Source organism: Tateyamaria sp. 7Alg 36 (assembly GCF_059882455.1).
This window is the reverse complement of the sequence record NZ_CM187613.1, coordinates 2,366,303-2,422,557: the sequence shown is the minus strand read 5'-3', so window position 1 is coordinate 2,422,557 and position 56,255 is coordinate 2,366,303. Positions and strand designations below refer to the sequence as shown.

At 60.4% G+C, this 56,255-nt stretch carries 55 protein-coding genes and 1 pseudogene (1 of these 56 cut by a window edge); 37 read left to right on the top strand and 19 right to left on the bottom strand.

The genetic code is table 11. From position 1 onward, the window contains the following. Together dxs and AC6GQJ_RS11855 are read left to right on the top strand one after the other, a co-directional pair. On the top strand, nt 1-1,093 hold the 3' portion of the coding sequence (gene dxs / locus AC6GQJ_RS11860) for a 1-deoxy-D-xylulose-5-phosphate synthase (RefSeq protein WP_500768464.1). It extends 836 nt beyond the left edge of the window; the window shows 1,093 of its 1,929 coding nt (coding positions 837-1,929); its start codon lies off the left edge, out of view; the stop codon is at nt 1,091-1,093. A gap of 39 nt (nt 1,094-1,132) precedes the next feature. Continuing rightward, nucleotides 1,133-1,792: an androgen-induced gene 1 family protein gene (locus tag AC6GQJ_RS11855; protein ID WP_500768462.1), complete on the top strand. Its 660-nt coding sequence runs from the start codon at nt 1,133-1,135 to the stop codon at nt 1,790-1,792. On the opposite strand, the gene AC6GQJ_RS11850 is transcribed toward AC6GQJ_RS11855, so the two are convergent. Together AC6GQJ_RS11850 and AC6GQJ_RS11845 are read right to left on the bottom strand one after the other, a co-directional pair. Further along, nucleotides 1,777-2,364, bottom strand: a complete 588-nt coding sequence (locus tag AC6GQJ_RS11850) for an exopolysaccharide biosynthesis protein (protein WP_500768460.1) — start codon at nt 2,362-2,364, stop codon at nt 1,777-1,779. The genes AC6GQJ_RS11855 and AC6GQJ_RS11850 overlap by 16 nt on opposite strands. Beyond that, nucleotides 2,357-3,214: an SDR family oxidoreductase gene (locus tag AC6GQJ_RS11845; RefSeq protein ID WP_500768458.1), complete on the bottom strand. Its 858-nt coding sequence runs from the start codon at nt 3,212-3,214 to the stop codon at nt 2,357-2,359. Before AC6GQJ_RS11845 ends, AC6GQJ_RS11850 begins: the two co-directional genes overlap by 8 nt. Before the next feature lie 89 nt (nt 3,215-3,303). On the opposite strand from AC6GQJ_RS11845, the gene AC6GQJ_RS11840 reads away from it, so the two are divergent. After that, nucleotides 3,304-3,930: a class I SAM-dependent DNA methyltransferase gene (locus AC6GQJ_RS11840; protein ID WP_500768456.1), complete on the top strand. Its 627-nt coding sequence runs from the start codon at nt 3,304-3,306 to the stop codon at nt 3,928-3,930. Nucleotides 3,931-3,951: 21 nt separating this feature from the next. Here AC6GQJ_RS11840 and AC6GQJ_RS11835 read toward each other — a convergent pair whose 3' ends face one another. From AC6GQJ_RS11835 to AC6GQJ_RS11825, 3 genes are all read right to left on the bottom strand, one after another. Next, a complete protein-coding gene (locus AC6GQJ_RS11835; protein WP_500768454.1) occupies nt 3,952-4,707 on the bottom strand; it encodes a class II aldolase and adducin N-terminal domain-containing protein in 756 nt (251 codons plus the stop codon). Between the two features lie 114 nt (nt 4,708-4,821). Then, nucleotides 4,822-5,247, bottom strand: coding sequence for a VOC family protein (locus AC6GQJ_RS11830; RefSeq protein WP_500768452.1), 426 nt, complete (start codon nt 5,245-5,247; stop codon nt 4,822-4,824). 30 nt (nt 5,248-5,277) lie between these two features. After that, the gene (locus tag AC6GQJ_RS11825; protein ID WP_500768450.1) at nt 5,278-6,261 is read right to left on the bottom strand and encodes a DNA topoisomerase IB; all 984 of its coding nucleotides are present in this window, start codon (nt 6,259-6,261) and stop codon (nt 5,278-5,280) included. A 93-nt stretch (nt 6,262-6,354) separates the two neighbouring features. On the opposite strand from AC6GQJ_RS11825, the gene ade reads away from it, so the two are divergent. From ade to AC6GQJ_RS11785, 8 genes are all read left to right on the top strand, one after another. Then, the gene (gene ade / locus AC6GQJ_RS11820; protein ID WP_500768448.1) at nt 6,355-8,157 is read left to right on the top strand and encodes an adenine deaminase; all 1,803 of its coding nucleotides are present in this window, start codon (nt 6,355-6,357) and stop codon (nt 8,155-8,157) included. Next, entirely contained in the window at nt 8,154-9,614 is a 1,461-nt protein-coding gene (locus tag AC6GQJ_RS11815) for an AMP nucleosidase (RefSeq protein ID WP_500768446.1), read from the top strand. Before ade ends, AC6GQJ_RS11815 begins: the two co-directional genes overlap by 4 nt. A 131-nt stretch (nt 9,615-9,745) precedes the next feature. Further along, nucleotides 9,746-10,033, top strand: a complete 288-nt coding sequence (locus tag AC6GQJ_RS11810) for an HU family DNA-binding protein (protein ID WP_500768444.1) — start codon at nt 9,746-9,748, stop codon at nt 10,031-10,033. 144 nt (nt 10,034-10,177) lie between these two features. Beyond that, nucleotides 10,178-11,047 carry a DMT family transporter gene (locus AC6GQJ_RS11805; RefSeq protein WP_500768442.1) on the top strand — a complete coding sequence of 290 codons (870 nt, stop codon included), beginning with the start codon at nt 10,178-10,180 and terminating at the stop codon, nt 11,045-11,047. 64 nt (nt 11,048-11,111) lie between these two features. Continuing rightward, a complete protein-coding gene (locus AC6GQJ_RS11800) occupies nt 11,112-11,516 on the top strand; it encodes a thioredoxin family protein (RefSeq protein ID WP_500768440.1) in 405 nt (134 codons plus the stop codon). Nucleotides 11,517-11,563: 47 nt separating this feature from the next. Then, entirely contained in the window at nt 11,564-12,829 is a 1,266-nt protein-coding gene (locus tag AC6GQJ_RS11795; protein ID WP_500773903.1) for a glycosyltransferase family 4 protein, read from the top strand. Between the two features lie 95 nt (nt 12,830-12,924). After that, nucleotides 12,925-13,803 (top strand): phosphoserine phosphatase SerB, encoded by an 879-nt coding sequence (gene serB / locus AC6GQJ_RS11790; RefSeq protein ID WP_500768438.1) that lies wholly within the window; start codon nt 12,925-12,927, stop codon nt 13,801-13,803. Nucleotides 13,804-13,902: 99 nt separating this feature from the next. Then, the gene (locus AC6GQJ_RS11785; RefSeq protein ID WP_500768436.1) at nt 13,903-14,217 is read left to right on the top strand and encodes a YciI family protein; all 315 of its coding nucleotides are present in this window, start codon (nt 13,903-13,905) and stop codon (nt 14,215-14,217) included. 10 nt (nt 14,218-14,227) lie between these two features. On the opposite strand, the gene AC6GQJ_RS11780 is transcribed toward AC6GQJ_RS11785, so the two are convergent. Further along, nucleotides 14,228-15,220 carry an asparaginase gene (locus AC6GQJ_RS11780; RefSeq protein WP_500768434.1) on the bottom strand — a complete coding sequence of 331 codons (993 nt, stop codon included), beginning with the start codon at nt 15,218-15,220 and terminating at the stop codon, nt 14,228-14,230. A gap of 176 nt (nt 15,221-15,396) precedes the next feature. Between AC6GQJ_RS11780 and AC6GQJ_RS11775 the strand changes: the two genes are divergently transcribed. The 3 genes from AC6GQJ_RS11775 to AC6GQJ_RS11765 all read left to right on the top strand — a co-directional run bounded on the left by AC6GQJ_RS11775 (nt 15,397) and on the right by AC6GQJ_RS11765 (nt 17,658). Continuing rightward, nucleotides 15,397-15,927 (top strand): invasion associated locus B family protein, encoded by a 531-nt coding sequence (locus tag AC6GQJ_RS11775; RefSeq protein ID WP_500768432.1) that lies wholly within the window; start codon nt 15,397-15,399, stop codon nt 15,925-15,927. 181 nt (nt 15,928-16,108) lie between these two features. Beyond that, complete coding sequence (gene rlmN, locus AC6GQJ_RS11770) at nt 16,109-17,281, top strand: dual-specificity RNA methyltransferase RlmN (RefSeq protein ID WP_500768430.1); 1,173 nt, start codon at nt 16,109-16,111, stop codon at nt 17,279-17,281. A gap of 164 nt (nt 17,282-17,445) precedes the next feature. Next, entirely contained in the window at nt 17,446-17,658 is a 213-nt protein-coding gene (locus tag AC6GQJ_RS11765) for a hypothetical protein (RefSeq protein ID WP_500768428.1), read from the top strand. A gap of 31 nt (nt 17,659-17,689) precedes the next feature. On the opposite strand, the gene AC6GQJ_RS11760 is transcribed toward AC6GQJ_RS11765, so the two are convergent. Next, the gene (locus AC6GQJ_RS11760; RefSeq protein WP_500768426.1) at nt 17,690-18,532 is read right to left on the bottom strand and encodes an LOG family protein; all 843 of its coding nucleotides are present in this window, start codon (nt 18,530-18,532) and stop codon (nt 17,690-17,692) included. Between the two features lie 122 nt (nt 18,533-18,654). Here AC6GQJ_RS11760 and dapD point away from each other — a divergent pair, with 122 nt between their 5' ends. After that, nucleotides 18,655-19,482, top strand: coding sequence for a 2,3,4,5-tetrahydropyridine-2,6-dicarboxylate N-succinyltransferase (gene dapD / locus AC6GQJ_RS11755; RefSeq protein ID WP_500768424.1), 828 nt, complete (start codon nt 18,655-18,657; stop codon nt 19,480-19,482). Continuing rightward, nucleotides 19,475-19,855: a DUF8846 family protein gene (locus AC6GQJ_RS11750; RefSeq protein WP_500768422.1), complete on the top strand. Its 381-nt coding sequence runs from the start codon at nt 19,475-19,477 to the stop codon at nt 19,853-19,855. Before dapD ends, AC6GQJ_RS11750 begins: the two co-directional genes overlap by 8 nt. Here AC6GQJ_RS11750 and AC6GQJ_RS11745 read toward each other — a convergent pair. After that, nucleotides 19,840-20,919 (bottom strand): Hint domain-containing protein, encoded by a 1,080-nt coding sequence (locus tag AC6GQJ_RS11745; protein WP_500768420.1) that lies wholly within the window; start codon nt 20,917-20,919, stop codon nt 19,840-19,842. The two genes, AC6GQJ_RS11750 and AC6GQJ_RS11745, sit on opposite strands and share 16 nt — an antisense overlap. Beyond that, nucleotides 20,916-22,499, bottom strand: coding sequence for a Hint domain-containing protein (locus AC6GQJ_RS11740; protein ID WP_500768418.1), 1,584 nt, complete (start codon nt 22,497-22,499; stop codon nt 20,916-20,918). Before AC6GQJ_RS11740 ends, AC6GQJ_RS11745 begins: the two co-directional genes overlap by 4 nt. Before the next feature lie 248 nt (nt 22,500-22,747). On the opposite strand from AC6GQJ_RS11740, the gene dapE reads away from it, so the two are divergent. From dapE to AC6GQJ_RS11710, 6 genes are all read left to right on the top strand, one after another. After that, on the top strand, nt 22,748-23,893 hold the full coding sequence (dapE, locus tag AC6GQJ_RS11735; protein WP_500768416.1) for a succinyl-diaminopimelate desuccinylase: 1,146 nt from the start codon (nt 22,748-22,750) through the stop codon (nt 23,891-23,893). Beyond that, nucleotides 23,890-24,312, top strand: coding sequence for a GNAT family N-acetyltransferase (locus AC6GQJ_RS11730; RefSeq protein WP_500768414.1), 423 nt, complete (start codon nt 23,890-23,892; stop codon nt 24,310-24,312). Before dapE ends, AC6GQJ_RS11730 begins: the two co-directional genes overlap by 4 nt. Then, nucleotides 24,309-24,878, top strand: coding sequence for a TIGR04282 family arsenosugar biosynthesis glycosyltransferase (locus AC6GQJ_RS11725; protein WP_500768412.1), 570 nt, complete (start codon nt 24,309-24,311; stop codon nt 24,876-24,878). Before AC6GQJ_RS11730 ends, AC6GQJ_RS11725 begins: the two co-directional genes overlap by 4 nt. 31 nt (nt 24,879-24,909) lie before the next feature. Further along, the gene (rnr, locus tag AC6GQJ_RS11720) at nt 24,910-27,162 is read left to right on the top strand and encodes a ribonuclease R (RefSeq protein ID WP_500768410.1); all 2,253 of its coding nucleotides are present in this window, start codon (nt 24,910-24,912) and stop codon (nt 27,160-27,162) included. 62 nt (nt 27,163-27,224) lie between these two features. After that, nucleotides 27,225-27,956: a helix-turn-helix transcriptional regulator gene (locus tag AC6GQJ_RS11715; RefSeq protein ID WP_500768408.1), complete on the top strand. Its 732-nt coding sequence runs from the start codon at nt 27,225-27,227 to the stop codon at nt 27,954-27,956. A 62-nt stretch (nt 27,957-28,018) separates the two neighbouring features. Next, on the top strand, nt 28,019-29,374 hold the full coding sequence (locus AC6GQJ_RS11710) for a lytic murein transglycosylase (protein WP_500768406.1): 1,356 nt from the start codon (nt 28,019-28,021) through the stop codon (nt 29,372-29,374). Nucleotides 29,375-29,463: 89 nt separating this feature from the next. Here the strand turns inward: AC6GQJ_RS11710 and AC6GQJ_RS11705 are convergent. From AC6GQJ_RS11705 to AC6GQJ_RS11680, 6 genes and pseudogenes are all read right to left on the bottom strand, one after another. Then, nucleotides 29,464-30,342 (bottom strand): annotated as a pseudogene (locus AC6GQJ_RS11705) (ABC transporter permease); the annotation flags it as partial. Between the two features lie 11 nt (nt 30,343-30,353). Further along, nucleotides 30,354-31,991, bottom strand: a complete 1,638-nt coding sequence (locus AC6GQJ_RS11700) for an ABC transporter permease (RefSeq protein ID WP_500768404.1) — start codon at nt 31,989-31,991, stop codon at nt 30,354-30,356. A gap of 3 nt (nt 31,992-31,994) precedes the next feature. Then, nucleotides 31,995-32,282, bottom strand: a complete 288-nt coding sequence (locus AC6GQJ_RS11695) for a DUF1330 domain-containing protein (RefSeq protein ID WP_500768402.1) — start codon at nt 32,280-32,282, stop codon at nt 31,995-31,997. A gap of 97 nt (nt 32,283-32,379) precedes the next feature. Continuing rightward, nucleotides 32,380-33,489 (bottom strand): extracellular solute-binding protein, encoded by a 1,110-nt coding sequence (locus AC6GQJ_RS11690; RefSeq protein WP_500768400.1) that lies wholly within the window; start codon nt 33,487-33,489, stop codon nt 32,380-32,382. 84 nt (nt 33,490-33,573) lie between these two features. Then, nucleotides 33,574-34,674 (bottom strand): ABC transporter ATP-binding protein, encoded by a 1,101-nt coding sequence (locus AC6GQJ_RS11685; protein WP_500768398.1) that lies wholly within the window; start codon nt 34,672-34,674, stop codon nt 33,574-33,576. 246 nt (nt 34,675-34,920) lie between these two features. After that, nucleotides 34,921-36,318, bottom strand: coding sequence for an aspartate aminotransferase family protein (locus AC6GQJ_RS11680; protein ID WP_500768396.1), 1,398 nt, complete (start codon nt 36,316-36,318; stop codon nt 34,921-34,923). A 144-nt stretch (nt 36,319-36,462) separates the two neighbouring features. On the opposite strand from AC6GQJ_RS11680, the gene AC6GQJ_RS11675 reads away from it, so the two are divergent. From AC6GQJ_RS11675 to AC6GQJ_RS11655, 5 genes are all read left to right on the top strand, one after another. Then, the gene (locus AC6GQJ_RS11675; RefSeq protein WP_500768394.1) at nt 36,463-37,545 is read left to right on the top strand and encodes a polyamine ABC transporter substrate-binding protein; all 1,083 of its coding nucleotides are present in this window, start codon (nt 36,463-36,465) and stop codon (nt 37,543-37,545) included. 61 nt (nt 37,546-37,606) lie between these two features. Next, nucleotides 37,607-38,974, top strand: a complete 1,368-nt coding sequence (locus tag AC6GQJ_RS11670; RefSeq protein WP_500768392.1) for an ABC transporter ATP-binding protein — start codon at nt 37,607-37,609, stop codon at nt 38,972-38,974. Next, nucleotides 38,971-39,846, top strand: coding sequence for an ABC transporter permease subunit (locus AC6GQJ_RS11665; protein ID WP_500768390.1), 876 nt, complete (start codon nt 38,971-38,973; stop codon nt 39,844-39,846). The genes AC6GQJ_RS11670 and AC6GQJ_RS11665 overlap by 4 nt, the downstream gene beginning before the upstream one ends. After that, the gene (locus AC6GQJ_RS11660) at nt 39,843-40,661 is read left to right on the top strand and encodes an ABC transporter permease subunit (protein WP_500768388.1); all 819 of its coding nucleotides are present in this window, start codon (nt 39,843-39,845) and stop codon (nt 40,659-40,661) included. The genes AC6GQJ_RS11665 and AC6GQJ_RS11660 overlap by 4 nt, the downstream gene beginning before the upstream one ends. Beyond that, the gene (locus AC6GQJ_RS11655) at nt 40,658-41,977 is read left to right on the top strand and encodes an NAD(P)/FAD-dependent oxidoreductase (protein ID WP_500768386.1); all 1,320 of its coding nucleotides are present in this window, start codon (nt 40,658-40,660) and stop codon (nt 41,975-41,977) included. The genes AC6GQJ_RS11660 and AC6GQJ_RS11655 overlap by 4 nt, the downstream gene beginning before the upstream one ends. Here the strand turns inward: AC6GQJ_RS11655 and AC6GQJ_RS11650 are convergent. Beyond that, a complete protein-coding gene (locus AC6GQJ_RS11650) occupies nt 41,974-42,633 on the bottom strand; it encodes a flagellar hook capping FlgD N-terminal domain-containing protein (protein ID WP_500768384.1) in 660 nt (219 codons plus the stop codon). The genes AC6GQJ_RS11655 and AC6GQJ_RS11650 overlap by 4 nt on opposite strands. A 5-nt stretch (nt 42,634-42,638) precedes the next feature. Continuing rightward, complete coding sequence (locus AC6GQJ_RS11645; RefSeq protein WP_500768382.1) at nt 42,639-44,387, bottom strand: flagellar hook-length control protein FliK; 1,749 nt, start codon at nt 44,385-44,387, stop codon at nt 42,639-42,641. 16 nt (nt 44,388-44,403) lie between these two features. On the opposite strand from AC6GQJ_RS11645, the gene AC6GQJ_RS11640 reads away from it, so the two are divergent. The 10 genes from AC6GQJ_RS11640 (at nt 44,404) to AC6GQJ_RS11595 (ending at nt 53,906) form a co-directional block, all read left to right on the top strand. Next, the gene (locus AC6GQJ_RS11640; protein ID WP_500768380.1) at nt 44,404-44,682 is read left to right on the top strand and encodes a rod-binding protein; all 279 of its coding nucleotides are present in this window, start codon (nt 44,404-44,406) and stop codon (nt 44,680-44,682) included. Further along, the gene (locus tag AC6GQJ_RS11635; RefSeq protein WP_500768378.1) at nt 44,675-45,034 is read left to right on the top strand and encodes a flagellar biosynthesis protein FlgN; all 360 of its coding nucleotides are present in this window, start codon (nt 44,675-44,677) and stop codon (nt 45,032-45,034) included. The genes AC6GQJ_RS11640 and AC6GQJ_RS11635 overlap by 8 nt, the downstream gene beginning before the upstream one ends. Before the next feature lie 204 nt (nt 45,035-45,238). Next, nucleotides 45,239-46,627 carry a flagellin N-terminal helical domain-containing protein gene (locus AC6GQJ_RS11630; protein WP_500768376.1) on the top strand — a complete coding sequence of 463 codons (1,389 nt, stop codon included), beginning with the start codon at nt 45,239-45,241 and terminating at the stop codon, nt 46,625-46,627. Between the two features lie 72 nt (nt 46,628-46,699). Beyond that, complete coding sequence (gene flaF, locus AC6GQJ_RS11625) at nt 46,700-47,077, top strand: flagellar biosynthesis regulator FlaF (RefSeq protein WP_500768374.1); 378 nt, start codon at nt 46,700-46,702, stop codon at nt 47,075-47,077. Then, nucleotides 47,074-47,475 (top strand): flagellar biosynthesis repressor FlbT, encoded by a 402-nt coding sequence (flbT, locus tag AC6GQJ_RS11620; RefSeq protein WP_500768372.1) that lies wholly within the window; start codon nt 47,074-47,076, stop codon nt 47,473-47,475. The genes flaF and flbT overlap by 4 nt, the downstream gene beginning before the upstream one ends. A gap of 5 nt (nt 47,476-47,480) precedes the next feature. After that, nucleotides 47,481-48,269 (top strand): DUF1217 domain-containing protein, encoded by a 789-nt coding sequence (locus tag AC6GQJ_RS11615; protein WP_500768370.1) that lies wholly within the window; start codon nt 47,481-47,483, stop codon nt 48,267-48,269. A gap of 672 nt (nt 48,270-48,941) precedes the next feature. Next, entirely contained in the window at nt 48,942-50,081 is a 1,140-nt protein-coding gene (locus tag AC6GQJ_RS11610) for a phosphoserine transaminase (protein ID WP_500768368.1), read from the top strand. Nucleotides 50,082-50,173: 92 nt separating this feature from the next. Next, nucleotides 50,174-51,769 (top strand): phosphoglycerate dehydrogenase, encoded by a 1,596-nt coding sequence (serA, locus tag AC6GQJ_RS11605; RefSeq protein WP_500768366.1) that lies wholly within the window; start codon nt 50,174-50,176, stop codon nt 51,767-51,769. A 137-nt stretch (nt 51,770-51,906) separates the two neighbouring features. After that, nucleotides 51,907-52,635, top strand: coding sequence for a metallophosphoesterase family protein (locus tag AC6GQJ_RS11600; RefSeq protein ID WP_500768364.1), 729 nt, complete (start codon nt 51,907-51,909; stop codon nt 52,633-52,635). A gap of 89 nt (nt 52,636-52,724) precedes the next feature. Continuing rightward, nucleotides 52,725-53,906 carry an acetyl-CoA C-acyltransferase family protein gene (locus AC6GQJ_RS11595; protein ID WP_500768362.1) on the top strand — a complete coding sequence of 394 codons (1,182 nt, stop codon included), beginning with the start codon at nt 52,725-52,727 and terminating at the stop codon, nt 53,904-53,906. A gap of 41 nt (nt 53,907-53,947) precedes the next feature. On the opposite strand, the gene ubiB is transcribed toward AC6GQJ_RS11595, so the two are convergent. After that, on the bottom strand, nt 53,948-55,480 hold the full coding sequence (ubiB, locus tag AC6GQJ_RS11590; RefSeq protein ID WP_500768360.1) for a 2-polyprenylphenol 6-hydroxylase: 1,533 nt from the start codon (nt 55,478-55,480) through the stop codon (nt 53,948-53,950). Between the two features lies 1 nt (nt 55,481). Beyond that, on the bottom strand, nt 55,482-56,234 hold the full coding sequence (gene ubiE, locus AC6GQJ_RS11585; protein ID WP_500768358.1) for a bifunctional demethylmenaquinone methyltransferase/2-methoxy-6-polyprenyl-1,4-benzoquinol methylase UbiE: 753 nt from the start codon (nt 56,232-56,234) through the stop codon (nt 55,482-55,484). Between the last annotated feature and the right edge of the window lie 21 nt (nt 56,235-56,255).

The window sequence follows — 56,255 nt, the reverse complement described above, 5'->3', positions numbered from 1 at the left end:
GCCGATCCTGATCCATGTGCTGACCAAGAAGGGCAAAGGATATGCCCCCGCCGAAGCAGCCCGCGACAAGGGCCACGCCACGGCGAAATTCGATGTGCTGACCGGCGCGCAGAAAAAGGCGCCCAGCAATGCGCCAAGCTATACCAGCGTGTTTGCCGATCACCTGTTGAAGGCCGCGCAGGACGACGACAAAATTTGTGCCGTGACCGCGGCAATGCCGGACGGGACGGGATTGAACCTGTTTGCCGAACGCTATCCCAGCCGCTGTTTTGACGTAGGCATTGCCGAACAGCACGGCGTCACATTCTCGGCCGCGCTGGCCGCTGGCGGGATGAAGCCGTTTTGCGCGATGTATTCCACCTTTTTGCAGCGCGGATACGATCAGGTCGTGCATGACGTGGCCATCCAGCGCCTGCCTGTCCGCTTTGCTGTGGATCGCGCCGGTTTGGTGGGCGCGGACGGGGCGACCCATGCGGGGGCATTCGACATTGCCTACCTTAGCAACCTGCCCGGTTTCGTGGTGATGGCCGCCGCGGACGAGGCTGAACTGGCGCATATGGTCGCCACCGCGGCCGCCCATGATGACGGGCCGATCGCCTTCCGCTTCCCGCGTGGCGAAGGCACGGGCGTCGAGATGCCGGAACGCGGCACGCCGCTGGAAATCGGCAAAGGCCGGATGATCCGGCAGGGCAAGGGCGTTGCGCTGCTCAGCTTTGGCACCCGCCTGTCCGAGGTGGAAAAAGCAGCCGAAAACCTGAACGCCAAGGGGATCACCCCGACCATTGCGGATGCGCGCTTTGCCAAGCCGCTGGACCGCGATCTGATCATTGATCTGGCACAAACCCATGAAGCGTTGATTACGATTGAGGAAGGGGCCATTGGCGGCTTTGGCAGCCATGTCGCTCAATTGCTGGCCGAGGAAGGCGTGTTCGACGAGGGCCTCAAATTCCGCTCCATGGTCCTGCCCGATACGTTCATTGATCAGGCAAGTCCCGCTGATATGTACGCAGTTGCAGGCATGAACGCCGAACAGATCGAAGCCAAGGTTCTGGACGTCCTCGGCGTCGCCTCACTGGGTGAGGCGCGTGCGTAATACTTGCCTGAACGCGCGCGATAGGCCACGCTGCGCGGCATGGACATTCATCGCCGCGACGTATTGATCTACCGATGGGCCGTTTTTCTTCTGGCCGCAGGGTTCTGTATTTACCAGATGCTGTTCGGTCTTTGGACCGGACCGGGCGGACCGTTCCGGTACCTCACGATCTGGGCGCTATTCCTGTCCTTCTATTCCGCCAGCCGCATGCTGGCGCGATCAGAACATCGCATCACGCGCAGTCACGAGGTGACGGCCATGTGCGCCGCCGTTCTGAACGTGATGGTTGTGTTCCTTTACTGGCGGCTGTTCTTCACCAATCCCGCACTGGTGCAGCATAGCGGACCGGTGGCGTGGTGGCTGGAATTCTATCTGCACGGGCTTGGCCCCGCGCTTCAAATCATTGATGCGCTGCTGATCGGGGCGGTCTTCCGGCGCGTCTGGCGTGCGGCAGTGCCGCTGGCGCTGCTGATCGGGGCCTATGTCCTGTGGGCCGAGTTGTTCGTGCAACGGTTCAACACGCAGCCCGCCGGTACGGTGACAAGCGGCCTGCCCTACCCGTTCCTGAACAATATGGAGATGGCGGACCGCATGGTCTTCTATGCGGTCAACGCGGGCACGGCACTGGCGCTACTGATGGTGTTCGGCCTGATCGGGGCCATCATCCTGCGCCTGCAACGCGGTCAGGTCGCGACCTGAACCAGCGTATAGACCGTGCCGCCCAAGCATCCGATCATCACATAGCCGCACAGCACATAGACCCCGTCCCGTGTCAGCAGGCCAAAGGTCATCAGCGCCAGCGCACAGGCACCGATGGACGTGACAAAGGGCAGGAATTCCAGAAATGGCCAAACCATCGGCAGCACCAAGCACAGTCCCAGCGTCAGCCAGCGCAGCGGGCCCGAGGTCAGAATGCGCAGGCGCGGGTGGGAATGCTTGTCGACCCACGCGGACGGTTTGCGCAGCCAGTTCACCGCCGTCTCCAGTCGCTCGGCCTTGATCTCGCGCTTGGACAGGGTCTGCGGCAACCACAGGTGATCGCGCCGCATCAGCGCCTGCCCCATAACCAGCACAATGATGATCGCCGCCACCGTCGACAACCCCGGAATACCGGACAGGGGCGACACAAGGATCAACGAGATCGCCAGCACAATCGGCATGATCGACCGGTCGCCAATATGGTCCAATACATCCTGTACAGAGACTGTTTCGTCCTGCGCAGCCTCCTCCACCGTGTCCAGCAAATGGGTCAGCGTCGCATCGTCAGACATCGTTATGCTCCTTCAGGGCGGCCAGTCCCTGACGATAGCTCGGGTAGCGCAGTCTGACACCTAATTCGTCCTTGATCCGGTCATTTTTCACCCGCTTGCTTTCGGCATAAAAGCTGCGCGCCATCGGGGTCATATCGGCGGTTTCGAAATCGACCGCGGGCGGCTGGGGCACGCCCAGCAGATCTGCGGCATGGCCGATCACGTCCTGCGGCGGTGCCGGATCGTCGTCGCAGAGGTTATACACTGCGCCCGGATTGGGCTGCGCAATCGAAGCGGCAAGCACCTGCGCGATATCCTCGACATGGATGCGGGAAAACACCTGCCCCCTCTTGATGATCCGCCGCGCGGTGCCAGCCCGCACCTTGGCAAACGGCCCGCGTTCGGGACCATAAATGCCCGCCAGACGAAAGATGTGCAGCGGCAGATCGGGGATGGCGGACCAAGCGGCCTCGGCCTCAACCCGCCACTGGCCACGCCGCGTCGACGGGGTCAGCGGCGCGTCCTCATCAACCCAACCGCCCTGATGGTCGCCATACACGCCCGTGGTGGACAGATAGCCAACCCAGTTCAGCGAATTGGCACGGGCAGCAATCGCGTCGCCCACTTCACGGAGGGTCGGATCGCCGTCTTTATCCGGCCCTGCCGAGATCAGGATATGGCTCGCCTCTGCAATCGCATCCGTAATGTCGCCATCGGGAAACAGGCGCGGCTCCACCCCCGTTTGCGCGATCTGCGCGGCCTTTTCGGCACTGCGCGTGGTGCCGATGATCCGCCAGCCCCGCGCCAGAAGGATCGGGGTTAGCGCGCGCGCGGAATAGCCGTGGCCGATGGAAAGCAGTGTATGTGTCATAGGCCATAAGTGGCCCTTGTGCGGCGGCGCGGCAAGTCCCTTGCGATTGCGCCCTTGCCATTGCCGCGCCAGACTTGCCTAATCGCGTTATGTCCGATGACCCCGACCTAGACCGCGCCTATGCGCTGCAAACGCCCGACGATTCCCGCCGCCTTTATGCGGAATGGGCCGACAGCTATGACACAGGTTTTGCGCGCGAAAATCGCTATGTCCTGCACGAGGAAGTGGCGCGCCACTACGCGCTGATCGGCGGGTTTGGCCCTGTTCTGGACGTGGGCGCAGGGACCGGCCTGTGCGGAGTCGCGTTGCACGGGCGGGGGATACGGCCCGTTGACGGCACCGACATTTCGCCGGAAATGCTGGCGCAGGCACAAGCCAAGGGTGTCTATCGGGAATTGTTCGAGGGCAATCTGTTGGACGGCCTGCCGCCCCCGCCACGACCCTATCAAGGGGCAGTCAGTTCCGGCACCTTCACCAGCGGCCATGTCGGCCCCGAGGGCATAGACCCCATATTAGAGACTGTATGTGCGCGCGGATGGATCGTGATTTCCGTGAACGCACAGCACTATGTGTCGGCAGGCTTCGCCGCCAAGATTGACGCCCTCGCCCCGCAGATCACCGACTATGCCCAGCTTGAGGTGAACATATATGCCGCAGACGCAACTGGCCCCCATGCAAGCGATACGGCGTTGCTGCTGAGCTTTCGCAAAGCGTAAGACAGGGGGCCAAATGTGGCTCTAACTCGCGTAGTTTGAGCCTTCTTCGTCCAGAATGGCCTTCAGTTCTGCGAGATGGCGTTCGTCCTGTTCCGGATATTCTTCGATCTCGCGTGCGGTCTTTTCGGCCACATCGTGAGGGATCAGGCGCAACGGTTTACCCGTTTGCAAAGCCAGCAGATAGGTCTGGCAAGCGCGCTCGAAATAGAACAGGCGGTTGAATGTGTTGGCCACCGTATCGCCCAGCACCATGATGCCGTGGTTGCCCATCACCATCACCTTTTGCTTGGGATCGGTGAACATCTTGGCACACCGCTCGCCCTCTTCCTCGAACGCCAGACCGCCATAGCTGTCGTCAACAATCACGCGGTCATAGAACATGCAGCCGTTCTGATCGACGGGCGGCAGGGTGCTGTCGGAGAGCGCGGCCAGCGCCGTGGCATAGGGCGAATGCACATGCATCGCACAGCGCGCATGGGCGCAGTATTTGTGCATCCCGCCATGCAATCCCCACGCCGTCGGGTCAGGCGCATCGGGGCCTTCCATGCTGGCGGGGTCATTCACATCAACCACGATCAGGTCCGACGCCTTGATGCGGGAAAAGTGCATCTGGTTCGGGTTCATCAGGAACTTCGTCCCTTCGTCATTGATGGCGAGCGAGAAGTGGTTGGCGACCGCCTCGTGCATGTTCAGACGTACGGTCCAGCGGAAGGCGGCGGCAAGGTCCACGCGCTCCTGCCAGTGATCCATATTCGGGCGAATGTCGGTAAGGGTCATGGGAACGCTCCTGTAGGTTGTCGGCAGCGTGCAGCCTGCCCTGCGCAGGTTCAAGGGGGATTTGTGGATATTGGTCTATCGGGATCGGGCGGGCGATGGTTGAACCGCAATCCCTCAGACGTCTTTGGGCCGCGACGGAACCCAAGCATATCCGCTTTCGCAGAGAATATATGCCTCGCGCAGGCCGTGGGGTTTGTCGGTTGGCCCTTGCAGAATGGTACCGCCCGCCGCCTTTACCCGCGCACAGGCAATGTCGGGATCAGTATCATAGAGCCGGATTTCCATCCCCCCGCCCCGTGGCGGGTTTTCCGGCAACAGCCCAAGCAGCGGGTTGGCATGATAAGTCCCATCGCTGTGCAGTTGGAACACTTGGTCTCCGTAGGTCATGATGGCAAAATCGGCAGAGGCCTGATGCGCGTGCATGCTAAAAACAGTCTCTAAAAAAGCGACTTGAGCCAAAACGTCCCACACCAGCAGGTTCAAACCAATACCGCGCAGCCCGCGCCCGAAGCTTTCTGCATCTATGCTGTCGTAATCCATGCCCCAGAGTTTCCTGCAGGGCGGGCGTGGTCAAGACAGAAGGTCAAGAAGCGCACGTTCGCTTTGCCGCAATCCCGTGGGCGCGCTTGGCGTATCGGGCAATTTGCCCCCATCGGCCAACGCAATGACATCGGGATGGATATAGCTGTTACGCGCAATGGTCGGGGTGTTGTGCAGGGCCTCACTCGCCGCTTCGGCCATTACCTTGATCGTGATGTGGTCGGGCGTGCGCAGGGCCGCATCCAGTGCCGCAACCGACCCGTTCCACGTGCGGAAGGTCTTGGCGGTCAGCCCCTCCTGCCCCGTCACCTCGCGCAGCCATTGGTTGATCTGCTCGGGGCCAAGCTGGCACAGGTCACCATCACCATCGGCATATTGCATCAGCGCACCGCCAGGCAGGTCGTCCATCTTTTCCAAGGCGCGCATCAAGGTCTTGTCATTGATCCGTTTTCGCACGCGCTGCCCGCCCTTGGCGCGGAAATCCAAGCGCACTGTGGCGTCGTCCAGCCGCATGTGACGGCTGCGCAGGGTCGTCGCGCCATAGGTCTTGTTTTCGACCGCGTAATCGGGCGTGCCGACACGCAGCGATGCGCGATCCATCAGGCGCAGCGCGGCGGCGATCGCGAATTCCTTGTCGCCTTGCGCCTCCGTCAGGGCCGTATGCACCCGCCGCCTGATGCGCGGCAGCATGGTGCCAAAAGTCGCCAGATCGTCGAACTTGTTGCGCGCACGAAAGGCGGCGAGATCGGGGTGATAGCGGTATTGCTTGCGCGCCCGCGTGTCATATCCAGTGGCCAGAAGATGCCCGTTATGCTGTGGACTGATCCAGACATCCTCGTATGCGGGCGGCACGGCCAGCGCCTCGATCCGGTCGCGTTCGGCCTGCTGGTCGATGCGCGTACCATCGGGCGCGAGATAGCTGAACCCCCGCCCCGCACGGCGACGCGTGATCCCGGGTTGGTTATCGGGATACCAGACCAGATCGGCCGGAAGGGGTATGTCGGGTGTCGCCATCCAATTAGAACGCGGATAAGCGCCAAACGGTTCCCGCGCCCGTGTCACAGGATTATCACTTGCGGCGCTGTGGCGGGGGTGAAATATTGGGTCATGCAATACGACCTTTTCCCGTCATGGCCCGATGTCGCCCCCGATCTTGTCAACGTCGCCGCTGGCCGCGTCCCTGCGGACACGGTTATCCGCAACGGCAAGTGGGTCAATGTCCACACCCGCGAAGTTCTTGACGGCCACGACATCGCGATCAGCCGCGGTCGCATCGCCTGCGTTGTGCCAGACGCTTCTTACTGCACAGGCCCCGAGACCGAGATTATCGAGGCCAATGGCCGCTATATGATCCCTGGTTTGTGCGACGGGCATATGCACATCGAATCTGGCATGCTGACCCCCGCCGAATTTGCCGCTGCGGTCACGCCCCACGGCACGACCACCATGTTCACCGACCCCCACGAGATCGCCAATGTGCTTGGGCTGGAAGGCGTGCGCCTGATGCATGACGAGGCGCTGATGCAGCCCGTCAATATCTGGACCCAGATGCCATCCTGCGCGCCCTCGGCCCCGGGGATGGAAACCACGGGCTACGAGATCAGCGCCGAGGATGTCGCAGAGGCCATGGAGTGGCCCGGGATCATCGGTCTGGGCGAGATGATGAACTTTCCGGGCATGTCAGCGGCAGACCCGCAAATGCTGGCCGAGGTCGCCGCGACCCAACGTGCGGGCAAAACGGTGGGCGGGCACTATGCCTCGCCCGATCTGGGGCCCGCCTTTGCCGCCTATGTCGCGGGCGGCCCCGCCGATGATCACGAGGGCACGGTCGAGGCCGACGCCATTGCACGGATGCGTCAGGGCATGCGGTCGATGATCCGGCTGGGCAGCGCGTGGTATGACGTGGAAACACAGATCACCGCGATCACCGAAAAGGGGCTGGATCCGCGCAACATGATCCTGTGCACCGACGACTGCCATTCAGGCACGTTGGTGAACGAAGGGCATATGAACCGCGTGGTGCGCCATGCGATTGAATGCGGCTGTGACCCACTGGTGGCGCTGCAAATGGCGACAATCAACACCGCGACCCACTTCGGGCTCGAACGCGAGATCGGCTCCATCACGCCGGGGCGGCGTGCGGATGTGATCCTGACATCTGACCTGACCACGTTGCCCATCGAACAAGTGATCGCGCGCGGCAAGACCGTGGCGATGGACGGCAAGCTGGTGGTCGAATGCCCGCATCTGGACTGGCCTGAAAAAGCGCGCCAGACGGTGCATCTGGGCAAGACCCTGAACGCCGCCGATTTCGAGATTGCCGCCCCAGAAGGGTGCAATTCGGTCACGGCGAACGTAATCGGCGTGGTCGAAAATCAGGCCCCGACGAAGGCGCTGAAGCGCGACATGCCGGTGAACGACGGCAAGGTCGAAACCCATGGCGATACCTGCCAGATCGCACTGGTGGAACGCCATCAGGCGACGGGCGGCGTGGTCAACGCGCTGGTTGCGGGCTTCGGCTATTCCGGCAAGATGGCCATGGCCTCGACCGTGGCGCATGACAGCCACCACATGATCGTCGTCGGCACCGACCGGGATCAGATGGCACTGGCCGCAAACCGTCTGGCCGAGGTGGGCGGCGGCATCACGATCTGGCGCGACGGTGTCGAACTGGCGCTGGTCAAACTGCCCATTGCCGGCCTGATGTCGGACAGCCCCGCCCGCGAGGTCGCGGCGAATGCCGACAAGCTGGTGCAGGCGATGGTCGATTGCGGCTGTACCCTCAACAACGCCTATATGCAGCATTCCCTGCTGGCGTTGGTTGTCATCCCCGAGCTGCGCATTTCCGATCTGGGACTGGTCGACGTGCGCACATTTGAATTCATTCCAGTACTTGAGCCAACAACATGAAAACACTGAATCAGAGCCACAATGCGCATGTCGAATTCCGCGACGCAGAGGCGGCGGTGGCACACCTCAAGGCGCTATATGACGACGCGGTGACGTTCCTGTGCGAACAGTTCATGGATGCAATGCGCGATGGCCCGCCCGAAGGACGCGTGCGTGCGTTCTATCCCGAAATCCGGTTCACCACGACATCCTACTCCCGTGTCGACACGCGGCTCAGCTTTGGGCATGTGGCCAATCCGGGCACCTATGCAACAACTGTGACGCGGCCCGACCTGTTCAAGAACTATCTTGTGCAGCAGATCGGCCTGTTGATCACCAACCATGACCGCCCCGTCGAAATCGGCTATTCCTCGACCCCGATGCCGGTGCACTTTGCGGTGGCAAATGACCCCACCATTACCGTGCCACAGCAAGGGGCGGCGTCATTTTCGATGCGGGACGTGTTCGATGTGCCGGACCTGAGCAATACCAACGACGATATCGTAAACGGCACCTACAAGCCGCTGGACGGAATCGCCCCGCTGGCGCCCTTTACCGCGCAACGGGTCGACTATTCGCTGGCCCGCCTGACGCATTATACCGCGACCGATGCACACCATTTCCAGAACCACGTGCTGTTCACCAACTACCAGTTCTACGTGTCCGAGTTTGAGGCCTATGCCCGCGCGCAACTGAACGACCCCGACAGCGGCTACACCTCCTTCGTGTCCACCGGAAATGCCGAGATTACCAACGGCGATGAACCGCTGCCCGAAAGCCCGAAGATGCCGCAAATGCCAACCTACCACCTGAAGCGGGCGGACGGATCGGGCATCACCCTCGTCAATATCGGCGTCGGGCCGTCCAATGCGAAAACGGCAACCGATCACATCGCGGTGCTGCGCCCGCATGCATGGCTGATGGTCGGCCACTGCGCCGGTTTGCGCAACTCGCAAGCCTTGGGTGATTTCGTACTCGCCCACGGCTATCTGCGCGAGGATCACGTGCTGGACAATGACCTGCCGCCATGGGTGCCGATCCCCGCGCTGGCCGAGATCCAGATCGCACTGGAAGAGGCTGTGGCCCATGTCACCAAACTGGAAGGCTATGAGCTGAAGCGCATCATGCGGACTGGCACCGTGGCAACGCATGATGACCGCAACTGGGAACTGCGCGACCAGCAAGGACCGGTGCAGCGCCTGTCGCAATCCCGCGCCATCGCACTGGACATGGAAAGCGCGACAATCGCTGCCAACGGCTATCGCTTCAGGGTGCCCTATGGCACGTTGCTGTGCGTGTCCGACAAACCGCTGCATGGCGAATTGAAGCTGCCAGGCATGGCGTCCGACTTCTATAAGGATCAGGTCGCCCGGCATCTGATGATCGGAATTTGCGCCATGGAACAGTTGCGCGATATGCCGCTAGAGCGTATCCACAGCCGGAAATTGCGTGCGTTTGACGAGACGGCCTTCCTTTAAAGGCTCAAAACCGCCGAAAACCCCTGTTTTTCCCTTGCAAACGACCACTATTCGTTGTGTCTTCCCACAACATACCGTTACAAAACGGATAGAAGGCCCTAATACTCGGGCAGACGAAGGAGACCAAAAAAATGGCAAAACCAATGACCAAGACCCAGCTCGTCGCCGCACTGGCCGAAGACATGGGGACAGACAAAAAATCCGCAGGCGCAGCACTGGACGCGATCTGCGGTCTGATCACACGTGAAGTTTCCGGCGGTGGCGCAGTCACCCTGCCAGGCGTTGGCAAAATCTATTGCCGCGAGCGCCCCGAGCGCATGGTGCGCAACCCCGCCACTGGCGAACAGTTCAAGAAAGAAGCGGACAAGGTCGTGAAAATGACCATCGCGAAAGCGCTGAAAGACAGCGTTAACGAATAAGCGGTCCCGCTTTTCGCTATAGAAAGGGTCATCCGGTCGGGTGGCCCTTTTTTCGTTGCGCGCTCGTCAGAAACCGCGCCTGCGCGTCTTGTATCCCTCGCTGATTTCGACAACGCTCCGCCGCGGCAGCAGATAGGCAGAACCATGGATTTTCGCGCACTTTTTATGGGGATGGCTTTTGCCCTGATCTGGTCTTCGGCGTTTACGTCGGCGCGGATCATCGTCGCCGATGCCTCGCCGCTCGCATCGCTTGCCTTACGGTTCTTTGTGTCCGGCCTGATCGGAGTGGCGATTGCGCGCGCCTTGGGGCAGACATGGCACCTGACCCGTGACCAGTGGCGCGCCACGATCATCTTCGGCGTGTGCCAAAACGCGATCTATTTGGGTCTGAACTTCTATGCGATGCAAACGGTGGAGGCGTCGCTTGCCTCAATCATCGCGTCGATCATGCCGCTGATGGTCGCCTTTGCAGGCTGGGCTGTCTTCCGTGACAAGCTGCCCGCCTTGGGCGTCATCGGCCTTTTCCTTGGCATTGCGGGGGTCGTGTTGATCATGTCCGCGCGGATGGAGGCAGGCGTGGACATGTTTGGCGTCGCACTTTGTGTCATCGGGGTGATCGCACTGACCGTGGCCACCCTGTCGATGCGCAGCATGTCCACAGGTGGCAATTTGATGATGGTTGTCGGCTTGCAAATGTTTGTCGGCGCGGGCGTGCTTGCCGTTGCCTCGGCCGCGACCGAGACGCTGCGCGTGGATCTGACGCCCGAACTGGTGATCGCCTTTGCCTACACCACCTTGGGGCCGGGGCTGCTCGCCACATGGATATGGTTTGCGCTGGTGGCGCGGATCGGCGCGACCAAGGCGGCGACGTTCCACTTCCTTAACCCGTTTTTCGGAGTCGCGATTGCCGCCCTGCTGCTGGGTGAACGGCTTGGCCCGCGCGACGTGATCGGCGTGGCCATTATCGCGGCGGGTATTCTTGCGGTGCAATTGTCACGGCAGCGCAAAACCTGACGCGGCCCTCTTGCGCGCCCCTGCCCGCCCCATATTCTGCGGTTGTTTCTTGTTTCCGGAGCCCATGATGCACCGCCGCACATTTTTTCTGTCTACTGCCGCTGCCGTATTTTCCCCGACATTCGCCCTGTCCTACCCCGCCGAGACTTTTTCCCCCGCCAAATGGCGCGAATTGCGCGAGACCAATCAGGTGGTCATCCTGAACTACCGCGCAAGCTGGTCCCTGACCTGCCAGATCAAGGCCGACCTGATTGCCAAGGCGTTGGAAGAAAATCCTGCCTATCAAAGCCTCGTCTTTGTGGACGTGAACTGGGACACGTTCGGGCAGGCGCAGATGACCCACCAGTTGAAGGTCACGCGCCGTTCGACCCTGTTGGTGATGAAGGGTGGCAAAGAAGTTGCGCGGCTGGAAAACGCCCCTTACGAACATCAGGTGCGGGCCTTGCTGGACAGCGCCCTTGCCGCCTGACGCGACCGCGTCCGCCCCTATCCCGACCCCAAGCCAGTGAGGGCATGATGAAGCTTTTGTTTGTGCATCAAAACATGCCGGGCCAGTATCGCGAACTGGTGCAATGGCTGGCCGCCCAAGGTACGCACGAGATTGTCTTTCTGACCCAACGGGTCAAGCACCCCAAATTCGCGGGCGTGCGCACGGTCGTGTATAAACCCCACCACAAGGCAGCCGAAGATGCCTATGGCCTGTCCAAGACGTGGGAAACCGCCGCAGGCACAGGGTTCGGTGCCGCAACCGCCCTGCAAAAGATCGTAGATGAGGGATTCACCCCCGATATCGTGATCGGGCATGTCGGCTGGGGCGAGATGACCTTCTTTCGCGAGGTGTTGCCCGACACGCCGATGATCGGCTTTTTCGAATATTTCTATTCGGTGAATGGCGGGCCGGTCGGCTTTGACCCCGAAGCACCGGTCAGCGCGCATGCCCCCTACATCATGCACGGGCATAACACTGTGCCGCTGATGAATATCGAAGTGGTCGATGTCGGCCACAGCCCGACCCTGTGGCAACGCGACCGCTTTCCCGAAAGCTTTCACGACAAGATCTATGTTTGTCATGACGGCATCCGCACCGACAAGTTGAAGCCGAACAAGAAGGCCAGTGTGACGCTGGGCCGGATCGGGCGACCGCTGACCGCGCGGGACGAAATCGTGACCTTCATGGCCCGCAACCTTGAAACGACACGCGGTTTCCACCAGTTCATGCGCGCCATGCCGCATCTGCAAAAAGCTCGCCCCAATGCGCGCGTGCTGGTGATCGGCGGCAATGATGCGTCCTATGGCGGGAAATCCAAGCATCCGGGCGGTCTGCGCGGCCAGATGGAGGCCGAAGTCGGGCATCTGATCGACTGGGACCGTCTGCATTTTCTGGGTCAGGTGCCGTACGAGAATTACCAGCAGATCATCCAGATCAGCAGTTGCCACATCTATCTGACGATGCCTTTCGTGCTGTCGTGGTCCCTGCTTGAGGCGATGTCGATGGGCGCGACGATTGTGGCCAGTGATGTGGCCCCCGTGCGCGAGGCCGTCAGCCACAACGAGACCGGATTGCTGGTCGATTTCTTTGATCCCGAGGCGATCGCGGCACAGGTTGCCGACGTTCTGGCCCGCCCCGATGCCTATGCGCATCTGGGACCGGCGGCGCGCAAGCATGTGGTCGAGACTTATGATTTCCTGAACATCTGCCTGCCAGAGCATATCAGCCAGATTAACGCACTGGTGCCCGACGATGTGCAGATCACGATGCCGCCCAAACCAGCCGTCCTCTAGGCTGCGCAGCGGGCTGGCCTGCGCGCCCAAGGACGCGTATAGCGCCGCATACACCCCTAATTGCGACCCCCGTCGCCTTACGGAAGCCTGTTATTATGTTCGTTTGCACCCTTCTGACCGATCCCGCCAACCCATCGCTTGACCCAGCCTTGGTTGAATCCCTGCGCAACGCGTGGGGCGGCGGGGATGCACAATGGCTGGCCCCCGACGAGGCGGCAGCGTTCACGCTGGCATCGGTGCCGGATAACCGCTGGGATGTCTGGGCGGACGTGCAGAAAATGGGCGTCGATCTGGTGATCCTTCCATTCGAGGCACGGCGCAAGCGCATGTTGCTGGCCGATATGGACAGCACCATGATCCAGCAGGAATGCATCGACGAACTGGCCGATGTGGCCGGCGTTGGGGATCGGGTCAAGGACATCACAGCCCGCGCCATGAACGGCGAGCTGGATTTCGAAGCCGCCATTCGCGAGCGCGTCGGGTTGCTGCAAGGCCTGCCCGAAACCGTCATTGGCGAAGTTCTGGCCACGCGCATCACCTATATGCCCGGCGGTGCGACGCTGCTGGCGACGATGAAGGCGCAAGGCGGCTATGCCGCGCTGGTGTCCGGCGGGTTCACTGCCTTTACCGCTGCGGTAGCGGCACATCTCGGCTTTGACGAGAACCGCGCCAACACATTGTTGGTGGACGACGGAAAACTGACCGGGGAGGTCGGTATGCCGATCCTCGGCCAGCAGGCCAAGGTCGACGCATTGGAGGAGATCACCGCCCGCCTCGGCCTGACCGACGCGGATGTTGTGGCCGTTGGCGACGGGGCCAACGATCTGGGCATGTTGCACCGTGCGGGACTGGGTGTCGCACTACATGCCAAGCCAAGTGTCGCGGCACAATGCGATGTGCGGATCAACTTTGGCGATCTGACGGCATTGTTGTTCCTGCAAGGCTATGCGCGCACCGAATTTGTGAGCGCGTAAGGGGGCCAGCCCCCCGTCCTTCGGACTCCCCCCCGGGATTTTTCGGAACAGAGAAGGCTTTGTGCTATACTGCGCAGCACAACGGGAGGAGGTATAGCGATGGCAAAGTTCATATTGGCCTATCACGGGGGCGGCATGCCCGAGACCGAGGAAGAAGGCGCGCGGATGATGGCCGCGTGGGAAGCGTGGTACACCGAAATGGGGGCTGCGGTAGTCGATCCGGGCAATCCGGTGGGCCAGTCGATGACGGTATCAAAGGATGGCGTGACGGGGGATGGCGGTGCCAACCCCTTGTCCGGTTACACCATCGTCGAGGCCGCGACGATCGACGCCGCCTGCGAAATGGCCAAGGGCTGCCCCATGGTGGGCGACGGCAGCGGTTCGGTCGAGGTCGCCCCCGTCATCGAGATGTAGCCGCGGCGCTTTACAGCAGCGCGGGCGCTGCGCGCATATAGCCAGTGGCCAGCCCATCCCAGTTCTTGATCGGGGCATTGGTGTAGGACAGTGCGATGGGATGGTCCGCCGCCAGCGCGCCGAGTTTCACAAGAATTTGCGCCATGGCGCATTCGCTGGCGCGGGTGGTGCCATCAGTGATCTTGAGCGCCACGCCCAGTTTCTGTTCGGGCAGGATGGCGGTGAAGTATCCTTCGGCCCCTGTTTTAACGGCGACACCGTTGCCTGTGGCCTGCATCAAACGTGTACAGGCGCGCCCCTTGCCCGCCACCAGATCGGGATGCAGGGCCATGGCGGTGCGCAACTGCCCTTGGGGGCTGTCGGCGTCAGCGGCGGCATAGGACGCCATGGCGCGGGCCATGCCGTGTAGTGTGCAGGCGAAGTTGGGGGCGGAACATCCGTCGATTCCATATCCGGGCGAGGTTTCCTGCGTCATCCGTTCGAACGCTTCGAGGCAGGCTTGTTGCACCGGATGGACCGGCGCGACATAGGTCGGGCCAGCGCCCAAGTGACGGGTCAGCGTCAGGAAGCCTGCGTGTTTGCCCGAGCAGTTGTTGTGAATGCGGCAGGGGCTTTCATGGGCGCGGATCATGGCGATCCTCAAATCCTCGTCACGGGTTTCCTGCGGCCCACAGCAGAAATCATCATCGCCACATCCGATATGGTCGAGCCACGCGCCAACCTTTTCCACGTGCAGCGGCGCCCCTTCATGCGAAGCGCAGGCGAGCGCGAGCTGTTCGGTGCCGAGCCCATAGGCCGCCGCCGCGCCGCTTTCGATCAGGGGCAGGGCCTGAAGCATCTTGGAGGAGGATCGGGGCAGCACGACTGCCTCTGGCACGCCCCATGCATGCACGATCTGGCCGCTGGCGTCGCAGACCACCGCGTGGCCTTGGTGCGCGCTTTCCAGAAAGGGGCCGCGCCAGATTTCAGCCAGAGTGACAGCGCCATGGGCCGGATGTGTCATATTTCACCTCACTTCTGCGCGAAAACCTGCCAATTGAGCATTCACGCGTCGCGCGTTTCGCGCTAATGTGGCACTTGTCGAGAAGAATTGCCGGACTTGCAAGAGAATGTGCCGCAAATGGCACGCCACTGGTGCGGTGTCGTTGTTGAGGTTTGGACAGCTTGGAGGCTGTAAACATGGGAATTATTTCGAAGATTGCATTGGGCGCTGGCGCATTGTCGCTGATGGCGGGTGCGGCATTCGCACAGGCGCAAAGCACAAACCGCGTGGCGGCAAAGACCGACTGGAGTGTGTTTGTCGAGGATAACCCGACCGAGTGTTGGGGTGTCGCGACGCCCAAGGAAACCGTGAACACACGCGGCGGACGCGTTGTTGCGGCGACCCGCGGTCAGATCCTGTTGATGGTATTCTACCGTCCGAGCGCGGCAGCCAAGGGTCAGGTGGCCTTTACCGGCGGCTATCCGTTCAAATCCGGTTCGACCGTGAACGTGAACATCGGCGGCAACGAATTCGAATTGTTCACCGACGGCGAATGGGCTTGGCCTGCGACCCCCGCCGATGACAGCAAAATCGTTACGGCGATGAAGCGCGGTGCAGATGCGATTGTGACCGGTGTGTCCAGCCGTGGCACCACCACAAAAGACACGTTCTCGCTTCTGGGCTTTACCGCTGCGGTCGAGGATGCCGAGGCGCGTTGTAGCGGGTGACGGCTTTGCGGGTTCGCCTGCAATCTGCGTGCTGTTGTGACGGGGTAAGAGCACAGGATTGGGGGCCAGCCCCCAAACCCCCGCAGTATTTACGGCCAAAAGAAGTTGGGACGAATCCCTTTTGATCATGTGCGATTTCCCTATATAGGGGCGCATTGCCTTTATTATCCGGATACACGCCATGGCTGACGCGCCAATCACACAGGATGTTATGACAATCCCCCGCAAACTGCCGGAGGGGCCTGTGAACCTTGTCGGGTTGACCCGTGAGACGATGCGCGACGTGTTGATCGCAAATGGCACGCCTGAAAAGCAGGCCAAGATGCGCGTTGGTCAGATCTGGCAATGGATCTACCAGTGGGGCGTGCGTGACTTTGACGTCATGACCAACCTGTCCAAAACCTATCGCGCCGAACTGGCCGAGAAGTTTGTGATCGAGATTCCCGAGGTTGTCTCCAAACAGGTGAGCAATGACGGCACCCGCAAATGGCTGGTGCGGATTGCAGGCGGCCACGAGGTCGAGGTTGTGTATATCCCCGAAGAGGGGCGCGGGACGCTGTGCATTTCCTCTCAGGTCGGGTGCACGTTGACCTGTTCGTTCTGCCATACGGGCACGCAAAAGCTGGTGCGCAACCTGACCGCTGGCGAGATTGTCGGGCAGGTCATGATGGCCCGCGATGATCTTGAGGAATGGCCCACCCCGGGCGCGCCAAAGGACGAAACGCGCCTGCTGTCCAACATCGTGCTGATGGGCATGGGCGAGCCGCTGTACAATTTCGAGAATGTGCGCGACGCGATGAAGATCGCCATGGATGCAGAGGGCATCCAACTGTCGCGCCGTCGCATCACCCTTTCCACAAGCGGCGTTGTCCCCGAGATTGCGCGCACGGCCGAAGAGATCGGCTGCCAGTTGGCCGTGTCCTTCCATGCGACCACGGACGAGGTGCGCAACAAGCTGGTCCCGATCAACAAGCGCTGGAACATTGAGGCCTTGCTGGAGGCCCTGCGCGCCTATCCCAAGGTCAGCAACTCGGAACGGATCACCTTTGAATATGTGATGCTGAACGGTGTGAACGACAGCGACGAAGACGCGCGCCGGTTGATCGAGCTGATTGATGGCATTCCGGCCAAGATCAACCTGATCCCGTTCAACGAATGGCCCGGTGCGCCTTATACGCGCAGCTCCAACAACCGCATCCGCGCCTTTGCCGACATCATCTACAAGGCCGGTTATGCCAGCCCGATCCGCACCCCGCGGGGCGAGGATATCATGGCGGCCTGCGGTCAGTTGAAATCGGCGACCGAGCGCGCGCGCAAGTCCCGCAAACAGATTGACGCCGAAGCGGGCCTGTAAGCCACCCTACCCCTAATTTGATGCTATGCCGTGCCCGTTAGGGCGCGCGCATTGTGCCGTCTTGCGCCACAATTGGCCTTAATAATTTCCAGATCGCGCACGATTAACGCCTTGTTAACGGTCAAGGGTGTGAATTGTGAACAATCCAAATCTGGAGAAGGCCCATGTCGATCATCATTAAACAGGACCGCTTTGCCGAAGCGCAGGTTCTTGACCTTGTCAGCCGTGAACGCGCCAAAGCGCTGTCGCGCCGCGAATGGAAGCACCGCCTTGCCGGTTTCGGCTATGGCATCCGCGAGACAGACGCAGGCGACATCGTTGAAACGCTGCCGCACCACGTCCAGATCTGCACCTTGCCCGCCGCGATTTCCGCCTGAACGAACGTCCTGACCGTAGGCAACGCGATCTTTAGCGGCCTGGAACCTCGCCACGTTTGGTGGTCGGGCCCCAGTGTTCAAGGATCTCCATCGCCTCGTCAGCGCTGTCCACAAAGCGGAACAGGTCCAGATCGTCTTCGGAGATCGTGCCGGCATCGGCCAGCGCATCCCAGTTGATGATCTTTTCCCAGAAGCTGCGACCGAACAGCAGGAAAGGCACGCGCTCCATCCGGCCCGTCTGGATCAGGGTTAGCGCCTCGAACAGTTCATCCAGTGTCCCGAAACCACCGGGGAAGACGCAGATCGCACGTGCGCGCATCAGAAAGTGCATCTTGCGGATCGCGAAATAGTGGAAGTTGAACGCCAGATCGGGCGTGACATAGGCGTTCGGTGCCTGTTCGAACGGCAGCACAATATTCAGCCCGATGGACTGCCCGCCCGCGTCATATGCACCGCGGTTGCCTGCCTCCATCACGCCGGGGCCGCCGCCGGTTACCACGACATTGTCCGTACCGCCGCCTGCCAGCGACTTTTCAGTCATCAGCCGTGCGAATGTGCGCGCCTCGTCATAGAAATGTGACAGATCGGCGAGGGTTTTGGTCCGTGCGCTGTCTTTGTCCTCGGGCGCGGGAATGCGGGCACCGCCGAACATCACAATGGTCGAAACGATGCCTGCCTCGTTCATCAGCATCTCGGGCTTGAGCAGTTCCAGCTGCAAGCGCACAGGGCGCAATTCATCACGACACAGGAATTCCTCGTCCGCGAAAGCCAGCGGATAGGAGGGCGAGCGCGTCTGGGGTGTGTCCGGAATTCCCTCGGCGGCCTTGCGGTCGGTGTGCGCGTCACGAAACGGGCTGTGGCGGTCGTCTTTCATCTGCATCTGCTCCCAAAATCTTTGCGCCATGGGTATCGCGCACGGGCGGGCTTGCCCAGATGTGATTGCATGGCGCGCCGGATTGTTGTCTAAGCGCCGCGATCAATCGGAGAGACCGCGCCATGTCCAACGCACAGCTTGAAACCGCCATCGAAGCCGCATGGGAGGCACGTGACACCATCACGCCCGCCACCACAGGCGAAACCCGCGACGCCATCGAAGACACGCTTGCCGCACTCGACAGTGGCAAACTGCGCGTGGCGGAAAAGCAGGACAGCGGCGACTGGCACGTGAACCAGTGGGCCAAGAAGGCCGTGCTTCTGGGGTTCCGCATCAAGGATATGGAACTGCAGGACGGCGGCCCGCAAGGCAGCGGCTGGTGGGACAAGGTGGATTCCAAGTTCAAAGGCTGGGGCGACGCACAGTGGAAATCCGCAGGGTTCCGCGCCGTGCCTAACTGTGTCGTGCGCAAGTCGGCCTATATCGCGCCCGGCGTTGTGCTGATGCCGTCCTTTGTGAACCTTGGCGCTTACGTGGACGAAGGCACCATGGTCGACACATGGGCGACCGTTGGCAGCTGTGCGCAGATCGGCAAGAACGTGCACCTGTCGGGCGGCGTCGGCATCGGCGGGGTTCTTGAACCCATGCAGGCCGGTCCGACCATCATCGAGGACAACTGCTTTATCGGGGCGCGTTCGGAAGTGGTCGAAGGCTGCATCGTGCGCGAGGGATCGGTTCTGGGTATGGGCGTTTTCATTGGCCAGTCGACCAAGATCGTTGACCGCGAGACCGGCGAATTCACCTATGGCGAAGTACCTGCCGGTTCCGTTGTTGTGGCCGGTTCCATGCCGTCCAAGAACGGCGTGAACCTGTACTGCGCGGTTATCGTGAAAAAAGTCGATGCACAGACCCGCTCCAAAACGTCCATCAACGAGCTGTTGCGTGACTGATAAAGCGAAAAAGCCCAAAAAACCGAACCGCCAGCAGGTCTACACGCTGGTGGTTCAGATCGGGCGCAAGTCCGGTGACGGCTTACCCAAGGATGCAAGCGGTGCTGCCCTGATGTGCTATGCCAGCGGCGTGGACGAGGCCGAAGCGGTGCGCGAAACGGTTGCCTTGCTTAAACAGGCGGACACCGCACCGCTGGATGTGACAGGCTATGGCACGTTGGCCGACCGCGAGGCCGAAGGCCACGAAATCGGCGATGACGAGCGCAGCCTGATGCAGCGTGCGCTGGACGAGAATTCGGTAATTGTCGCTCAGATGACCCCGTTTTTCGGGGATGACGACGGCAGCGATCCGGACGATCAGGCCGCGCGCTGATCCAACAGGGAAATCGCCTCGAACGGGCCAAGCACCTGATGGAAGGGACGCGCATGTTCCGGCAGCAGGCGGCTGGGAATATGGGACAGCACACTGGCGGCCAACTTGTCCGCCTCGCGCCGCAAACGCCCGATATAAAGACTTTCAAGCGGGCATCCTGCTGCCAGCAAAACCTCGTGACCGGGCAGGACAAGCTGCACGTAACCTGCCACCGCCGCAGGGGCGGCCCAGCTTGCGGCATGGCCATTAACCACGTGCCGTGCGGGCACCAGAACCGCCTCTTGACCAAAGTTGTACTCGACCTCGGATCCCCGCAGGACCAGACGTTGTTCTGGCCCCACAATGATGTCTCGCGTCAGACCGAAATATGGCGCGTGCAGGCGCACTGGGGCAAAGCTGGCGCGCGCGGGCACACGGTTGCGCACCGCATGCAGGACAGGCACGACCTCGCCCGTTTCGGTCAGCACTGTGTCACCCCGTTGCAGTTTGCCCGCGTCGCGATAACCGAACGGGGTGGCAATGGGCGTCGCAGGATGCAGGGACGGCATCGGGCCGATCGCCGCAATATCGGTACTGACCGCGGCAAACAGCACATCGCGTGACAGGGTACGTTCCGCCCCGCCCAACATCATGTCGCGCAAATCGCTAGTGATCTGGGGGCGCGGTGCATGCACCGTGTTGGTGACCACGCGCGACCGCTCGGGCTGTTCCAGCGCCAGACGCGCCCAGCCCGAGGCCGTATCCCACGCATAGGTCACGCGCAGCGTATAGGCCCGCCCGTCCCCGACCCAACGGATCGCGGCGTGCAGAATGTCGGCATTGTTGCGATGCACCATCGCGATCCCACCGCCCGGAATGGCACGGAACACCAGTTCGCGCATCCACGGATGGGCATGCATCGCCCCCAGCAGATCATGTGGCCGCACCTGTCCGGGCATATGCGTTTCAAACATGATCGTGCCGCGTTCAAGTGCTTTGGGCGCGGGCTGGGTGCTGCGATCACCGGCCAGCCCCGACAGGGCGAACCTGCCATCCTGATGGTCGGTGAGGCCAATCCAGCTCATGCGGCGTCTTGCGCATCGCGCCACAGGTTGGCTTCGTATTTCTTGAGCATCCTGCGCGCCGCAGGGCTATAGCCGCCGCCTGTATGCGGGTCTAACTCGGGGAATATCGCACAAATCTCCTCGACGATCTGCGCCTCGAAACTCTTGGTTGTCTGCGGCCCCGGCAGGAAACTTTCGGTACGCAGCCCTTCGGAAAACACAACCTGATGGCGGTCGAACATCAGGTGTACATAAGTCACCTTTCCGCCCGTCTGGCGCGTGATCGAATGATCGTTGACCAGATCCTTGGCTGCCACCAGTACCTCGGCCTCGCCAAACAACAGCTCGGCAAGGCTGTCGCGGATCAGCACGCGGTGAAGCGGCGATACCATGACATCGCCATGCACCCCGAACGTATCGGCGCGGATCAAGATCGGGGCGAAATCCCCCTCGGCCTCGACCTCGCGCATACCGGTCCACCGCAGGGGCTGCGGGCCGTCATCCTGCGTCAGCACCAGATCACCGGCCTTCAGGTCCTGCACTGCCACATTGCCCTCGGGCGTGGCGATCATGGTGCCGGCAACAAAGCACGGGATCGACGTCGCGTTGACAAAGCCTGTATCGGTGCTGTTGCCGTCGCTGACCGTGTAGGTGAAGTTGAAATCTTCCTCGTCACCGTCGCCGGTGACCGTGAACACCCCGCCCGCGCCCAAGGTAACCGTCTGTCCAGTGGGCAAGGTTATGGTGCTGCCCACCGTGACGGCCTGACCGTTGATATGCGTGACGGTCAGGGTCGAGGACGGCGTGCTGATATCATTTTCCAGCACATTGAACGACGTCGTACCGTCTGGATAAACGTTCACGTTATCCGAAATCGCCACCAGATCGGTCTGCACGGAATCTCCGGCAATCAGCAGGCTGGAATCGTATTGGTTGTCGCTGACATCCGCGATGCCGATACGGATCGAGTTCAACTCGCCCGGCGTGACATACATCGTCAGGCTCATCGTAATGGTAAAGCCGTCCATCTCGGTGTTGTAGTCATCGGACGTGTTGTCGACATACATGTTAATGTTGTTGGTGGTGTTGATGTTGCCCGGGTCGGTGTCACCGTTGCCCACGTCCATCTCGACCTGTTGACCATTGATCCAGACACCGACGAAATCCTGATAGACCGAGTTCTGGAATTCGGGATATTCGTCCGAGGCAAAGACGAACTGCATCGTCATCACGTTGCCATCGGGGATGAAATCTACGTCCAGAAAAGACGCATCATAGGTCCGCGTACCGGCGGCCGCGTTGAACATCGAGTCATTGTCGATGCCGGATGTATTGGTCGATGTGGAATTGGACCAGTTCGACGATCCCCACGAGTTCGTGAAATCCTCGGCATCGCCCGTCGACAGGATCACGCCTGTATTGCCCGGTGTCACACCGGGCGATACGGTGTCGCCGTTCGAATAGATCCCCGCACTGTCCCTGTCACCGCTGTAGGATGACGACACCACCTGTACACCATTGCCGAAGATGGCATTCGCCATATCCATGGCACTGGTGCCCTCACGTACCGTCTGAATCGGAAGTTCCGATGCTGCAACCATAGCCTGCCCGCCATTTTATCTTGAGACAGAACAGGTGCAGCGCACGCGGTTTTACCACGTGTCATCGTCGTGCTGATTTTCGCACATTCTTGTGGTCGCACGTTGGCGACCGGACTGCTGATGCCCTGCCTCGGGTCATATTATTGCAGGAACCCTAGCACAGGAATTAACCTCCTGTTAACTCTCTTGTTGTCCCAAGGCGTGGAAAACGCGCCGTTTTTGCCACAATCCCTATGTCAGGAGTTTCCATGCCCCCCATTGATCCGGTCGCATTGACGGCTGAATTGGTCCGTTGCCCCTCTGTCACGCCAGAGGATGGCGGCGCGCTGGATGTGTTGCATGCGTTGCTGAGCGAGGCGGGATTTGACTGCGCGTGGGCCGACCGTGGCGGCATCCGCAACCTCTTTGCCCGCTGGGGTGAAAAGGGGCATGCGCGCAGTTTCGGCTTTAACGGGCACACCGATGTGGTGCCGGTCGGGGACGCGGCGGCATGGTCGATGCCCCCCTTCGGTGCCGAGGTCAAAGACGGCATCATGTACGGGCGCGGCACCACCGACATGAAATCAGGCGTTGCAGCCTTTGTCGCGGCGGCGGTGGACCTTGTGCGCGACACGCCCCCTGACGGTGCCGTCATCATCACCATCACCGGCGACGAAGAAGGCGATGCCACGGATGGCACAACCGCCTTGCTGGCGCATATGGACAACGCGGGCGAAGCGATGAGCGTATGCCTTGTGGGCGAGCCGACCTGCCCTGAAACCATGGGCGAGATGATGAAGATCGGGCGGCGCGGGTCGATGACCGCGTGGTTCACTGTGACCGGTGTGCAAGGGCACTCGGCCTACCCGCACCGCGCCAAGAACCCCCTGCCCCCACTGATGCGCCTGATGGACCAGCTTGCCACCCACGAACTGGATAAAGGCAACGACCATTTCGATGCCTCGACCCTTGCCATTGTCACGGTCGACACCGGCAATCCGGCCACCAATGTCATTCCCGCACAAGCCCGCGCCACCGTGAACATCCGGTTCAACGACACCCACGCCGGCGCGGCGCTGACCGCTTGGTTACAAGCGCAGGCCGATGCCGTCGCGACTGCCTATGGCGTCGAGATCGACATGAAAGTGAAAGTCTCGGGCGAAAGCTTCCTGACCCCACCGGGCGAACTGTCCGACCTTGTCGCCCGCGCGGTCAAGGCGGAAACCGGCGTCGCGCCCGTTCTCAGCACCAGCGGCGGGACGTCCGACGCGCGCTTTGTCAAAGATCACTGCCCCGTGGTGGAATTCGGGTTGGTGGGTCAGTCCATGCACAAGGTTGATGAGCACGTGAACGTCGCCCATATCGACCAGCTCAAAGCCATCTATTCCCGCATCCTCAGAGACTATTTCGCATGACAATCGAGATTACGCAGACCGATGATCTGAAGACCTGCCACGGCCTGCGCCGCACCGTCTTTATCGAAGAACAAGGCGTGAGCGAGGCCGAAGAGATGGACGGGCGCGATGGGGATGCCTTGCACATTCTCGCAACCCTCGACGGCACACCAATGGGCTGTGCGCGCATATTAGTGACTGGTACCGTCGCCAAAATCGGGCGGGTGTGCGTCCTGAAGCAAGCCCGAGGCACCGGCTTGGGCGCGGCGCTGATCAACGCTTGCCTCGACGTTGCGCGTGCGCAGGATGGCGTCACCACAGCCAAACTTGGCGCGCAGATGCATGCCCTCGCCTTTTATGAAAAGCTCGGGTTTACCGCCTATGGCCCTGTTTACGACGATGCGGGCATTGACCATCGCGACATGGAACGCCCGCTTTGACTCCGACACTGGTTGTCATGGTCAAAGTCCCCCGCGTGGGGCGCGTGAAGACACGCCTTGGCCGCGACATCGGCGCCGTCGCGGCGACGTGGTGGTTCCGCCATCAGGTCGCCCGCCTGCTGCGCCAGATCGAAGATCCGCGCTGGCGTGTGGTGCTGGCCGTCGCACCGGATATCGAAGGGCTGCAATCGCGCTGCTGGCCCGCCGGATTTGCCCGTTGGCCACAAGGGCGCGGCACGTTGGGGGACCGGATGGCGCGGATGATGCGCCGCGCGCGCGGGCCTGTTTGCGTGATCGGCGCGGATATTCCCGACATTACCCGCGACAAGGTTGCCAAAGCTTTTGCTGCATTGGGACGACACGACGTTGTCTTTGGCCCTGCCCCCGATGGCGGCTACTGGCTGATCGGGGCCAAGTTAGGGACTGATATCCGGCCAAATGCGCTGGATCACGTGCGCTGGTCGACCGAACACGCGCTGGCCGACAGCCGCGCTCGGTTCGCCGGAAAACGCATCGCTTTGGTCGATACGCTGGCAGATGTGGACAGGGCGCACGATTTGCCATGACGACATAGGGTGCGCGTGCTACCTCAGGTCTATGACCCGTATCCCGACAAAGCCCGAAATCCTCGACTGGATTGCCGCCAATCCGACCCTGACCGCCAAACGTGACATCGCCAAAGCCTTCGGCATCAAAGGCGCTGCACGGATTGACCTCAAACGCCTTCTCAAGGAGTTGGCGGAGGAGGGTCATATCGAAAAGCGTAAAAAGACCTATCAGGATCCCGACCGCCTGCCGCCTGTCAGCGTGCTGCTGGTGACGCCGCCGGATGAAAACGGCGATCTGTTCGCACGTCCGATGGAATGGCACGGCACAGGGGTCGAACCGCGTGTTCTGGTGATCCCGCGCGCCTCAGATCCCGCGCTTGGCGCGGGCGACCGCATTCTGGCCCGCCTGACATTGGTCAAGGCCGATGATCACAATTACGAGGCGCGTCTGATCCGCCGGATCGGAACCAACCCCGCCCGCGTGCTGGGCGTTTTCCGCAAGACCGCCGAAGGGGGCCGCATTCTGCCCGTGAACAAGGGCAGCAGCAATGAATGGTCCGTCGCATCCGATGCCACGGGCGGTGCCAAGGACGGCGAACTGGTCGAGGCCGAACAGGCAGGGCCGAAATCCCGCATCGGGCTACAACGCGCCCGTGTTGTCGAACGACTGGGCAATCCCGGTGCGCCAAAGGCCGTGTCGCTGATTGCGATCCACGAACATGGCATTCCCGATTCCTTCCCCGACGAAGTGGTCGCCGAAGCCGATGCGCAAAAACCGAAGGGCCTGAAAGGGCGCGAGGATCTGCGCGACTTGCCCCTTATCACCATCGACCCGTGGGATGCGCGGGATCACGACGACGCGTGCTATGCCCATGCCGATGACGATCCCAAGAACGCGGGCGGGCATGTCATCTGGGTGGCGATTGCAGACGTTGCTGCCTCTGTCACGCCCGGATCGGCACTGGACCGCGAGGCGAAGAAGCGGGGGAATTCGACCTACTTCCCCGACCGTGTGGTGCCGATGCTGCCCGACCGTTTGTCTGGTGATCTGTGTTCGCTGCACGAAGGTGTGCCGCGGGCCTGTATCGCCGTGCGCATGCAAATCGATGCGCAGGGCCAGAAGATCGCACACGACTTCCATCGCGGCCTGATGCAATCGCCCGCATCGCTGAACTATGAAGAAGTGCAGGCCGCCATTGACGGCACCCCGAACGAACGCACAAAGCCTTTGTTAGAGCCTGTTTTAAAGCCGCTTTATGCCGCTTACGCCGCGCTGCTAGAGGCGCGCAAACTGCGCGAGCCATTGGAACTGGACCTGCCCGAACGCCAGATCGTACTGGGCGAGGATGGCAAGGTATCCTCGGTCAATTTCAAGGACCGTCTGGATGCGCACCGCCTGATCGAAGAGTTCATGGTGCTGGCAAATGTCGCCGCCGCCGAAACGCTGGTGGCGAAGAAGTCGCCGCTGCTGTTCCGCAACCACGAGGAACCCGCCCCCGAAAAACTGGAAAGCCTGCGCGAGACGGCGCAAGCGGCGGGCCTGACCCTTGCCAAAGGGCAGGTGCTGAAGACGGGGCATCTGAACCGCCTGCTCCGGCAGGCCGAAGGGACGGACGATTCCGAACTGATCAACCTGTCGACGCTGCGGTCGATGACGCAGGCCTATTACGGCCCTGTCAACTTTGGTCACTTCGGTCTGGCGCTGCGCAACTACGCACATTTCACCTCTCCGATCCGGCGCTATGCCGACCTGATCGTGCACCGCGCCCTGATCACCGCCCATGGCTGGGGCAATGACGGCCTGCGCCCCGAAGATGCCGAGAACCTCGAAAAAACCGGCACGCATATTTCGGACACCGAACGGCGTTCGATGATGGCCGAACGGGACACGACCGACCGCTACCTTGCCGCCTATCTGAGCGAACGCGTGGGCGACGAGATGGAGGGGCGCGTGGCCGGAATCGCCAAGTTCGGCATTTTTGTAAAACTGGACGACAGCGGCGCGGACGGGCTTGTGCCGATGCGCGCCATCGGGGCCGAATATTTCCATTTCGACCGCGAGGCGAATACGTTGATGGGATCGGACACTGGACTGACGATCAGCGTAGGACAACGCGCCACCGTACGTCTGGCCGAGGCCGTGCCGGTCACGGGGGGCATCGCGCTGGACCTGTTGGCGCTGGATGGCAAATCGCTGCCCAAGGGCCGGCAGTCCCCAGCAGGGCGCAGCCCGCGCAGGAAGGCCGCCAAGTCCAAGCGCCGCAATGACAAGGTGAAACGCAAAGTAAGCCGCAACCGGTAATCCGGCGCGGCCATTGCAACATTACTGACAATTTCTGTCACCGCGCGTGCTAGGGTCATACCATGACCCGCACACGCCGCCTGTTCCAGTTGATGCAAACCATGCGCCGCCTGACGCCGCCGATGACGGCGCAGGTTCTGGCCTATGAAATGGACGTGTCCCTGCGCACGATCTACCGCGACATTGACGAATTGCGCGGCCTTGGTGCCGTCATCGACGGAGAGGCGGGGTTCGGCTTTACCCTGATCGAGGATGCCACCCTGCCCCCCTTGGGTTTCGAGGGTGACGAGTTGGAGGCGCTGGTGCTGGGCCTGCGCAACGTGGCGGCCATCGCCGATCCGGCACTGGCGGCGGCGGCGGCATCAGCACTCAGCAAGATACAGGCCCGCGTACCGCCCAAACAGGCGCACAGATTGCAACATGCCGTACTGGATGCGCGCCGCTACCGACCCCGCGCACAGCCCCTGATCGACGTGGGTGCGCTTCGGCGGGCCGCGTGGGACGAAGTCAGCGTGCGCTTTGCCTATTGCGACCGTCTGGGTGCGCAAACCGAGCGTATGGTCAAGCCGCTGGGGATCGTGTTCTTCGACGACGCCAACATGTTGCTGGCATGGTGCCACCTGCGTGAGGATTTCCGCACGTTCCGGCTGGACCGGATGGATGCGCTTGAGATCACCGACCAAAGCTTTCGACCCCATCGGGTGTCCCTGCTGCGCGATCATCTGGCGCTGCTGCGGCAGAAGGATGCGGATGTGGCCAAGATTCGCGCGGCTGCGGAGGCGCCCCTTTCTTGAATCGCCAATTGTTGCTAGGCTCGAAACAACGCACAAAAAAACAAGCGATCATGAGGCATATTATGCGGTGGGCAGTCACCATTGGGGCCGTTGGCAGCGTCCTTACTTTCGTTCAAACCGACAGCGCGCAGGCGACCGAGATTTCGACCAGACCCTCCCTGCGCCCCGAACAGACCGAGGTGACGCGCGCGGCGCCATCGGACATCCTGTCCTTTGCGGACAGCGCCGTTTTGCGCCCGCAACTACGCCCCGCTGGATCAGCTGCGTCGGCAGTGGCCACCCCCGCCCCGTCCCCCAAAGACCCCGCCTTTCAAGGCTGGATCGCAGGGTTTCGTGGGCGCGCCTTGGCACAAGGGATCAACGGCACAACCTTTGACCGCGCCTTTGCAGGCGTGCGCTATGACGCGGACGTCATCAAGCGCGATAGCAACCAGTCGGAATTCACCAAAACGATCTGGGACTATCTGGACAGCGCCGCCTCGGACAGCCGGATCAGCAATGGCAAGGCGGCTGTCACCACCCACCGCCGGACGCTGGACGCGATCGAGGCGCGCTATGGCGTTGAAAAAGAAGTCGTGGTCGCGGTCTGGGGGCTGGAAAGCAACTATGGCACCTATCGCGGCAAAAGCGACGTGATCCAGAGCCTCGCCACATTGGCCTATGACGGGCGGCGCGGCGCGTTCTTTGAACAGCAACTGGTTGCGGCACTGAAGATCCTGCAAAACGGCGACACCACCCCGCGCAACATGACCGGATCATGGGCGGGCGCGATGGGGCATACCCAGTTCATCCCGACGTCTTATCTGGACTATGCGGTGGATTTCCGTGGCGATGGCAAACGGGACATTTGGTCGGATGATCCGACCGATGCGCTTGCGTCAACCGCAGCCTATCTGTCGCGCTTTGGTTGGGTCAAGGGACAGCCATGGGGGGTGGAGGTCAAACTTCCCGCGCAGTTCGATTTTACCATGGCATCGCGCAAGATCAAACGCACGCCCGACGCATGGGCGCGCCTTGGCGTGGTCGGTGCGGACGGGCGCGCCGTTCCCAACCACGGCGAGGCGTCGATCCTGCTGCCTGCGGGCAGTCGCGGGGCCGCGTTTATGGTGTTCAAGAATTTCAGCGTCATCGAACGCTATAACGCAGCAGATGCCTATGTGATCGGGGTCGGCCATCTGAGCGACCGGATCAAGGGGCGCCCCACCATCGCCGCGGCATGGCCACGGGATGATCGGGCGCTGACCTTTTCCGAGCGCAAGGAGATGCAGGAACGCCTGACCATGGCGGGGTATAACACCCAAGGCGTGGATGGCCGGATCGGCCCAAACACGCTGGACGCCGTGCGACGGTTCCAGCAGTCACGCGGGCTGACGGCGGATGGCTATGCCTCGTTGAGCCTGCTGCAGAAACTGCGGTAATCCGAATGCGGCTGCGCCACGCGAGGCTTTAGGGGGTTTCACCCCCGTCCTTGCGGACTCCCCCACAGTATTTCTAGCCAAAAGAAGGGTTAGCCCGGTGACATGCCGCGCAGGCGTTCGCTGCGTCGACGGAGCAGTTCGACGGTTGTGAGCAAACAGATAGAGATCGCCACGAGGATCGTCGCGACCGCGAGGATGGTCGGGCTGATCTGTTCGCGCAGGCCGATGAACATCTGCCATGGCAGGGTCTTCTGGCTGGCAGAGCCGACAAAGAGGACCACGACCACCTCGTCAAACGAGGTAATAAAGGCGAACAGGCCGCCCGAGATCACGCCGGGCAGGATCAGGGGCATCTGCACGCGGAAGAAGGTCGTTACCGGCCCTGCGCCCATATTGGCCGCTGCGCGTGTGAGCGAGCGGTCAAAGCCGACCAGTGTTGCGGTGACGGTGATGATCACGAACGGAATGCCGAGCACGGCGTGGGCGAGGATGACCTTGACGTAGCCCACAAAGCCTTTGTCGAGGCCCAGTGTGTTTTCCATCCAATTGCCTAGGGACGAGTAGAAAAAGAACATGCCCGTGGCCGAGATGATCAGCGGCACGATCATTGGCGAGATCAGGATGGCCATGATTGTCCCTTTGAACGGGACATGGGATTGCGACAGGCCGATCGCGGCCAGCGTGCCGAGCGAAACCGAGATGATTGTCGCAATTGGCGCGATGATCAGCGAGTTCTTCATCGCCAGTTGCCACTGCGGATTGGTGAAGAAATCCTCGTAGTGTTTGAGTGAGTAGCCTTCGGGATCAAACCGCAGCATTTCCGGCGTGAAGGTAAAGAAATCCTGCGCGTTGAACGACAGCGGCATGACCACGACAATCGGCGCAACAAGGAAGAAGAAGATCAGCCCGCAAATGACACGGAAGCCGTAATACCAGATCCGTTGACCTGTTGTGGCATATGGTGGAAGTCCCATGGTCGTTACCCCAGCTTCACGTTGTCGATGCCCACGATCTTGTCATAGGCCCAATAGAGCACCAGCACAGCGGCCAGCAGGATCGTCCCAAGTGCAGCCGCAAGGCCCCAGTTGAGCGAAGACGAAATGTGGTAGGCGATTCGGTTCGAGATGAAGACGCCCTTGGTGCCGCCTACGATTTCCGGCGTGATGTAGTAGCCGATGGCGAGGATGAACACGAGGATCGAGCCCGCCCCGATACCGGGGATCGACTGCGGGAAATAGACCCGCCAGAACGCGGTCCAGTTTGTGGCGCCCAGCGACTTGGCCGCGCGGAGGTAGCTTGGCTGGATCGTCTGCATCACCGAATACATCGGTAGGATCATGAACGGCAGCAGGATGTGGGTCATCGACACAATCGTGCCGAACTGGTTGTTGATCATGATGAGCCGGCTGTCGTCACCGACCAGCCCGATCCAGACCAGTACATCGTTGATCACCCCTTGTTGTTGCAGCATCACTTTCCACGCCGAGGTTCGCACCAGCAGCGATGTCCAGAACGGCAGCAGCACGAGGATCAGCAGCAGGTTCGCCTGACGCATCGGCAGGTTGGCTAGCAGCCATGCAATCGGATAGCCCAAGGCGATGCAGGAACACATGATCAGCATCGACATCCAGATCGTGCGGCCAAACAGCTTGAGCAGGATTTGCTTGTCTTCGGGCTGCCATGCCATGCCTTCGGGTGTCAGCTGCGCATCGACCGCATTCAGGAAATAACCCGGCGTGTATTTCGCAGAATAGGTTTGCAGCGTTTTCCACGGCACGAGCGTGGCCCATTCTTCGTCGATCTCGGCAAAGGCGGCCTTGTAGTCGGGCGCCGGAAGGTTGGCGGCCTGCGCCTCGCGCAGCAGGTCGGCACCGGGGCCGGAATAGGAGGACAGGTCAGCTGTTTGCAGATCGGTGGCAAGGGCCGCAGCGGTATCTTCCCATGGATCGCGCTTGGCAGGGTCACGGCCATCTTGGGTGGCGGTGTAGACCGCCCAAGCGGCATAGACCTTGGCCGTCTTCGGCAGCACCTGAGAGGCGGCCGCGCTTGGCGCGAAATTGATGTCACCGCCCGCGGGTTGATCAGTCAGCGCGGCCACGCGGGCGCGGGAACTGGCCAGCAATCCGGTATCAATCAGGTCGCTGCTGTTGAAAATCTCGTACCACGTCTCGCCGTCTTTCCACGCTGGGTTCAGCTTTTCCAGCGGCTTTTGAACGTCCTTGCCCACATCATCCAAGGCGCGGCCCGTCTGGCGGAACAGCGAGGACAGGCCAGTTTGTTCGTAGTTAAGGCGCGTGCCAAGGCGGGTATGACGCTTGGCCTCGGCGGCAAGGAACATATCGAAATACATCGCCTCGTAAACATCGGGATCAGGCGTTTCGCCGGTATTCGCATCCCATGAGGCAAGGGCGGCAACGGTGTCGGGCAGGGTATTCTGCACGATATCGTTTTCGACCGACCGGAACAGCATCGACGCAATCGGCACGATAAAGGTGATCAGGACAAAGATCAGGAGGGGCGCGATCAGCCCCAGTGCGCGCAGTTTTTGACGGCGCAAGGCGCGGGCCAGACTGCGTTTCAGGGGGGTGCCATCGGCGGCAAGCACAGCTTCGGCCATGGTTCAGGTCCCTTCGACTACGATGATGGTGCTGGTGGCGGTGCGGTGACGGATCTTGGCCACCTCTTGATAATCGGGGTCGTTATAGGCAGCGAGCGCGGCCTCATAAGACGGAAATTCGAAGATGACGTGACGGTTCTGTGTCTCGCCTTCCATAACGGTGGCCTGACCGCCGCGTACAATGGGAACAGCGCCCAGACGCAACAGGATCGGCGTGTCCTTTTCAACGTACTCTTTGTACGCCTCGGGATCGTTCACTGTAATGTGGCCGATGATATAGCCTTTGGGCATCAGTGCCTCCGAAGGGGATGGCAAGGCGGCGCATCTGCCGCCTTGCGTCTTGTGCCGTGAGGGGGGCGAGGGTTACCCCGCGCCCCGCGCTAGTGGCTTATTGAGCCAGCCACGCTTGGAATTTCGCGTCGATATCGTCGCGATAGTCCGCCCAGAACTCGTAGTTATAGAGGAACGTGTTCGTCGCGTTGTTGGGATCGGTTGGCATGTGTGGCGCCATGTCGATACCCAGCTCCGCGTGCTGACCGACCAAAGGTGCGGACGATGCACGTGCGGGGCCGTAGCTGATGTACTTGGCCTGATCCGCCAGACGCTGTGTGTCTGTCGCGAATTTGACGAAGTCCAGTGCACGGGCTTCACGCTCGGGGCTCAGGCCCGTTGGGATGATCCAACCGTCAAGGTCGAACACCTGCGCGTCCCACAGCATGGCGATGGGCTGGTCTTGCTCTTCAATGGCGGCGAACAGGCGACCGTTATAGGTCGAACCCATGATGACTTCGCCGTCTGCCAGCAACTGGGGTGTATCCGCACCCGCAGACCACCAGATCACGTCGCCTTTGATCGTGTCGAGTTTGGCCAGCGCTTGGTCTTGACCTTCTGGGGTTGCCAGAACGTCATAGACTTCGTCTTTTGCAACGCCGTCACAGAGCAGAGCCCATTCCATGTTGTTGATTGGACGCTTTTCGAGGCTGCGCTTGCCAGGATAGGCTTCGGTGTCGAACACGGCGCAGACGGATGTTGGCGGTGTGTCGCCAACCAAATCGGTGCGATAGCCGAATGTGGTCGAATAGACGATCTGCGGGATAAAGCAGTCGCTGACCAGCAGGTCACCGAAGTCGTCCGACGCGGATGTGCCATCGGGTGCCGCAGCAAGCTGTTCGTCGGCGTCGATTTCCAGCGCAAGGCCTTCGTCGCACAGGCGGATCGCGTCTGCCGCAACAACGTCAACGACGTCCCACGTGACGTTGCCCGCTTCGTTCATGGCGCGCAGTTTGGCCACGGCCTCGGCCGAGCTTTCGTCCCAAACAGAGGACACGCCTTCGTTCATTTCGAGATATGGCGCGACATATGCGTTTTGCTGGCTGGCTTGGTATGCGCCACCCCAGCTGACAAGAGTCATGTCGCTGGCCATGTGGCCGTCAGCGAATGCAGTGCCCGAAGCAACTGTCAGCGCTGTTGTGGCCAAAAGGGTCTTGGTGAGTTTCATGGTCGTACTCCCATTGTTAAAGCCCGTAATTGTTGAGTGTTGAAGGCTGGACTTCGGGCTGCGTCCATCGCCCTCGTTTCGTGCTCAGGCGTCGAGAGCCCGGCAATCTTCCGGCATCCAACCGATGTCGATCTGTGCACCGGGTGTCAGACGGATCTGGTCGGGGGCGTTACGAGTCTTGATGACAAAGTCATCATTGCCCGCAACCCGCAGACGTGTGCGGAAAATGTCGCCCATATAGATGAACTCAAGCACTTCGGCCTTGAGTGTATGCGCCTCTGGGTCAAGGCGGCCCTTGTCGATCTCGACCCGCTCGGGGCGGATCGAAACGCGGGTGCGCTGACCGACTTCGGTGACGTTGATCGGCTTGGCATCAATGACGCTACCGTCATCAAGACGCACTTCGCAGGTGTCACCTTTGATCTTTTCGATCACCCCCATCAGCGTGTTATTTTCACCGATGAACTGGGCAACAAAGCTGTTTTGCGGTTCTTCATACAACTGGTCCGGCGGCGCAAGCTGCTGGATGCGGCCATCGTCGAACACGGCGACGCGGTCGGACATGGTCAACGCTTCGGTCTGGTCGTGGGTCACGTAAACCGTGGTGATCCCCAGGTCATGCGCCAGACGCGTGATTTCGAATTGCAGCGTTTCGCGGAGCTGTTTGTCGAGCGCGCCCAGAGGTTCGTCCATCAGAACCAGTTCAGGTTCGAACACCAGCGCACGGGCCAATGCGATCCGCTGCTGCTGACCACCCGACAGTTGGGCGGGGCGACGGCCCGCGAAATCCTGCATCTGCACCATGCCGAGTGCACGCATTACCTTGGCTTCGCGATCGGACTTGCCGATCTTGCGCACCTCAAGCGGAAAGCTGAGGTTTTCGGCCACGGTCATATGCGGGAACAGGGCGTAGTTCTGGAACACCATGCCAATGCCGCGCTTGTGCGGCGGGATGTTGTTGATCGACACACCGTCCAACCGGATGTCGCCATGGGTGGCTGTTTCAAACCCCGCAAGCATCATCAGGCAGGTGGTTTTACCGGACCCCGATGGCCCAAGCATTGTCAGAAACTCGCCCTTGGGCATGGAAAGGTTCAGATCTTTGACGACAAGATTTTCACCGTCATAGCTCTTTTGCACGCGCTCAAATTCGACGAACGCATTGTCGGTCGCACTATCGGCCAAAATTGGCTCCCCGTTGTCTGTCCGGCGGTTGTCCGCCTGTTACCTCATGTAAAACGCGACAGTGCCCATGTTGCAACCAAGTAGTGCGGAAAACGGGAGATATCTGCGAAACAGACGATTTTTAACGGAAAACACATGGAAAATTAGGCACTGGCACAGCGGCGGACGTGACATTTTCGATGGGGATTCGGCAGCAAAGGCCACGTTTACCCCGCAGCCTTTGCCCATTTTTGATGCGGCGCCTATTTAAACGGCAGCGCGCATCATGTCCTTTTCCTTGAGGATCATGTGGCATTCATCCAGCGCCTTGCGGGCGCGCCGACCGAACTCCGCGATCTCTTCGGGGGTGATGACCAGAGGGGGCGAAATGACCATGCGGTCGCCCACGTGGCGCATCACCAGATTGTTCGCGAAACACCGTTCGCGGCACATATATCCGGCGGTGCCTGCATCCATTGCGAACTTGGCGCGGCTGTCCTTGTGCGGTGTCAGCGCCAGTGATCCCATCATCCCGACAATGGTGGTTTCCCCCACCAGCGGATGATCCGCCAGACCATGCCACATTTCGTGCAGGGCAGGCGCGGCGACATTGCGCACATGGCCCAGCACGTCTTCCTCTTCCAGAATGCGCAGGTTTTCCAACGCAACCGCACTGGCCACGGGGTGGCCGGAATAGGTGTAGCCGTGGTTGAACTCGACCCCGTTGATGACCTCGGCCACCTTGTCGCACACAATCGACCCACCAATCGGCTGGTAGCCAGAGCTGAGCCCCTTGGCGATGGTCATGATGTGCGGCTTGATCCCCATGGTCTGGCTGCCGAACCAGTTACCGGTACGGCCAAAGCCGCAGATAACCTCGTCCGCTATCAGCAGGATCTCGTATTTGTCGCAAATCCGCTGGATTTCCGGCCAGTAGGTATCGGGCGGGATGATCACGCCGCCAGCACCTTGGATCGGCTCGGCGATAAAGGCCGCGATCCGGTCCTCTCCGTGGAACAGAATCGCCTCTTCCAGCTCGCGGGCACGGGCCAGACCGAAAGCATCGCGATCCATGTCGCCGCCATCCGCCCACCAGTTCGGTTCGTTGATGTGATGTACGTCCGGAATCGGCAAGCCGCCCTGCCCGTGCATGGGCGTCATACCACCCAGACTGCCGGACCCTACGGACGACCCGTGATAGGCATTCTTGCGGCTGATGATGATCGACTTGGTCGGCTTGCCCTTAGCGGCCCAATAGGTGCGCACCATGCGGATATTCGTATCGTTCGCCTCTGACCCAGACCCCGCGAAGAACACGTGGTTCAGATCATCGGGGGCCAGTTCGGCAAGTTTGGACGACAGCGCGATGGCAGGCACGTGCGAGGTCATGAAGAACGTGTTGTAGAACGGCAGTTCGCGCATCTGGCGGGCGGCGACCTCGGCCATTTCCTCGCGGCCATAGCCGACATTGACGCACCAAAGGCCCGCCATACCGTCCAGAATCTCGTTTCCTTCCGAGTCGTGCAGGTACACGCCCTTGGCCCGCGTGATGATCCGCGCGCCTTTGGACGCCAGTTCATCGTTCGTGGTGAACGGGTGCATATGGTGCGCTGCATCCAACGCCTGAAGATCAGCCGTGGGCATGTGATTTGTGATGGCGGGCATGGAAACCTCTGAGTAAAACTATGCCGAGAATATGGGCAAACCACGCGCCGTCAATGCGGCACGTGCAATCCCGCTGGACGCCTGACTTAAAACTTGTTTTCATGAACGTCGACCCGGCAAACGGGCGATTTACGGGAGTACACAATGAGAAATCTGATGCTGAGCACAACGGCAGTTGTCGCCCTTGCGGGCGCTGCGACGGCCGAAGAAGTGCGCGTATACAACTGGTCCGACTATATCGACGAAGAGTTGCTGACCAAGTTCGAAGAAGAAACTGGAATCGACCTTGTCTATGACGTCTTTGACAGCAACGAAGTGCTGGAAACCAAGATGTTGGCAGGGTCTTCGGGCTATGACGTGGTTGTGCCAACCGGCACGTTCCTGCAACGCCAGATCAGCGCAGGCGCGTTCCAGAAATTGGACAAATCCAAGCTGCCCAACCTCGACAACATGTGGGACGTGATTTCCGACCGCGTGTCGAAATACGACCCCGGCAACGAATATGCGATCAACTACATGTGGGGCACGACCGGAATCGGTGTGAACATCGACAAGGTCAAAGAAGTGCTGGGCGAAGATGCGCCTGTGGATTCGCTCGCCCTCGTGTTTGATCCGGCCAACATGGAAAAACTGCAGGACTGCGGCGTGCATATCCTAGACGCCCCTGCCGAGATGATTCCCGCGGCTCTTGCCTATCTTGGTGAAGCGCCCGATGCGACAGACGCCGAAACCATTGCCAAGGCCGAGCCGGTGCTGACGGCCATCGCGCCTTACGTGCAGAAATTCCACAGCTCGGAATATATCAACGCGCTGGCCAACGGTGACATCTGTGTGGCTGTGGGCTGGTCCGGTGATGTGCTCCAGGCGCGCGACCGCGCGGCCGAGGCCGACAACGGCGTAACCATCGAATATTACGCGCCCAAGGAAGGCGCGCAGATGTGGTTCGACAACATGGCCATTCCTGTCGACGCCCCGAACCCCGAAGCGGCACACACATTCCTGAACTTCATCATGGACGCGCAGAACATGGCGGCGGCATCGAACTATGTCTACTACGCCAACGGCAACCTCGCGAGCCAGGAGTTCCTTGAGGCCGACGTGATCGAGGACACCGCGATCTATCCTGACGCGGCGACGCTGGAAAACCTGTACACCACATCGCCCTATGACGCCCGCACTCAGCGGACCGTCACACGCATGTGGACCAAGGTAAAATCGGGCACCTAACCACTGCCCTTGGGGCGCGGGGACGATCCCCGCGCCCAGTTCAATTTTGATCGGAATCCCCTTGGCAGAGACTGTATTCGCCCCCTGGGACGACCCGCAGGAGAAACCGCTTATCCGGTTTCGCAATGTCACCAAACGCTTTGGCGACTTTACCGCGATTGATGACCTGACCCTTGATATCTACGAGCGGGAATTCTTTGCCCTGCTGGGACCGTCAGGCTGTGGCAAGACAACGATGATGCGCATGCTGGCAGGGTTCGAAACGCCCACCACAGGCAGCATCGAACTGTCGGGCAAGGACATCGCCGCCGTGCCGCCGAACAAGCGCGCCGTGAACATGATGTTCCAGTCTTATGCGCTGTTCCCGCATCTGACCGTCTGGGACAATATCGCCTTTGGCCTGCGCCGCGAAAGCCGCGACAAGGACGCCATCGCTGCCCGTGTCGGCGAGATGCTGAAGCTCACGCGGCTTGAAAAATTCGCCCGCCGCAAACCGCACCAGATCTCGGGCGGCCAACGGCAACGCGTGGCACTTGCGCGATCGCTTGCCAAGGCCCCGAAACTGCTGCTGCTGGATGAACCGCTCGGCGCGCTGGATGCAAAGCTGCGCGAGGCGACGCAGTTCGAACTGATGGACATTCAGGAAAAGACCGGCACCACCTTTGTCATCGTCACCCACGACCAAGAAGAGGCAATGACCGTCGCCAGCCGTGTCGCCGTGATGGACGAAGGCCGCATCATGCAGGTCGACACACCACAACAGATTTACGAGGCACCGCGCACAGCCTATGTGGCCGATTTCATCGGGGATGTGACCCTGATCGAAGGCACCGCGCGCATCAGGCAAACGACCGCGGCCGCCGCCGCGCCGCAAGACGCGCCCGTGCCGTCGGAGCCGTCGGACCCGACGGATGAAACAACGCCCGAAACACCAACAGACACACGCACCCCGCAACCGAACGCCGTAGGTATGTGGCTGCATGACAAGGTACTGGCCCCCGTGATCGGCCCGCGCGTCGAACCTGTGCCGCAACTGCCGCCCCCCGACCGCACGGATGATGCGGGCACCGCCACCAGCAGTGACATCCCCGAAGGCGGCATCGCCATCGAATGGGCCGAGGGGCAACCGCCCCTGATCGCACTGGATGGCGACGCGGCCCTTGATGGAAAAACTGTCAAACTTGCCCTGCGCCCTGAAAAAGTGACGATCTCGAAAGCCCAACCCGACGCGGTGAACGCGCTGCGCGGCAAGGTGATCGACATCGCCTATCTCGGCAACCTGTCGACCTACCATGTGGAGCTTGAAAACGGCCTCATGATCAAGGCGCAAACCGCTAACACGCGCCGCATCTCGCGCCGCGATATCACGTGGGAAGACAACGTGTGGGTCAGTTGGACAGGCACCGCAGGGGTCGTGTTGGACAGATGAGGCGCGCAGTCCTCATAGCGGTGCCGTACCTGTGGCTGCTGGCGCTGTTCCTCATCCCCTTTGCGGTCGTGTTCAAGATTTCCCTGTCCGACATTGCGCTGGCCATTCCGCCCTATACGCCCACGGCCAAGGACGGCATTTGGGAGATGCTGTCGGCGCTGGATTTCGAGAACTTCGTGTTTTTGACGCAGGATGATTTGTACTGGAAGGCCTACCTCAGCTCCTTGCGGATCGCGCTGATCTCTACGGTTCTGACGCTGTGCGTCGGCTATCCCATGGCCTATGCGATGGCGCGGTCGCCCGAACAGTGGCGCCCGACGCTGCTGATGCTGGTAATCCTGCCGTTCTGGACCTCGTTCCTGATCCGCGTTTATGCATGGATCGGCATTCTGTCGGGCGAAGGGTTCCTGAACCAGTTCCTGATGTGGACCGGCGTGATCTCGGAACCGCTGACCCTGCTGAACACCAACATTGCCGTCTATATCGGCATCGTGTACACCTATCTGCCGTTCATGATCCTGCCGATTTATTCCGCGCTTGATCGTCTGGACGGATCGCTGATCGAAGCCGCCGAAGATTTGGGGTGTTCGCGCCTCAAAGCGTTCTGGATGATCACCATTCCCCTGTCGAAGAACGGGATCATCGCGGGCAGCTTCCTTGTGTTCATTCCGGCCCTTGGCGAATTCGTCATCCCGTCACTTCTGGGAGGCTCGGGCACGTTGATGATCGGCAAGGTGTTGTTCGAAGAGTTCTTCTCGAACCGCGACTGGCCTGTTGCGTCAGCTGTGGCTGTGATCCTGCTGCTGATCCTGATCATTCCCATCGTGCTGTTCCAGCGTAACGAACAACGTCAGGCGGAGGCCGAGAAATGAACCGCCTGAGTCCTTTCAACGTCGTGTCCCTGACACTCGGCTTTGTGTTTCTCTACGTGCCGATGCTGATCCTCGTGATCTACAGCTTCAACGCCTCCAAGCTGGTCACGGTCTGGGCCGGATTCTCGACCAAATGGTATGGCGAGTTGCTGAGCAACGAGGCGTTTCTTGATGCGGCGTGGGTGACGCTGCGTGTGGCGGTCATCTCCTCCACCATCGCGACGGTCCTTGGCACGATGGCCGCCTATGTGCTGGTGCGCGGGGGGCGGTTTTTCGGGCGCACCCTGTTTTCCGGTATGATCTACGCGCCGCTTGTCATGCCCGAAGTGATCACGGGCCTGTCGCTGCTGCTGCTGTTCATCGGGCTGGGCATGGATCGTGGCGTGCTAACCATTGTTCTCGCGCACACCACGTTTTCCATGTGCTTTGTGTCAGTTGTTGTGTCCTCGCGTTTGATGACGTTCGATCAATCGCTGGAAGAGGCCGCGCTGGACCTTGGCGCGTCAGCTTTCGAGGCGTTCCGCCTGATCACCCTGCCCATCATCGCACCTGCGGTCATCTCGGGCTGGCTGCTGGCCTTTACCCTCAGCCTTGATGACCTTGTCATCGCCTCTTTCACCTCTGGTCCCTCTGCGACGACCCTGCCGATGAAGATCTGGTCGTCGGTACGATTGGGCGTCAGTCCGCAGATCAACGCGCTCAGCAGTATTCTGATCGGGTTGGTAACCATCGGCGTGATCGCGGCATCGCTTGCCAGCAAGCAGGCAGCGTTGCGGGCCATGCGGGATGAACAGAACGCCGCGCGCGCACAATGAAACGCATCTTTTCCGACTACGCCTACGGCGCTGGCCCGCGCACGGGTTGCTGGTGGGACGAAACTGTCGAGATCCCCGCAAATCCGGTGTTGCGGGGCAACATCACCTGCGACGTGGTGATCGTTGGCGCGGGCTTTACCGGCCTTTCAGCGGCCTATCATCTGGCCAAAGCGGGTGCGTCGGTCGTGGTGGTCGAAGCGAACGCCGTTGGCTGGGGCGCGTCGGGGCGCAACGGCGGGTTCTGCTGTCTGGGTGGCGCAATGGCATCAGACACGATGCTAGACCGCAGATACGGCACGGCCCAGCGCATCGCATGGCGGCGCGCGGAAAAGGCCGCAGTGGACTGTGCCGAGGGGCTGATCGCCGACCTCGGCCTTGATGTGGACCGGCACTCGATCGGGGAAACCCTTCTTGCACACCGCCCCAAGGACGCACGCAGTTTCGAGGCGGAGGTCGTGCGGACAAAGGAAAACTATGGCGTTACCGCCAGTGTGCTCGACCGCCGCGATCTGTCCGCCCAAAGCATGTCCGGCCCGTTTCACGGCGGCCTCACCACGCCTGTCGGCTTTGCGCTGAACCCGCGAAAATATGTGGCGGGACTGGCACGGGCCGCGACGGCACAAGGCGCGCGCCTGTTTGACCAAACGCCCGTGACGCGGATCACCAAAACGGGCGTCGAAACGCCCGCAGGACGCGTCAAAGCCGACCGCGTGATCCTCGCCACCAACGGCTATTCAAGCGAGGACATCCCGCCTTGGCTGGCCGCGCGCTACATGCCCGCGCAGTCCACCGTCATGGTGACACGCCCCCTGACCGACGCAGAGCTGTCGGCCCAAGGGTGGACCACAAGCCAGATGGCCTATGACAGCCGTCGCCTCTTACACTACTTCCGCCTGATGCCGGACCGGCGTTTCCTGTTCGGGATGCGCGGGGGCGTTCTGTCTTCCCCGCCGGCCGAAGCAAAAGCACGCGCCGCTGTTGCCGCAGATTTCCGCGCCATGTTCCCCGCGTGGGCGGGGGTCGAGGTCACGCATGCATGGTCCGGTATGGTTTGCCTATCACGGGGACAGGTACCATTCATCGGGCCGGTGCCGGATGCACCGCATATCCTTGCCGGTTTTGCCTTTCACGGCAACGGGGTCGCCATGGGCACATTGGCGGGGCGCGTACTGGCCCAGCTCGCCCTAGGTCAAACGCCCGCGACCTACCCCGAATTCGTTCATTCGCCCGCAGGCAGGTTCCCGTTGGGGCGCTGGCGTCGAGCCATCATGCCACCGCTTTATGCGGCCTTCCAATTGAACGACATGCGTCCCTAGGCAGGTTCACGCAGGCCAACAACATTGTTCGCACGAATCATGTAGCCGCTTTCCAGCACCAGCAGGGTTGAACCGTTATCAATCCGCGCCTCGGTCACGCGCGAAAACAACTGTGCAGGATCGACCGTCAGGACATCGCCATTCGCCTTGCTCTCGACTTGGAACGAGTATTCGCCATGCGCCAAGGATGACCCGCTTGCCGTTTTGCCGTCCCAGTCAAACGCCTCTGCCCCGACGGGGATCGGCACGCGTTGCACTTCGGTACCTTGCCGGTTGGTGACAATCAGCGTCACCTCATCCGCAGCAATGGGCGGGTTAGGGGCAATGGTTATCGGCGCGCCTTCGAACTTTGCAGGACCTTCCACCAATGCCTCCATCCCGATCCAATTGGCCGCGCTCGCCATATCGTTTGCGCCAAGGGCCGATAGCATCTGCTCCATCAGATCATTGGTCGTGACCTGCTGTTCCACCATCGAGAATTGCGCAAGCTGGGCCGCGTATTCAGACGAATCAATCGGCTCTAACGGGTCCTGATACTCGGCCTGCGCCGTAAGCATTTTTAGAAACACCTCGAAATCCGAACTGAGGACTGAACCTGATGATGCAGTCGCCGCGGTGGCAGCACTCGTGGCACTTGGGGCGGAAAGAATATCCATATTGGTTAGAACCTCATATCAATGCCATCCGCATGCGCGGCAGAAAGCTGTGGAAGTAATGTGGGGGATGGAACGGTCGCAGTATCGAGAGCGCCGGACATGTCAGGGTTCTGGCGGTCGTCACCGCCGAAGGTTTCATCGCCGGACGTCTGCTCGTTCTGACCGAACGAAAACGCGATATCCTCGTACCCCATATTGGACAGCGTTTCGCCCAAATCGTCGATATGCCGTCGCATCAGATCCAAAGTCTCAGGCCGTTCGGCCAACACGCTGACACTCAGACCCGCGTCAGAGGGGCTGAGGACAATGCGCACGCGCCCCAACTCAAGCGGGCTTAGCGCAATTTCGATCTTGTTGCCCGACAAAGTGCGGACCTGTTCGCCAACCTGCTGCATCACATGGGCGGCATGTTCGGTTCGAATGGGGGCAGTAGTATGGGTCGCAATAGATGATGTAGCGCCGGTGCCGAATGGAGTGTCACCGTGCAAGGCATCTACGGCGTTCAAGATACCACTCTTTGCATCCGCGCCGCTTTTAACGACCTCCCGCAGATTCAAAGGTGTGGCCGAAATGAGAACCGGCATATCGGGCTTGTCGGTTACCAGCGCAGCGCGGGGCAAATTTGCGGTCATGCCCTCCACGCCAACAAAGCGCGGAGCTTCCCTAACGATTTGCGGACCGATTTCCGGCGTCAATGTCAGCGACGCGGCGGCCATATTGTGGGGAGCGTTTTGCGCAGGCATAACCGCAGCACGGCCCCGCAAATGACGCTCTAAAGCAGACAATGGCACTGCCGGCTTGTTGGCTGGCAGCTCGTCAATCTCAGCCGCGCCTGCAAGCGACTGACCCTCATCGGCAACCGGAACAGTTTTGCCGTATGCGACACTCAGCACGTGTTGGCCCTCGGAAGGGCTGACCGGCTTGGGATCGGCTCGGTCACCGGTCTGAGTTTCAGCCGTGTTGGAGGACGCTCTGGAAGATATGGAGGCGCCATCGTGCGGCACCGATTGCGCTTTTTTTAGTACGCTCATTAGAACTTTGGGCTGTTCTGTCGGGATATTTTCCACAACCCGCTTGGCAGCAAAAGCGCTAACTTGGGTGACAGAAACACCCTCTGCCGCGGCATGTTTCGCGGCGCTCTCAGTCAGCTGCGCCTTGGCGGCACTCTGTGCATTCGGACGAGCCACTGGTGCAACTGTTATCTGTTGGGCTGTCTCGACAAATGAGGCCGCAGTCTGGGCGGCATTCGCTTCGCCGATTTGGCTACTACGACTACCCTTTACTTTGAGTGTCAGGACGCCCTCTTCGACCGTCTCGGTATCGTCGGCCCCCTCACGCACAGGCGTGCCATCTTCGAACATAGAAGGCGTTTTAGTAGGCAGGACGCCCACCTCCTTCACTTCATCCGCAAAGGGTACAGGCGCATCTTTAGCCAAGTCCGCTTGCGGCACAACGATAATATCAGCATCTGGCTCCGGCACGTCGCCAAGCGACATCCCGTTCTTCAGAGCACCACCAGCCGCACTCGGCTCAACATCTCGCGCCGAAAATACTTCGGCAAACAAGTTCGCCTTACCCTCACCAGAATCGCCCTGACCCGCCGACGCAGGCGGACCCGATCCTTTGGTCAAAGCCGATAGTATCGTCATTGTCATAATACGCTCCGGGATTTCTTCCACGTTGCTCAGGTTATGACGGTCGATGGTTACCGGTTCTTTACTGCTTGGCAGGCATGCTGAGAAAAATTGATCCAATTGAAAGGAAGTTGCGATGCAATTGACCCCGACAGATCGCACTGGCCTGCCCGCCCCCGGTCAGCGTGATGCCGCGTTGCGCGTGGCGGCAGAAAAGCTTGAGGCGACGTTCCTTGCAGAGATGTTGAAGTCGGCCGGTTTGGGCAAGACGCAACAGGCCAATGGCGGCGGCGCAGGTGAGGACCAGTTTTCGTCCTTCCTTGTTCAAGCGCAGGCCGAAGAAATGGTTGCCGCAGGCGGTGTCGGATTAGCCGAAGCGCTGTTCAATGCCTTGAAGGAGCGGCAAAATGCGTAATGAGGATCGGCAGGCGGCGCTCGACGCGCTGGATGACCTGCTGGACGCCGAACGGGCGGCGCTGTTGCAGGGCAACCTTGATGACCTTGTACGGCTCAGCACACGAAAAGAGGCGCTGATTGATGCGTTGAACCGGATGGAGTTCGATACGCGCGCACCGCTTGAACATCTGTATGACAAGGTCGCGCGCAATCAGGTGCTGCTGGATAGCGCTCTGGATGGAATCAGGTCTGTTGCGCGGCGGCTGGCGGCCATCCGGCGCGTGCGCCAATCGCTGGACACTTACGATTCGACCGGACGCAAACAAACCGCAGATCTCGGCAGCATAGGCTCGGTCGAAAAGCGCGCGTGATCAGTTGAATAAAATGCGCTGGATCTCGGCGGCGGCGCTTAGGAAACCGTTAGCTAAATAGAGGGCATGGTCCGCTTGCACTCGAAAGGGTGGCGCATGACCCCGATCATGGGGGCAGCATTTGTCAGAATGGCAACAGGTCCGCCCCACACGGCGGCGGAACGTAACCCAAGGCGCAAAGCGCCGCGACAAAAGGAAATGCACATGTCGAGCATTCTTACAAACAACAGCGCAATGGTGGCGCTGCAAACGCTGAAATCCATCAACAAAAACCTGTCTATGACGCAGGCCGAAATCTCTACTGGTAAGTCTATTGCCAGCGCGAAAGACAACTCTGCCGTATGGGCGATTTCCAAGGTCATGGAATCGGATGTATCCGGCTTCAAGGCCGTGTCCGAAAGCCTGTCCTTGGGTGATGGTACAGTCGCCGTCGCCGCAAACGCCTCAGAAACCATCACGGATCTGCTGACCGAGATGAAGGGGCGGATCGTTGCCGCACAAGAAGAAAACGTTGATCGCGACGCTATTCAGGCCGACATTACCGCCCTGACAGAACAAATCGGGTCGGTTGTCGGCGCGGCGCAATTCAACGGTCAAAACCTGATTGATGGTTCCAGCTCGGTTGACATGAAAATCCTGTCGTCGCTGGACCGCAACACAGACGGCACCGTGTCTTCCAGCACCATCGACGTTGTGCGTCAGAACTTGTCCGTAACTGACTCAACGGCGACAGCCGTTCTTGGTACTGCAGATGGCGCGACATCGACTGCTCTCGCTGATGCAGCGTTCACCGTTCTGAACAATACGACCGTTGCTGAAGACGCAGATACGACCGGCTCTGCAGTCGTCACATATTTCGAGAATGATGACCTGACCGATGAAGGTACGAACGCGCCAACTGTGCTGGCCAACAGTACCAGCGCGTCGTTCTCTGTGAACGAAGTTCAAGCAGGTGCGACCTACCAAATCTACCTCAGCGATCTTGAGATCAATGTCGTGGGTGGCGGGACAACCACTGGCGCGCGCACGTTCAGCTATGTGGCGTCCGAATCTGATGCAACCACCGATGTGGCGAATGAACTGGCCAGCCAGATCAACGCATTTTTCGGGGCGGCCACGGAGTCAGGTGACTATTCCGCCGCTGTCAACTCGACCACAAACACTGCGGGTGATGTGAACCAGAACGAGATTCAGATCACGAACTCCTCCGGTGCCGCGATTAACTTTAGCGCACAGATCACGCAGGGCGGTACACCTGGGACAAATGCGTCTTCCGGTGGCCTTGGCGCGCTTTCCACCATCGACGTCACTCAGAACGCAACGGGTGCGTTGACCGCCATTGACGGTCTGATCCAGCAATCGATCGACGCATCTGCGGCTTTCGGTTCCGTACAAAACCGGATCGAAACGCAGTCTGAATTCGTCAGCAAGCTGTCGGATTCGCTGAAGTCGGGCATCGGTTCTCTTGTCGATGCGGACATGGAAGAAGTGTCTGCCCGCCTTCAGGCGCTGCAAACCCAACAGCAGCTTGGCGTTCAGTCGCTGTCGATTGCGAACCAAGCGCCGCAGTCGATCCTGTCGCTGTTCCGGTAAGGTAACTGAGCGAGGCGCCGACCCATTGGCGCCTCGTTTCCTTCGGTTAACCAACACAAACAGGTGACTAAAGTGAACGCTACTTCTCAGGCCTTGCGTGGCTATGCCGAACATTCCGTTTCGACCCGCAGTGACCGTCGTGCCGAATACGACATCATCGCGCGCGTGACTCAGGAACTGCGTGACAGCGCAGTGAAAAGAAAAACGAATTTCGCAGCCTATGCCGAAGCGCTGCACACCAACCAACGCCTCTGGACCGCGTTGCTGGTGGATGTCGCAGATACCGACAATCCCTTTCCCAAAGAGTTGAAGGCGCGCATCGCCTATCTGGCTGATTTTACCAACCACCACACCCGCCGCATCATGCGCGAGAAAGTGTCGGTGATGCCTTTGCTGGAAATCAACATGGCTGTTCTGCGCGGTCTGAAAAAGGAAGGCCCCGTTACATGAGTGGACTTATCCTCAAGCTCAGTCCGAAAGAACGGATTCTGATTAACGGCGCGGTGATCGAAAACGGTGATCGCCGCAGCCGTCTGGCGATCATGACGCCCGACGCACATATCCTCCGCCTACGGGATGCCATTCACCCCGAAGACGTAAAAACGCCGGTCCGGCGTGTATGCTATGCTCTGCAACTGGTTCTATCCGGCGACTCGGACCAGCACGAAGCGCGCCGAAACCTGTTGCGCAGTATTGAGGAACTTAGTCAGGTGTTTATCGACGATGACAGTCGCAAGCATCTGGATGCGGCATCGCGTGCTTTGGTCGACGGCGACCACTATCGCAGCCTGAAATCGCTGCGCACCCTTCTTCCCCGCGAAGAACGCCTGTTGGCTGCTGGGGCCTGAACACGATGTATCAACCTGTTCTGATATCTTCGGGCCTTGTCGGGTGGCAGTTTCTGCAAAGCACCTATGACAAGCAGTTTGATGCGTTCACAAAATCGACCGAGCTCAAACGCGACACCGATTATTTTGCAGAGAAGATCAGTGATGTACGCAGCGCGGAAGATTTGGTGTCGGACCGTCGCCTGCTGACCATCGCCCTAGGGGCGTTCGGATTGCAGGATGACATCAACAACACATACTTCATCCAGAAAATGTTGAGTGATGGCACAACGGCCGACGACGCGCTGGCCAATAAATTCACCGACACACGGTATCAGGATTTTTCAAAGGCTTTCGGGCTGGGTCCGGGAGAGATCAGAGGCGCGCAGCGCGCGGGTTTCGCAGATGGCATTGTCACCAAATATCAGGCGAACAGCTTTGAGATCGCGACGGGCAATCAGGATGAAACTATGCGTATCGCCCTATATGCCGAACGCACGTTGACGGATGTCGTGTCGGGCGATGGATCATCGGCCAAAAAATGGTTTTCCATCATGGGCCAACCGCCGCTGCGCACGCTTTTCGAAACGGCTTTTGGCCTGCCGGAAGCTTTTGGTCAGGCCGATATCGACTATCAGCTGGGCGTGTTCGAAGAGCGCGCAGAGCGTTTGTTCGGCGTCTCGGACCCGTCCGAATTTGCAGACTCCGAGACGCTGGATAAACTTACCACTACGTTTCTAGCGCGCTCGCAATTGGATGAGTTCGGCTCTGGCGCGTCAGGTGCTGCGATCGCGCTAACACTGCTGCAAAGCTGAAGCAGTTTCTGGTGCGACCAGGAACTATCGGGGAGGAGGCTCCTCGATTCTAGAACGGTATTTCCTGATTTAGTCACGAAAATGATATGGGACCGTAAGTATCGTCGCATACCCCAACGAACACCTGAGGCACCCGACTGCGCCCTGCGAAAGCATTCAGAACCGCACGCCCCCGCACTACTAACAACGCTGGCGATGAGAGCGGTTAAACAAGCGGGGCAATCCAAGGCCGGAACAGGTTGTCTCCGGTTGGATGTTTCCCAGTTCGTCGCCGGTACAGAGGACAGGCGAAGTGCGAGTCTCGTTTTGGACATAGCGCCCTGAGGTCACGCTAATGCGTTGTGCGTAACCGCTTACACGGATCGTTCCCGCCGTCATGATTGCGATGAAACCGCTCTGATGGCTTTCGTCGCGGGCAGTGTTTCCACGCTCAGTCCGACCATGCTCGCCATATGCACCGCTAACCGCCCCATCAAACCGATCCACAGCACGCACCATACCCACCCTCAACCCGCGCCTATCGGAAACACGTGCTGTCGCAATCCGACGCGGCCCCCGCAAATACCTGCAACCAACGCAATTTGCCTGTTGCTGTTCTGACAAGCCTTCCTTATCTGCGGCGGTGGGACACCCTTCCCCAACGAAGGGCGACTATCTGTAAGGATACTATCAATGACTACGACACAACCGGCAGCGCGCCCGGCAAACCCGCGCTTTTCCTCTGGCCCTTGCGCCAAACCCCCAACCCACACTCTGGCCGCATTGTCCGACGCACCCTTGGGTCGTTCGCATCGCGCAGCTGTGGGCAAAGCCAAGCTGAAACAAGCCATCGACGATACCCGCGCCATCCTTGGCGTGCCCGAAGATTATCGCATTGGCATCGTTCCCGCATCCGACACCGGCGCCTATGAAATGGCGATGTGGTCGCTGCTGGGTGAACGCCCTGCCGAGATGGTCGCATGGGAAAGCTTTGGCGCAGGCTGGGTCACAGACGTGGCCAAGCAACTTAAAATCGAACACACCGTCCACACCGCCGACTACGGCGAGATCGTGGATATGGCTGCGTTGAACTACGACAACGACGTCTGTTTTACGTGGAACGGCACGACATCCGGCGTGCGCATGCCGAACGGCGATGCGATCCCAGCCGACCGCGCCGGCCTGACGCTGTGCGACGCGACATCGGCGGCCTTTGCCATGGACCTGCCATGGGACAAACTGGATGTGACCACGTTCAGCTGGCAAAAAGTGCTGGGCGGCGAAGCCGCGCACGGCATGCTGATCCTGTCGCCCCGCGCGGTCGAACGTCTGGAAAACTACACGCCAGCATGGCCCATGCCCAAGATCTTCCGCCTGACCAAAGGCGGCAAGCTGATCGAAGGCATCTTTGTCGGTGAAACCATCAACACGCCCTCCATGCTCGCGGTCGAGGACTACCTGTTCGCGCTGGACTGGGCACGCTCGGTCGGTGGGCTGGAAGGCCTGATCGCTCGCGCTGACGCAAACGCACAGGCGATTGCCGATTTCGTAGACGCCCATGACTGGATCGAGAATCTGGCCAGCGATCCCGCGACACGCTCGACCACGTCGGTCTGCCTCAAGTTCACCGATTCCCGCATCAAGGATGGCGCTGCCTTTGCCAAGGCCGTGGCCAAACGACTGGCGGACGAAAACGTGGCGCTTGATATCGGCGCATATCGCGATGCCCCTGCCGGATTGCGTATCTGGTGCGGCGGCACGGTCGAAACATCCGACATCAACGCCATGCTGCCATGGCTTGAGTGGGCGTTCGAAACCGAAATCAACGGCTAAAGTCAGGCGGAGGACTCCTCCGCCTTACCCTTCCCCCATCTCCTGTAGGGCGGAAACCCTTCCGCCATCCGACCTCACAAAAGGACCAGATCATGGCCCCCAAAGTACTCATTTCCGATAAACTGTCCCCTGCTGCTGTGCAGATCTTCAAGGATCGCGGCATCGAAGTCGATTTCCAGCCCGACCTTGGCAAAGACAAGGACAAGCTGGCCGAAATCATCGGCAATTATGACGGCCTTGCCATCCGTTCGGCCACACGCGTGACGCCGACGATCCTCGAGAATGCCAAGAACCTCAAGGTTATCGGCCGCGCAGGCATCGGTACCGACAACATCGACAAAGAAGCTGCCAGCAAAAAAGGTGTGATCGTCATGAACACACCTTACGGCAACATGATCACCACGGCCGAACACGCGATTGCGATGATGTTTGCCGTAGCGCGTCAAATCCCAGAAGCGTCTGCTTCGACCCATGCGGGCAAATGGGAAAAGTCCAAGTTCATGGGCGTCGAACTGACCGGCAAGACCCTTGGCGTGATCGGCGCGGGCAACATTGGCGGCATCGTGTGCGACCGTGCGCGCGGCCTCAAGATGAAGGTCATCGCCTTTGACCCGTTCCTGAGCGAGGAAAAAGCCGCCAAAATGGGCGTCGAAAAGGTCGAACTGGATAATCTGGTGCAGCGCGCCGACTTCATCACCCTGCACGTGCCCAAGACCGAGCAGACAGCAAACATGCTGAACGCCGACAAGATCGCGATGATGAAAAAAGGCGTGCGAATCATCAACTGCGCCCGCGGTGGTCTCGTCGACGAAGAAGCACTGGCCGAAGCCCTGAAATCCGGCCACGTCGCCGGTGCGGCTTTTGACGTGTTCGCCGAAGAACCCGCCAAGGAAAACCCGCTGTTCAACCTGCCCAACGTCGTGTGCACGCCCCACCTTGGAGCCGCCACAACCGAAGCGCAGGAAAACGTGGCCCTGCAAGTGGCCGACCAGATGGCGAACTACCTGTTGACCGGTGCCGTTGAAAACGCGCTGAACATGCCATCCGTGACCGCCGAAGAAGCGAAGGTTATGGGCCCATGGGTCAAACTGGCCTCGCATCTGGGCAGCTTCTCGGGGCAGATGACGGACGAGCCGATCAAGGCGATCAACATCCTCTATGACGGTGTTGTGTCCGACATGAACCTCGAGGCACTGAATTGCAGCGTCATCGCAGGCATCATGAAGCGCGCCAACCCCGACGTGAACATGGTCAGCGCCCCCGTTGTCGCGAAAGAGCGCGGGATCAACATCTCGACCACCAATCAGGACAAGTCGGGCACCTTTGATGGCTACATCAAAGTGACCGTGGTCACCGACAAGCGTGAACGCTCGGTCGCAGGCACCGTGTTCTCGGACGGCAAACCCCGCTTTATCCAGATCAAAGGCATCAATATCGACGCCGAGATCGGGGAAAACATGCTCTACACCACCAACGAAGACGTCCCGGGCATCATCGGCCTGCTGGGCAACACCATGGGCAAAAGCGGCGTGAACATCGCCAACTTTACCCTTGGCCGTGACGTGGTCGGCGGCGAGGCAATTGCCCTGCTGTATGTGGACGAACCTGTCGAAGGTGAAGTGCTGAAAACCCTCGAAGGGACAGGCATGTTCAAACAGGTCAAGCCGCTGTCTTTCGACGTCGCCTGATCCTTTTTGCCACTAAAGTAAGCCAGCCGGATGAAAGCATTCGGCTGGCTTTTGCCTGCGACCCTACCGCACCTTACAACCCGCATCGAATCCGGATAAGTCGCGTGTGACTTCCAATTTTTCGGTCCGGTTTTCCTATGTCCCACCCCATTTATGCAATTGGCGATATCCACGGCCAGCAAGAGCAGCTGGAGCGCGTGCTTGACCTGATCCATGCCGATGGCGGTAAGGATGCCGAAATCGTCTTTCTTGGCGACTATGCAGATCGCGGGCCGGACAGCCGTGCTGTGCTGGACACGCTGGTGACGGGACAAGAAGAAGGGCGCAACTGGACCTTCATCAAGGGAAATCACGACCGCATGTTCGAATGGTTCATGCAACGCCCGATCCTGCATGATCCCTATATGATGGTCGAACTTTACTGGCTGCACCCGCGCATTGGCGGGGACACGACACTGGGGTCTTACGGGGTCGACGCGGGGCCGCGCAGACGCGAATGCGATGTGCAACTGGACGCGCATGCGGCTGTGCCTGAAAGCCACATCAAATTCCTCGAAACGTTGAAGCTGAGCCATATCGCGGGCGATCTGATGTTCGTACATGCGGGCATCCGCCCTGACGTGCCGCTGGACAAGCAGAACGAGGAAGACCTGCTGTGGATCAGGGGCGAGTTCCACGATCACACCGCCCCCCACCCCAAGGTCATCGTGCACGGCCACACCCCTGTCGACGTGGCAACGCATTACGGCAACCGCGTAAATCTGGACACGGGCGCAGGCTATGGCGCGCCGCTGACCGCTGCGGTGTTCGAGGGCACGCAAGCGTGGACTCTGACCGACGCGGGTCGCGCGCCCATGGCCACCTGAGAGCGTGCCGTTGCGTCCTCGGGCGCGCGCAGGGCTATCATTGAGCGCACCATCCCGTCATATCTGTGAAGAAATCGGGAGGGGACCAAATGACTCAAGACATCGTAATTCTGGGCGGCGCACGTACCGCAATCGGCACCTTTGGTGGCGCGCTGGCGGGCACGACGCCTATCGACCTTGGCACAGTTGCGGCCAAGGCGGCGCTTGAACGCGCAGGCGTCGAGGGCGGGCAGATCGGCCATGTGGCATTTGGCCATGTAATCAACACAGAACCCCGCGACATGTACCTGAGCCGCGTTGCCGCCATGCAAGCGGGCGTGCCGGACAGCGTACCGGCAATGAACGTGAACCGTTTGTGCGGCTCTGGCGTGCAGGCGATTGTATCGGTGATCCAGTCCTTGATGCTGGGCGACACCGAGTTCGGATTGGCGGGTGGCGCGGAAAACATGTCGCGGTCACCCTTCATCCAGCCGGACCAACGCTGGGGCGCGAAAATGGGCGACGTGCGGTCGCTGGACATGATGCTCGGCGCGCTGAACTGCCCGTTCGGCACCGGTCACATGGGTGTCACTGCCGAAAATGTCGCCGCCGAGCACGGGATTTCGCGTCAGGATCAGGATGCGTTTGCCCTACAAAGCCAGGAACGTGCCGCCGCCGCGATTACGGATGGCCGGTTCGCCAGCCAGATCGCACCTGTTGAAGTCCGCGTAAAACGCGACATGGTATCCTTTGACACCGACGAACACCCCAAGGCGACCAGCCTAGATGCTTTGAGCGGGCTGCGCGCCGTGTTCCAGAAGGACGGCACGGTCACCGCCGGAAACGCATCCGGCATCAACGATGGCGCTGCGGCTGTTGTTCTGGCCTCCGCCTCCGCCGCAGAGAGCGCCGGCCTGAAACCCCGCGCCCGCATTCTGGGCTATGCCCATGCTGGTGTGCGCCCCGAGGTGATGGGGATCGGGCCGATCCCTGCGGTGCGCAACCTGCTGGATCGTACGGGGCTGTCTGCGGGCGATTTCGACGTGGTCGAATCAAACGAAGCCTTTGCTGCCCAAGCCCTCGCCGTGTCCAACGATCTGGGATTTGATCCGGCGCGCGTGAACCCCAACGGCGGCGCGATTGCGCTTGGTCATCCGGTGGGTGCGACGGGCGCGATCATCACGGTCAAGGCGCTGTACGAGCTGGAGCGCATTGGCGGATCAAAAGCGTTGATCACCATGTGCATCGGCGGCGGTCAGGGCATCGCCCTTGCCATCGAGCGTTGCGCCTGACGGCACCGGCGGGTTTTGCATATTTCTAGAACAATGATGGGTTAGGTGAGCGCTTCGATCAGAAGCGTGAACCCGCCCCCGAGGACAACGCCCGCCGCTGCGGCCAGCCATATCCAGCGCCAGAACCCTGTGCGCTGTTTGGCCGGCGGGTTGGATTGCGCGATCAGCGCCTGTTCCACCAATGCGGGCAGTCGTGGGCCGAACCGTGTCAGCACGCGGGCTGTTTTATAAAGATCGGACACCACCGCCTTGGGGCCGATGGATTTCTGGATGTAGTCGGTGACCACGGGCGAAGCGACCTGCCAGATGTTCATGTTCGGGTTCAAACTGCGCGCGACCCCTTCGACGACGACCATAGTGCGTTGCAGCAGGATCAGTTCGGTGCGGGTTTCCATGCCGAAGCGTTCGGTGACTTCGAACAGGTAGTTCAGCAGGCGCCCCATGGAGATTTTGGAAGCATCCATGCCGAAAATCGGCTCTCCTACGGCGCGCAGGGCGCGGGCAAATTCATCGACATCCTTGTCGGCAGGAACATAGCCCGCCTCGAAATGGACCTCGGCCACGCGTTTGTAATCCTTGCGGATGAAACCGAACAGGATTTCGGCGTAAACGCGGCGCGTGTATTCGTCGATATGGCCCATGATCCCGAAGTCATAGGCGATGATATCGCCATTCGGTGCGACCTTGAGGTTGCCCTGATGCATATCGGCATGGAAATAGCCGTCGCGCAGCGCGTGCAGCAGGAACAGTTTCAGCACCCGCTCGCTGAGTTCGATGCGGTTGTGCCCTGCCGCGTCAATTGCCGCGTTGTCGCCCATCGGCACGCCATCCGCCCATTCCAGCGTCATGACGCGGCGGGCGGAATGTTCCCAGCGGATTTGGGGCAGGGTGAACCCTACGTCATCCTTGGTGTTGGCGGCGAATTCACCGGCGGCAGAGGATTCGAGCCTGAGATCCAGTTCGCCCTGCACCACGCCGTCGAAATGTTCGATCACATCCATCGGGCGCAAGCGGCGCGCACCAGGCGCAAAGAGATCGACAATGCGGGCGGCGAGGTAGAAGGCATCGACGTCCTTTTTGAAGGCCCGTTCGATATTGGGGCGCAGTACCTTGACCGCGACTTCTTCCCCCGTTTCGGCCAGACGCGCCTTGTGCACCTGCGCGATTGAAGCGGCAGCGACGGGTTCGCTGAATTCCGAGAAGACCTGCTCGATCGGCATGCCGAGTTCTTTCTCGACCTCGGCCTTTGCTTCCTCGACAGGGAACGGGGGCAGTTTGTCTTGCAGGACGCGCAACTGGACGGCCAGTTCGTCGCCCACCACATCGGGGCGCGTCGACAGGACCTGACCGAACTTGATATAGGCCGGACCAAGTGCGGTCAGCGCGCGGGTCGCGGGCGGCATGGTCGGATCACCGTGATATCCCAGCCAGCGGAACGGTTTGCCCAGCGCGCGCGCCACAAAGCGTAAGGCAGGTGGGGCGTCAAAAGCGTCCAGCACGACATCCATCGCGCCCGTGCGCTCCAGCGTCGCGCCCGTACGGATCAGCCGGATGATGTTGTGAGGGCCCCGCACGTTAAAGCTTCCATCCCGAATGCAGGGCCGCGATGCCCATGGTCAGGTTGCGATATTTGGCCTGCTCAAAGCCCGCGTCACGGATCATCGACAGGAACGTCTCTTGATCGGGGAACTTGCGGATCGATTCGACAAGGTATTGATAGCTGTCGCGGTCGCCTGTGATGATCTTGCCCATCTGCGGAATGACGTTGAAGCTGTAGAGATCATAAAGCTTTTGCATGCCCTCGTTCGGCAACTGGCTGAATTCGAGGACCATAAGACGACCACCGGGTTTGAGGACACGGAACGCTTCGGCCAGTGCGTCCTGCGGGCGCGTGACGTTCCGGATGCCAAAGCTGATCGTGTAAACGTCGAATGTGTTGTCGTCGAACGGCAGCGCCATCGCGTCGCCCACCACCCAGTCGAGACTGTCGGCCAGTTTGTCCGCCTCGGCGCGCTTGCGCCCTTCGATCAGCATCGGTTCGGTCAAATCCAGCACGGTGGCATGGCCCTGCCCCGCACGTTTGAGGAACTTGAACGACACATCGCCCGTGCCGCCCGCCACATCCAGAAGGGTCTGACCCGGCCGCGGTGCCAGCCAATCCATCATCGCTTCTTTCCAGATGCGGTGGATTCCGCCGCTCATCACATCGTTCATGATGTCGTATTTCGAGGCGACCGAGTTGAACACGCCCTGCACGCGCCCTGCCTTTTCCCCTTCGGGAATGTCGGTGAATCCGAAATGGGTTTTGTTTTCAGGCGTTTCAGTCATTCATTCGGTCCGGTTCGGTCA

Excerpts from the sequence above, each read along its gene's own strand:
- AC6GQJ_RS11855 (WP_500768462.1), top strand. The coding sequence starts at position 1,133 with ATGGACATTCATCGCCGCGACGTATTGATCTACCGATGGGCCGTTTTT.
- AC6GQJ_RS11850 (WP_500768460.1), bottom strand. The coding sequence starts at position 2,364 with ATGTCTGACGATGCGACGCTGACCCATTTGCTGGACACGGTGGAGGAG.
- AC6GQJ_RS11845 (WP_500768458.1), bottom strand. The coding sequence starts at position 3,214 with ATGACACATACACTGCTTTCCATCGGCCACGGCTATTCCGCGCGCGCG.
- AC6GQJ_RS11840 (WP_500768456.1), top strand. The coding sequence starts at position 3,304 with ATGTCCGATGACCCCGACCTAGACCGCGCCTATGCGCTGCAAACGCCC.
- AC6GQJ_RS11835 (WP_500768454.1), bottom strand. The coding sequence starts at position 4,707 with ATGACCCTTACCGACATTCGCCCGAATATGGATCACTGGCAGGAGCGC.
- AC6GQJ_RS11830 (WP_500768452.1), bottom strand. The coding sequence starts at position 5,247 with ATGGATTACGACAGCATAGATGCAGAAAGCTTCGGGCGCGGGCTGCGC.
- AC6GQJ_RS11825 (WP_500768450.1), bottom strand. The coding sequence starts at position 6,261 with ATGGCGACACCCGACATACCCCTTCCGGCCGATCTGGTCTGGTATCCC.
- ade (WP_500768448.1), top strand. The coding sequence starts at position 6,355 with ATGCAATACGACCTTTTCCCGTCATGGCCCGATGTCGCCCCCGATCTT.
- AC6GQJ_RS11815 (WP_500768446.1), top strand. The coding sequence starts at position 8,154 with ATGAAAACACTGAATCAGAGCCACAATGCGCATGTCGAATTCCGCGAC.
- AC6GQJ_RS11810 (WP_500768444.1), top strand. The coding sequence starts at position 9,746 with ATGGCAAAACCAATGACCAAGACCCAGCTCGTCGCCGCACTGGCCGAA.
- AC6GQJ_RS11805 (WP_500768442.1), top strand. The coding sequence starts at position 10,178 with ATGGATTTTCGCGCACTTTTTATGGGGATGGCTTTTGCCCTGATCTGG.
- AC6GQJ_RS11800 (WP_500768440.1), top strand. The coding sequence starts at position 11,112 with ATGATGCACCGCCGCACATTTTTTCTGTCTACTGCCGCTGCCGTATTT.
- AC6GQJ_RS11795 (WP_500773903.1), top strand. The coding sequence starts at position 11,564 with ATGAAGCTTTTGTTTGTGCATCAAAACATGCCGGGCCAGTATCGCGAA.
- serB (WP_500768438.1), top strand. The coding sequence starts at position 12,925 with ATGTTCGTTTGCACCCTTCTGACCGATCCCGCCAACCCATCGCTTGAC.
- AC6GQJ_RS11785 (WP_500768436.1), top strand. The coding sequence starts at position 13,903 with ATGGCAAAGTTCATATTGGCCTATCACGGGGGCGGCATGCCCGAGACC.
- AC6GQJ_RS11780 (WP_500768434.1), bottom strand. The coding sequence starts at position 15,220 with ATGACACATCCGGCCCATGGCGCTGTCACTCTGGCTGAAATCTGGCGC.
- AC6GQJ_RS11775 (WP_500768432.1), top strand. The coding sequence starts at position 15,397 with ATGGGAATTATTTCGAAGATTGCATTGGGCGCTGGCGCATTGTCGCTG.
- rlmN (WP_500768430.1), top strand. The coding sequence starts at position 16,109 with ATGGCTGACGCGCCAATCACACAGGATGTTATGACAATCCCCCGCAAA.
- AC6GQJ_RS11765 (WP_500768428.1), top strand. The coding sequence starts at position 17,446 with ATGTCGATCATCATTAAACAGGACCGCTTTGCCGAAGCGCAGGTTCTT.
- AC6GQJ_RS11760 (WP_500768426.1), bottom strand. The coding sequence starts at position 18,532 with ATGAAAGACGACCGCCACAGCCCGTTTCGTGACGCGCACACCGACCGC.
- dapD (WP_500768424.1), top strand. The coding sequence starts at position 18,655 with ATGTCCAACGCACAGCTTGAAACCGCCATCGAAGCCGCATGGGAGGCA.
- AC6GQJ_RS11745 (WP_500768420.1), bottom strand. The coding sequence starts at position 20,919 with ATGAGCTGGATTGGCCTCACCGACCATCAGGATGGCAGGTTCGCCCTG.
- AC6GQJ_RS11740 (WP_500768418.1), bottom strand. The coding sequence starts at position 22,499 with ATGGTTGCAGCATCGGAACTTCCGATTCAGACGGTACGTGAGGGCACC.
- dapE (WP_500768416.1), top strand. The coding sequence starts at position 22,748 with ATGCCCCCCATTGATCCGGTCGCATTGACGGCTGAATTGGTCCGTTGC.
- AC6GQJ_RS11730 (WP_500768414.1), top strand. The coding sequence starts at position 23,890 with ATGACAATCGAGATTACGCAGACCGATGATCTGAAGACCTGCCACGGC.
- rnr (WP_500768410.1), top strand. The coding sequence starts at position 24,910 with ATGACCCGTATCCCGACAAAGCCCGAAATCCTCGACTGGATTGCCGCC.
- AC6GQJ_RS11715 (WP_500768408.1), top strand. The coding sequence starts at position 27,225 with ATGACCCGCACACGCCGCCTGTTCCAGTTGATGCAAACCATGCGCCGC.
- AC6GQJ_RS11710 (WP_500768406.1), top strand. The coding sequence starts at position 28,019 with ATGCGGTGGGCAGTCACCATTGGGGCCGTTGGCAGCGTCCTTACTTTC.
- AC6GQJ_RS11700 (WP_500768404.1), bottom strand. The coding sequence starts at position 31,991 with ATGGCCGAAGCTGTGCTTGCCGCCGATGGCACCCCCCTGAAACGCAGT.
- AC6GQJ_RS11695 (WP_500768402.1), bottom strand. The coding sequence starts at position 32,282 with ATGCCCAAAGGCTATATCATCGGCCACATTACAGTGAACGATCCCGAG.
- AC6GQJ_RS11690 (WP_500768400.1), bottom strand. The coding sequence starts at position 33,489 with ATGAAACTCACCAAGACCCTTTTGGCCACAACAGCGCTGACAGTTGCT.
- AC6GQJ_RS11680 (WP_500768396.1), bottom strand. The coding sequence starts at position 36,318 with ATGCCCGCCATCACAAATCACATGCCCACGGCTGATCTTCAGGCGTTG.
- AC6GQJ_RS11675 (WP_500768394.1), top strand. The coding sequence starts at position 36,463 with ATGAGAAATCTGATGCTGAGCACAACGGCAGTTGTCGCCCTTGCGGGC.
- AC6GQJ_RS11665 (WP_500768390.1), top strand. The coding sequence starts at position 38,971 with ATGAGGCGCGCAGTCCTCATAGCGGTGCCGTACCTGTGGCTGCTGGCG.
- AC6GQJ_RS11660 (WP_500768388.1), top strand. The coding sequence starts at position 39,843 with ATGAACCGCCTGAGTCCTTTCAACGTCGTGTCCCTGACACTCGGCTTT.
- AC6GQJ_RS11655 (WP_500768386.1), top strand. The coding sequence starts at position 40,658 with ATGAAACGCATCTTTTCCGACTACGCCTACGGCGCTGGCCCGCGCACG.
- AC6GQJ_RS11650 (WP_500768384.1), bottom strand. The coding sequence starts at position 42,633 with ATGGATATTCTTTCCGCCCCAAGTGCCACGAGTGCTGCCACCGCGGCG.
- AC6GQJ_RS11640 (WP_500768380.1), top strand. The coding sequence starts at position 44,404 with ATGCAATTGACCCCGACAGATCGCACTGGCCTGCCCGCCCCCGGTCAG.
- AC6GQJ_RS11635 (WP_500768378.1), top strand. The coding sequence starts at position 44,675 with ATGCGTAATGAGGATCGGCAGGCGGCGCTCGACGCGCTGGATGACCTG.
- AC6GQJ_RS11630 (WP_500768376.1), top strand. The coding sequence starts at position 45,239 with ATGTCGAGCATTCTTACAAACAACAGCGCAATGGTGGCGCTGCAAACG.
- flbT (WP_500768372.1), top strand. The coding sequence starts at position 47,074 with ATGAGTGGACTTATCCTCAAGCTCAGTCCGAAAGAACGGATTCTGATT.
- AC6GQJ_RS11615 (WP_500768370.1), top strand. The coding sequence starts at position 47,481 with ATGTATCAACCTGTTCTGATATCTTCGGGCCTTGTCGGGTGGCAGTTT.
- AC6GQJ_RS11610 (WP_500768368.1), top strand. The coding sequence starts at position 48,942 with ATGACTACGACACAACCGGCAGCGCGCCCGGCAAACCCGCGCTTTTCC.
- serA (WP_500768366.1), top strand. The coding sequence starts at position 50,174 with ATGGCCCCCAAAGTACTCATTTCCGATAAACTGTCCCCTGCTGCTGTG.
- AC6GQJ_RS11600 (WP_500768364.1), top strand. The coding sequence starts at position 51,907 with ATGTCCCACCCCATTTATGCAATTGGCGATATCCACGGCCAGCAAGAG.
- AC6GQJ_RS11595 (WP_500768362.1), top strand. The coding sequence starts at position 52,725 with ATGACTCAAGACATCGTAATTCTGGGCGGCGCACGTACCGCAATCGGC.
- ubiE (WP_500768358.1), bottom strand. The coding sequence starts at position 56,234 with ATGACTGAAACGCCTGAAAACAAAACCCATTTCGGATTCACCGACATT.